Source organism: Microbispora oryzae (genome assembly GCF_017896165.1).
GTDB classification, from domain to species: Bacteria; Actinomycetota; Actinomycetes; order Streptosporangiales; family Streptosporangiaceae; genus Microbispora; species Microbispora oryzae.
On sequence record NZ_JAFCNB010000020.1, the window covers coordinates 1 to 56,071 of the forward strand.

Sequence of the window (56,071 nt, forward strand, 5' to 3'; positions counted from 1 at the left end):
TTCACGTGGAAAGTGCCTTCTGAACTGGTGCGGACAGGACTCTAGACAAGCCCAATCCTCCCAGCTCAAAGGCACTTTTCTCATGTAAACGATCAAGCCCGCTCAAATTCGCCGCGAAAGCCCGAGGTTAGTTGAGTGCTTCGCCCAGCTTGCCGAGGGCGCGGCGCTTGTCGTCGAGGGAGGCGTGGGCGTAGATGGTCATGGTGACCTCGATGTCGGAGTGGCCGACGATGTCCCGGACGATGTGCGGTGGGACGCCGAGGTCGAGCAGGAGGCTCACGCAGGTGTGGCGGAGGTCGTGAGTGCGCCGTGAGGCGCCGTTGATTCGAGTGGAGGTGAAAGACCTTCACCGCTGACCCCGTCGCAGCGGGGCGGTGGAGCTGAGGGCAGCCTAAGAAGTCCTAACAAAATGATCTAGGAATACGGTTGATCGCCTGCAGGTTGATCACGGCGTGAGGAAGGGCGAACAGCCACCGTGGATCATCTCGGATGAGTTGTGGGCGCGGATCGAGCCGTTGTTGCCGGTCGTGCCACGTCGTGCCGATCACCCGGGCCGTAGGCGTCTGGACGACCGGAAGGTCTTGTCGGGCATCTTGTTCGTGCTCTACACCGGTATCGCCTGGGAGTTCCTGCCCCAGGAACTGGGCTTCGGTTCGGGGATGACCTGCTGGCGCAGGCTGCGGGACTGGCATGCCGCCGGGGTGTGGCAGAAGCTGCACGAACTGCTGCTGGCCGAGTTGCACGCCGCGGGCAAGCTGGACTGGTCCAAGGCGGTGATCGACAGCTCCCACGTGCGGGCGCTGAAGGGCGGCCCAAAACGGGTCCGAGCCCGGTCGACCGCGCAAAGACGGGCTCCAAGCACCACGTCATCGCCGACGGGAACGGCGTCCCTCTCGCGCTCAGCCTGACCGGCGGCAACCGCAACGACGTCACCCAGCTCATGCCACTGCTGCGGGCCATTCCCCCGGTCCGGGGGCGGCGAGGCCTGGCCGCGCAGGCGACCCGCGGTCGTGTACGCCGACCGGGGCTACGACCACGACAAGTACCGCCGCATGGTCTGGGCCACGGGAGTGAAACCGGTCATCGCCCGCCGGGGCACCCCGCACGGCTCCGGCCTCGGCGTGCATCGGTGGGTGATCGAGCAGACGATCGCGCTGCTGCACTGGTTCCGGCGCCTGCGCATCCGCTGGGAGATCCGCGACGACATCCACGAGGCCTTCATGACCCTCGCCGCCGCCATTATCTGCTGGCGACGCCTCACTCGCTGATCATTCTGTTAGGACTTCTAAGCCGGGTGATGCCGGCAAGGGTGGGAGCAGCCCTGACAACGCCGGGACGGGCTAGTACTGCCAGATGGTCCGGGTCCGGCAAGCGGGACGGAAAGGAGTACGCGAGGAACCGGCGTGTGACATCCCCTTGATTAGGCGCCAGCTCGAAACCTGGTGGATATGGGCTGGAAGCGGTGCGTACCCGTCGCCGAGGGTGGCGGGGAACTCTTACGGCGGTGGGCATGAGCCGTCGGGGAGGCTGCGAGGAAGGTCTGCGGCGTACTCGCAGCGATGCCGCAGGGGCATAGTCGGGCTCCTCCTCCGTCGAGCGAATCACGGTGAACACGGGAACCGTTCCGGATCTTGCCCTGCTTTCCGTATCCAGCGGAGGTGGTGGGGCTGGGCGCATCGACCGTTGATCGGTCCGGGGCGGGGCGGAGCCGCCGTAGTACTCCGAGTCCGGGAGAGCTGGTCACATGGGGAAGGGCGGCAGCGGTTTCGAGAAGTGATTGGAGGCTGCAATGCCGAAAGATGCGTTCTCGAACGAGGACGCCTGGCCAGAGGTGGTCCCGGTGGGACCGCGGCGGCGGGTATCGGAGATGCAGGCCAAGCTTCACCAGTGGGCGGCGGCCGATCCTGGCCGCCGGTTCGATGACCTGTTCAACCTTGTGCACGATCCGGCGACGCTCCTTGTGGCGTTCGACCGTGTCGCGGGCAACCGGGGTGCCAACACGCCCGGCGTCGACGGCCTGACGGTCGCCGAGGTCGAGGAGTGGATCGGCGTTCCGGGATTCCTGGATGACCTGCGGGCCGCCCTCAAGGACGGCTCGTTTCGGCCGCTACCGGTGCGGGAGCGCGTGATTCCCAAGCCGGGCGGGTCGGGAAAGGTCCGCGCGCTCGGTATACCGACGATTGCGGACCGGGTCGTTCAGGCGGCGCTCAAGCTGGTGCTGGAACCCATCTTCGAGGCTGACTTCCTGCCGGTCTCCTACGGGTTTCGGCCCAGGCGGCGGCCCCATGATGCGATCGCGGAGATTCACCATTTCGGCACCCGAGGGTACCGCTGGGTGCTGGATGCCGACATCGAAGCGGCCTTCGACTCGGTCTCACATTCGGCCCTCATGGATCGGGTGCGGACACGGGTCAAGGACAAGCGTGTTCTGGCGCTGGTCAAGGCGTTCCTCAAGGCCGGGATCCTCACCGAACTCGGCGTGCACCGGAACGCCTACACCGGCACGCCGCAGGGCGGCATTCTGTCCCCGTTGATCTTCAATGTGGCGATGTCAGTGCTCGATGAGCACGTGATGGACCCATGGAAGAGCGGTGGGTCGATGTCGACTCAGGGTAAGCGCGCCTACCGGCGCTCCAAGGGGCGAGCGACGTGGCGGATCATCCGCTACTGCGACGACTTCGTCATCGTGGTGCATGGTTCGCGTGAAGACGCCGAAATGCTCCGTGAGGACGTCGCCGAGGTGCTGGCACCGCTGGGCTTACGGCTGTCACCAGCCAAAACCCAAGTGGTCCACATGGGCGACGGGTTCGACTTCCTCGGCTTCCGCATCCGGTGGAAACGCATGAGAGGCACGAACACGTGGTACGTCTACACCTTCATCGCCAAGCGCCCGCTGCGGTCGGTGAAGGCGAAGATCCGTGCCCTGACACACAGGACATCGCAGCAGGACTTCGCATCCGTGCTGAAAAGGCTCGCTCAGATCATGCGCGGATGGGCCAACTATTTCAAACACGCCGTGGCCAAATGGACCTTCAGCAAGCTGGACACCTTCACCTGGTGGAGACTCGCCCACATGCTGCGGGCCCGTCACGGCTGGAATTGGGGGCAACTGCGCCGTCACCTGAAGACCGGCACAGGCCGGTGGGTGATCGCCGCAGGCGGGGTCGAGTACTTCCGGCTCCAAGGCGTGACGGTCTCCCGCTACGCCTACCGGGGCACCAAGATCCCAAGCCCCTGGCCTCCTGCGAACCCCGCCTGACGGCAGAGACCGTGGAGAGCCCGTTGCCGAGAGATCGGCACGGCGGGTTCGGCGAGCGGCCCGGGGAAACGGATCGAGAGCAATCCCGACACCGCGCCCCGGGCCGACTCAACAACCGCATGTCGCCGAGCCCGGCAGCCTTCCGGATCGCTCCCCAGCTTCGCCGGAGGGCGTCCGGTTCCATAGGTGTGCCGCGCAGGGATGGGAAGACGAGGCCGTGATCCTCCCAGTCCGGCCAGCGGTCGGGACAGCCGGATGTTGCCGCGCTCCTCCTGGACGTCGGTCGTGCGGGGCCGCCGCCCGGTGAAGAACTCGAAGAACTTCGCGAACGTCTCCTCCGACGACACGACCTGCGTGTGCGACTGGTCGGGGAACCTGACGTTCACGGCACCGCCGACCTGCCGGTCCGGCGAGCCCTCGCCCCACACCGCGAGCGTGGGCACCCCGCCGGGCTGGTCGGCCGAGCTGGAGCCGTCGAGGTTGACGTAGTGGGCGACCTTCGCCGCCCGTTGCGGGCTGCTGCGGAGGTACTCCTGCATGAGGCCGGTCCCCAGCGAGTGGGTCAGCAGATCGACCTTGTCGGCCCTGGACGCGGCCAGCAGCCGGTCGGTCCGCGCGTCCAGGCCCGCGTACACCTGCTCGCGCGTGTTGATCTGGAACAGGGAGTCGTAGTCGTGGGACTCGATCAGGCCGATCGGGTAGCCGTTGCCGGTCAGCCGCCTGGCCTGCGTCTCGAACTGGGCGCCCGACCCGCTGAAACCGTGCACGAAGATCACGGGCCGGTACTTGTGCGTCCCCGCCCACGAGGCGGGCGCCCACAGGACACAGGCCGCCACGACCGCCGACAACGCCGCCAGCCAGGCGACGACCCCGCGGATCCTCATCCGGAGCTCCTCCAGCCGAAGAGAACATTCTTCTGGTCCCTGTCGGCGTCGATCATGAGGCCGCCCCCGTCAACGGGCTTACGCTTGGTGAACCTCCTGGAAGACCTCCCGGGCGACGCGGTAACCGTCGAAGGCCCGGGCCGCGCCGGCGTACGCCTCGATGTGCACGAACGCCTCCACGATCTCCTCCGGGGTGACGCCGTTGTTGAGCGCGATGCGCAGCTGCCCGCGCAGCGGTTCGAGCGTGCCCAGGGTCGCGGCGATCGTCACGGAGACGAGGGCGCGGGTGCGGGTGTCGAGGACGTCGGTGCGCGGCCACGCGTCGCCGAAGGTGTGCCGGGTGGCCAGGCGCATGAAGTCGGCGGCGTTGGCCGGCTCGCCCGGACCGGGTTCCAGGAACGGCTCCAGCCTCCTGCCGAGCAGGTGCGCGGCGGTGTCGAGCGCGGCCTCGTAGCCGGGTTCCCGCTGGGTGTCGGTCATGTGGTTCCTTCCGGATCAGTGCTGGGGGTGCGCGTTGAGCGCGCCGTACTGGCCGCCGCGCACCCGCGCGGGGTCGAACAGGCGTGACAGGTGGGCGACGTCGTCCGCGCTCAGCGGAACGGCCGTCGCGGCGGCGTTCTGGCGCGCGTACTCCGGCCGCTTGGTGCCGGGGATGGGCGCGATGTCGTACGGCTGGGCGAGCAGCCAGGCCAGGGCCACTTGGCCCGGGGCGTGTCCGCGCTCACCGGCGAACGCCTTCAGCCCCTCGACGAGGCGGAGGTTGTCCGCGAAGTTCTCCTCGTGGAACTTGGGCAGGGTCGAGCGGAAGTCGTCACCGTCGAACGAGGTCTCGCTGGTGAAGCGGCCGGCGAGCGCGGCCCGCCCCAGCGGGCTGTACGGGACGAAGGTGATGCCCAGTTCGCGGCAGGCGGGCAGCACCTCCTGCTCCACCTCGCGGGCCCAGAGCGAGTACTCGCTCTGGAGGGCCGAGATCGGCGCCACGGCGGATGCCCGGTGCAGGATGTCCGGACCGACCGCGCTGAGCCCGATCGCGCGCACCATGCCCGCGGTCACCAGCTCGGCCATCGCGCCGACGGTGTCCTCGATCGGCACGGTGGTGTCGTGGCGATGGAGGTAGTAGAGGTCGATGTGGTCGACGCCGAGGCGGCGCAGGCTGGCCTCGCAGGCGGCGGCCACGTACTCCGGGCGGCCGTCGTAGACCACCCCGCCCTCCTCCGAGGGCCGCGCCCCGAACTTGGTCGCCAGGACCACCCGGTCGCGCAGGCCGCGCACGGCGCGGCCGAGCAGTTCCTCGTTGTGGCCGAAGCCCTTCTGGGACTGGCCGGTGGCCGCGCCGGCGGCGCCGTAGATGTCGGAGGTGTCGAAGAAGTCGATGCCGGCCTCGACGGCGGCATGGATCGTGGCGACGGACTCCGCCTCGTCGGCGTCGCCGTAGAACTGGGACATCCCCATGCAGCCCAGGCCGATCGGCCGGACGGAGATGTCGGTGTGCCCGAGGGTGACACGGGCTTCGCGCATGATGGTCCTCCTGGTCCTCAGGCGGCGATGGTCTTGTACTCGACGTACTGGGCGAGGCCGGCGACGCCGAACTCGCGGCCGATGCCGCTGCTCTTGTAGCCGCCGAAGGCGCCGTCGTAGGTCGGGGCGGCGCCGTTGACGGTCATCCACCCGGTACGGATCCTGCGGGCGACCTCGATGCCGTGCTCCCGGTCGGCGGCCCACACGCCACCGCCGAGGCCGTACTCGGAGTCGTTGGCGATGCGGACGGCGTCGTCCTCGTCGTCGAACGGGATGACGACCAGGACGGGGCCGAAGATCTCCTCGCGGGCGATCCGCATGTCGCTGTCGACATCGGCGAACAGCGTCGGACGGACGTAGTACCCGCCCTCCAGCCCGTCAGGGGTCTCGAGTCCGCCGGTCACCATCCGGGCGCCTTCGGCGACGCCGAGTTCGATGTAGGAACGCACCCGCTGCTGCTGGTCGGCGCGGACCATCGGCCCGATGAAGGTCTCGGGGTCGGAGGGGTCGCCGACCCGGACGTCCTCCATCATGGCGGCCAGCGCCGCGACGACCTCCTCGTAGCGGCTGCGCGGGGCGAGGATGCGGGTGTGGGCCACGCAGTTCTCGGCGTTGTTGCCCAGCGACAGGGCCCTAAGGCCTGCCACGACCGCCGTCAGGTCGGCGTCCTCAAGGATGATCGAGGCGGACTTGCCGCCCAGCTCCAGGCTGACCCGCTTGAGCTGCTCCCCGGCGACGGAGGCGATGCGCCGGCCGGCCGCGGTGGAGCCGGTGAAGGCGATCTTGTCGATGCCGGGGTGGGCGACCAGGTACTCGCTGGTCTCGCGGCCCGCTGGCAGGATGCTCACCACTCCCTCGGGCAGCCCGGCCGCGTCGAAGACATCGGCGAGCGCCAGGGCGTCCAGCGCCGTCTCGGGGGAGGCCTTCAGGACGACCGTGCAGCCGGCGAGCAGCGCGGGAACCAGCTTGACCAGGGCCGACTGGTGTGGGGCGTTCCACGGGATCACCGCCGCCACCACGCCGACGGGTTCCCGGCGCAGCCGCGTCGTGGCGTCGCCGACGGCGCCCACCTCCTCCTCCCAGCCGAGAGCGGCGGCGGCGCGCACGTACGCCTCCGTCATCTCCGGGAGGGACTGCAGGTGCGTCCAGCGGGTGAACCACAGCGGCGAGCCGTTCTCGGCGGTGACCAGGGCCGCGAACTCCTCGGCGCGGACCGCGTAGAGCTTGGAGAACCGCTCCACGACGGCGCTCCGTTCCTGCGGGCTCATCCGGGGCCAGGGGCCCTCGTCGAACGCCCGGCGGGCGGCGGCGACCGCCCGGTCGACGTCGGCGGGGGCGGCGTGCGGCGCGGTCCCGACCAGCGAGCGGTCGTGCGGGGAACGCACCTCCAGGACGTCCGCGGTGGCCGGGGCGACCCACTGGCCGCCGACGTACAGGTTCGGGTAAGTGATCACGGAAATACTCCTCATATAGGTGTCCATCGGACCTTTATGACTATAGCGGTCCAGTGGACACGTATCAAGTGTCCGTTGGACCGCTAATGTGGGAGCTGCCATGATTCGCGGTGCGCGAGGAGGTTCGATGGACGAGGTGGAGGCGCCGTCCTTCCAGCGGGCCAGGCGGCCCGAGCACCGGGAGCTCCGCAAGCAGGAGATCCTGGACGCCGCGGAGGCGCTGCTGGCCGAGATGCCCGCCGACGAGATCAGCCTCCGGGAGCTGGGGCGCCGGCTCGGGGTGTCCAAGACGCATGTGGTGCGCTATTTCGAGAGCCGGGAGGGCGTCTTCCTAGGGCTGCTCGCCAGGCTCCGGCTGGCCTGGCTCGACGCGCTGGCGGACGAGTGGCCGGCCGCGCCGTGCGAGCCCGACCAGGTGATGCGGGCCTGGGCCGATTCGCTCGCCGCCCGGCCGGTCCTGTGCCAGCTGTGGAGCCTGCTGCCGACCGTCCTGGAGCGGAACGTCTCCGCCGGCACCGTGCGCGCCTACAAGTTCACCGACCTGGAGCACCGCACCCGGCTGGCGGGGCTGGTCAGGGAGCGGGTGCCGGCCCTCGGCGCGGGTGACGCTCTCACGCTGACGGAGTACGCCGTCGTCGCGCTGGTGGGCCTGTGGTCGTTCAGCAACCCGACCCCGACCATCGTCGAGGCCACGTCCGACCCCCGGCTCGCGGGCTCCCGGGTGGACTTCGCCACCATGTACGGCGAGATCCTGCAGACCACCCTCGCCGGTCTGCTCGCCCGAGCGTGAGCCGCCCCCGGTTCAGCGGACCGGCCGGACGTACTCGGCCGCCGCGGCGGCCTCCGCACGCGCGGCCCTGCGGCGGGCGCTTGACGTGTTGCTGCGGCTGTTCGCGCCGTTCCTGCCGATGGTGACCGAGGAGGTGTGAGCGAAACTTAGAGCGGGTGCGCCATCTGTAAGCTTAGATTCGACTGTGTCCAATATGCGCGACATTGTGGCGAGTCCCGTGTTCGTGGGGCGCCAGGAGGAGTTGGCCAGTCTCGCGCGCGAGGCGGCACAAGTCGCCGTCGGCGCCGTGCGCCTTGTGTTGGTGGGCGGCGAGGCCGGGGTAGGCAAGACGCGGCTGGTCGAGGAGGCCGCGCAGGCCGCGGCGGGATTGCATGTGCTGTGGGGCCACTGCGTGGAGCTGGGGCCGGAAGGCCTGCCACTGGCGCCGCTGGTGGAGGCCCTGCGCATGCTGGCACGGTCGGCTTCGCCGCAGCAGTTGGACGACTGGCTGGGGCCGGCTCGCGGTCCGCTGTCCCAGCTGCTGCCGAGCCTGGATCCCTCGGCCGTTCCAGGCGCGGGGCATGGGATGGGGCAGGGTGCCCAGCTCCCGGAGCTGGTGCTGGGGCTCATCGAACGGGTCAGCACGTCGCGACCGCTGTTGCTCGTGATCGAGGATCTGCAATGGGCGGACCAGTCCACCCTGGAACTCCTGGCCTTCCTGGTCAGGGGGCTGCGCGACGCTCCGGTCCTGTTCGTGGCGACATACCGCTCCGATGAGATCGACCGGCGCCATCCGCTGCGACCGCTGCTGACCGGATGGGAGCGGATGCGCGAGGTGCATCGCCTGGAGCTGCGCCGGTTCCGGCCCGATGAGGTGGCCGCTCAGGTCGCGGGCATCCTCGGCCGCCGCGCCGACACTGAGCTGCTGGACCTTGTCGTGGACCGCTCCGAGGGCAACGCGTTCCTGGTCGAGGAAGTCGTGAGAGTGGTGCGTGACGGCGGTGACCCCGAAGGTCTTTCCCCCTCGTTACGCGACCTGCTGCTCGTGCGGGTGGAGGTGCGTTCTGCGGTGGCCCAACGGCTGCTGCGAGCCGCGTCCGTCGCCGGGCGGCAGGTGCCGGAGCGCCTGCTGGCCGCCGTAACGGGCATGGAGCCGCCGGCGTTCTTCACGGCGCTGCGCGAGCTGGTGGAGAACCATCTGCTGCTGGTGGACGAGGCGGGGCAGGGCTACACGTTTCGCCACGCGCTGGCGCGCGACGCGGTCTATCACGACATGCTGCCCGGCGAGCGGGCCGGCTGGCACATCGCTTTCGCGCGGACGTTGTCGGGCGACGCGCGACTCGCGCCCGAGGGGGCCCTCGTTCCGGCCGCGCTGGCCCATCACTGGCTCGCAGCCCTCGATCTCCCCTCGGCGTTGCCGGCGTTGCTTGCCGCCGCGGAGGCCTCCTCGGCGTACGCGCCGGCGGAGGAGCTCAAGCACCTGGAGCGGGCGCTGGAGATCTGGCCTCGGGTACCGGATGCCACGACGCTCACAGGCACCGACGTGATCGAGGTGTTGACCTCCGCCGCCGATGCCGCGTATAACGCCGGATCCGCGAACCGGGCGATGTCCTTGCTGGACCAGGCATTGGCTGAGCTGGGCGAGGGCAGCTCGGCCTCTCGCCGGGCGCTGCTGATGGAGCGCCGCGCACGCGCGCTTCGGGACCTGGGCAAGGAAGCGGAAAGCCTGGCCGTGCTGGAGGCGGCTCAGGAACTGCTGCCCGCCGAGCCGTGGACGTATGCCCACGCCGCCGTCTTGACCTCACTGGCGAACACGTTGATGCGTGGCGGCAACTCCTGGAGGCGGACGCAGGCCACCGCTGAGCACGCGGTCGCCGTCGCTTCCGCCGTCGGAGCTGAAACCGAGCAGGCCGAGGCTCTCATCACGCTCGGCGTCACCCACGCCTACCAGGGAGACGCCGAGAACGGCCTGTCGACGCTGCGGGCGGGCCTGCGGCTCGCCGAGCAGATCGGGGCAGCGGAAACGACGCTGCGCGGCCACGCGAACCACAGCGACCTGCTGGAACTGCTCGGCCGTCATCAGGATGCGATCGAGGCGGCGAAGGCGGGCCTGGAGCTGGCGGCACGGACCGGCACCAGCAGGACGCTCGGCGCGTGGATCACGGGGAACATGGCCGAGCCGATGCTGCGGGCCGGCCGCTGGCAGGAGGCCGAGCACGCCGCAGTGGAGGCGCTGCGGGGTGAGCCGGAGGGTGTCTTCGCAGCGACGCTGCTCGACTTCCGTGCCCAGCTCGCCGCCCTGGCCGGGCGGCGTGAAGACGCGGAACGGCTCGCCGGCCGGGCGGCGCAGCTGGTGAGCGCCTCGATCGACTGGCAGTTCCGGCTCTCCCTGACTTTCACCATTGTGGAGTGCCATCGGCTCGCCGGCGACCTGGACACCGCTGCCACGACCGCCATGGAGGCGCTCAGAGCCACGCCCCCTGTGGGGGCAGCCCGCTATTCATGGCCGCTGGTCTGGCTGGGCACCCGGATCGCGGTGGATCGCGTGATTCTGGCGCGTGATCGTCGTGTGCCCGATTCCGACGCGGCCGCCATGGTTGCCCTGGTCGACGGCCTGGCCGCCATCGCTGACTCGCTGCCCACCCTCATGTCGGCGTACCGGGGCTATGCCGCGGCGGCAGCGGCCGAACGTGCCCGTCTGGCCGAGACGCCGGCCGTTCAGGAATGGAGCGTGGCCGTCGACGCCTGGCGGCCCGTCGGTGAGCCGTACCTCCTCGCGTACTGCCTGCTGCGACTGGCCGAGGCGCTGTGCACCGCCAACGACCGGCAGGCCGCCACCACGGCCCTGCAGGATTCGGTACGGCTGGCCGCCGAGATGGGCGCGCTGCCGCTGTCGCGGGAGGCGGAGGCGCTGGCCCGCCGGGCACGGCTCACCCTCGTCCAGCGCGACGACGGCGAAGCCGCGGGAAATGAGACGGCAGCGGGTGGGCAGGGCCACGATGAAAGAGGCCCCGACGAGAATGCGTCGCACGCCGGAGCACAGGGGGCCGGGCGACCCGCGGCCCAGCCGGAGAACCCCGACCCGCTCGCGCATCTCGGCCTGACCGAGCGCGAAAGGGAGGTGCTCCGATTGCTGGTCGACGGCCGCTCGAACTCCCAGATCGCCACGACCCTCTTCATCAGCCCGAAGACCGTGAGCGTCCACGTCTCCAACATCCTCGCAAAGCTCGGCGTCAGCCGTCGTGTCGAGGCCGCCGCCCTTGCGTACCGGTTGATCACCGCGCAGAGCTGACCGGTGCCGGACCGGCGCTGTCGCCGGTCCGGTTCGATCCGATCACCTGCAGAGCCGGCGCGGCCAGCCGACCCGCCGGTCTGTGAGCGGTGAGCGGCGAGCCGGCGGGTGCCGCGGTCGTTGAGCTGTCGCACTACCGTCGGCCGGTCGAAAACGGGCCGCCACGGGTGGTGACGTGGCGGCCCTGGTCGGTGTGCGAGGTGGGCGGCTAGGAGTTGTTCAAGGCGTTGAAAAGTTGGTTGGTGCCGCCGGTGTAGTGGTAGCCGATGACGGCCGCGCCGGACGTGATGCTGCCGCCGGCGATGTCAGCGACGAGGTTGCTGGCGGGGTTTTTGATCGTGCCGGGGACGAGGGACGGGCCGCCGATGCCGGACGTGAATCCGATGTCCCAGAGCTGGCCGGGCGTGCCCTCGCAGTACCACTGGAAGAGCTGGTGACCCTCGACGCCGTCGGTAGCCATGCACTTGTTGCTGAGCTTGTTGACGATCTCCGTGTGGCCGTTGACGGCCCGGAAATACCAGAGATCGTTGTCACCGCTGACAACGTACTGGATGATCTTCGCGCCGTCGCCCTTCGAGCCGCCGCTGACATTCAGGTAGAGGAAGGGATTGGAGACGGGAAATATCTGGTATTCCAGGCCGCTGTCCGCGTGCGCGGCGCCCGCACCGAGGGCGAGCATTCCGGCGGCGAGCGCACCCGTGGCGACGGTGATGGCGGCCTTCTTGAGGAAAAGTGAAATTCTGAACATTTTCTGGCCCCGTTTCTAGATCTGTTTTCTTCCGGCTTTTCGCGGCAGAAGTAAACGTACTTGCTAAGGTAGGGCGCTCGGTTAGGGTGACAGCCTTATCTTGAGGCGGTGAGGCACCTCAGATTGGTCGCCGCGGTGCCTTAGCTCAGAGGTTCTTCAGAAGAAATCTGCAGAGATCGGCGATGTCGTGGCGTACGCCGCCGATCACCAGGCTGACCACGTGGTTACCGACGTACTGCAAGCCATCGAGGTTCTTGAGCGCCACGGCTGAGGTGACGACAACGGTGACGACAACGTCGGCCACCATGAGCTTGATCCGTTTGTGATCGCGTCTGTGTATCACTGTTTGCTGTGGCACATCCGTGGGCGAGGCTCTCGCGTTGGAGACGCATCCGTAGATGGACAGGCATCGCCGCGGTCTTCGTGGGTCTGGCCGCCTGTCAGGGGGCGTTCGGGCGAAATATCCAGGCGGTCACGTACGGCGAGCCCACATCGTGTCCCAGCGACCGATTCGAGTCCGGGCCCGTGGCCGGGACGGTGATCGATTGCGTGGGGTGGAAACTGCACGTGCCATTCGGCATGGATATCGAACTCAGTACGGCCGCCAGCCATGCTCGCTCTAAGTCGATGTTCGACACCGACCCTATCCCCATCGAGATCACCCCGGACGGACACCGCGTCGCCTACTTGGACGTGAGGGAGCTCCGCTACCTCGCCAAAGATCTCCGTTCCGGCTTCACCCGCCCGATCACACCACGCCTCACCCCTGAGGAGATCGTCGCAATCACCTCGGTGGCCAGTTCCGCCGACAGCCGCCACTTCGCCGTGTCCACCAGGGAGAACCGTCGGACATTCGTCACGGACTTCGAGACGGGCCGGACGAGGACACTCAACCAGGTGTGCTGGGCCTACGGGCTGACCGGCGACAGCCTGATGGGCAGCGCGGGCTGCGATGGTCGCGATGTCTCGATCGACGCCATCCGCTTCGACGGCACGGCGACCCGCTTCCGGTCGGAGGAGGAGCGCCCCCATGACATGTCCGCAGACCTGCGGTGGTACATCGACTTCGGGGAGCCGACTTCGGTGTACGAGACCGCAACCGGGCGGCGGGTGCGAGTCCTGCCCTCTGAACTCAGCGAATTCCAGTGGGCGGGCGCCGACACCCTGGTCGCACGAGAGGCGGATATCGAGGATGAGGGCGACTACATAGCCATCGACGCCAGAACGGGCGAGCTCATCTCGACTGGCATCCCATACTCCGACTCAATCGTCTTCGGGAAGGTCCGTTGATGTCGGACTGGTACGAGCAGGTCCGCCGTACGGCGTCGCTGTTGGGCGGACGCACGCCGTATGCCCGGCACATGGCGGAGAAGGCGCTGCGCGACAGAGAAGGCACGAAGGACGCCTTCTTCTCGCTCTATCGGTCCTATCTCAGCCCCTTCCGCGCCTGGCCCGATCCGGGCTGGGGAACGGGACTCTCCAATCTGGAGCGTGCCGTCCTGGTCGCCTTGCACCATGACGGCTGGACCGAGCAGGAGACCGCCTATCTGTGTGGGCGAAGTAGAAGAGCCGTGCGGCGGGCGGGCGAGAAAGGGCTTCGTGCTCTGGGCACCGATGGCACGGCTCTCGCCGGCACGCTACGGGCAATGACGGAGGATCTTCCTGCGGTCGCCGAGCGGGAGCCCGGGCGAAATGGCGCCGGGTGCGGTGCCCTGATTATCTGCCTTGTCGCCTTTGTCCTCATGGTGGCCTATTGCTCGGCCCTGGTTGCTCCGCTCGGACAGCACGGAGACCGCGCCCCCTCCGTCGCCCTCACCTTTTCGGAGCTCAATCCATTGCGCGGTCCTATGCAGGCCACGATCCGGTACGCCTACCGCGTCGATACGCCGGTAACCGGGCTCACCGAGGGAAGCTACTGGGTCGTCATCACTGAGTCGGACCAACGGCTGCTTGTCGAGGACGCCACTCCGAGCGACCTCGAGATCAGCCCGAACGGCCGGAAGCTGGCCTACCACAGCCGGAGCAAGCGCGAGGTCGTCGTGTATGACCTTCCGTCGGGAAAGATCAGCAGGATCTCGAAGGCAGATGCGTCGGACAACGGACTGTATTTCTCTCCGGACGGTCGCCGCCTCGCGTTCACTTCCGAAGACAAACTGTATGTCTGGGACGGCAAGCGGCGGCGTGTCCCGGGGCTCGGGCCGGAGTCGACACTGTACGGCTGGCTAACGGGCGGGCGGGCCCTGCTGATTGATGACTCGGAGGGTGTCCGGGCGGTCGATCTCAGTGGCACCGTCCTGTTCAGCACAGAGGACTCGGACCACGTGGGCCCGTTGCCCGACGGGAAGACGTGGATCGACGTCGGCTCTGATGAGAATCGCTTCACGCGGTACGGCCGGCGCACAGGTCGCCGGAGCATGCGGCTGCCCACAACCGTGAGGCCCCATAGGGTCGAGTGTTGGACCAGTGCGGACACCTTCGTGATCAGTACTTACGGCTACGGGCCCAGCCACTACTACCGGATCGACATCGAGACCGGGGAAGCCGAGCCGCTGCCTGCTCTGGTCCCGGAAGACCTGAAAGAGGTGCGGTTCCCCGGGTGTGTGTGATGCCTGATCGTCATCTGTCGGCGTGCGGTGGTGCGGCGGGTAGTTGCACCGTGACGCGGAGCCCGCCGGCGGGACGGGCGGTGAGGGTGAGGGTTCCGTCGTGTGCTTGGGCGACGCTTTTGACGATTGCCAGGCCGAGGCCGACACCTGCGTGGTCGGCGCGTATGCGTTCGGTGCCGCGCTGAAACGGCTCGACAAGCGTGGAAACCAATGTTGGGGCGAGTCTTTCGCCGGTGTTCTCGACAGTGAGCGCCACAGTCTCGGGGTGAACGGTGGTCGTGACCCACACGGTGCCCTGTTCAGGCAGGTTGTGGACGATCGCGTTGTGCACGAGGTTCGTCGTCATCTGCAGCAGGAGCGCGTGTGAACCGATGGTGGGGGTGATGCCGCCGGAGGTCTCGATGGTGAGGCCGCGTTTTTCTGCGAGGGGGAGGAGCGTTTCAATGGCTTCTTCCGCTATCAGGGACAGGTCGATGTGTACTCGAGTGCACGATCGTTGGTCGGCGCGGCTGAGCAGGAGCAATGCTTCGGTGAGGTCGATCGCTCGGGTGTTGACGGCGTGGAGGCGGTCGACAAGTTCGCCGGTGTCGCGGTTCAGATCTTTGCGGGCCACGTCGAGAAGCGTTTGCGTGATCGCCAGTGGGGTGCGCAGTTCGTGGGAGGCGTTGGCTGCGAATCTCCGCTGTTGGGCGACGTGTGCTTCGAGCCGTACGAGCATGGTGTCGAAGGCGTCGGCGAGTTCGCGGAACTCATCTCTGCGGCCCGGGAGCCGGATTCGGTGGGAGAGTGATCCGTTCGCGGCCCTGCGTGTGGCGTCTGTGACGCGAGTCAGAGGGGTGAGCATGCGGCTGGCGAGAATCCACCCTCCCGCGACACCGAACACCAGCAGGAACGCGAACACTGCGGCTGCCACTGGAGCGAAAGCGTGCAGCGGGTCGGGCCGGTTGGGATCGAAACGACTGTAGGTGAAGAGCACGCCGTTGGACAAATAATGCCGAAGGAACACCCACACCGCCGCGAGTACCAAGGCACCTGCAAGCGTGACGAACCCGGCATAGCTGAGGGCAAGTTTGAGACGAACGCTCAACCCAGAGGCCCTATTCACGGTCCCCTCCCGCACGTCCAGTGCCGGGTGCTGTGTCGATACGGTAGCCGACGCCGGCCACGGTAGAGATGATCCCGGGTTCGCCGAGCCGTTTGCGCAGTGCCGAGACCGTGATGCGCACGGCGTTGGTGAAGGGGTCGGCGTTCTCATCCCACGCTCGCTCCAAGAGTTCTTCGGCGCTGACGACGCCGCCTTCGGCAGCGACCAGGACTTCTAGCACGGCGAACTGTTTCCGGGTAAGCGCGACGTAGCGGCCGTCGCGGTAGACCTCGCGGCGGAACGGATCCAGACGCAGCCCTGCGATCTCTCGCATGGGTGGTCTGTTGTGGGCGCGCCTGCGGTCGAGTGCTCTGAGACGGAGCACGAGTTCTCGGAGTTCGAAGGGCTTGGTGAGATAGTCGTCGGCGCCGAGTTCGAACCCGGAGACCTTGTCGTCGAGCCGGTCGGCAGCGGTGAGCATGAGGATGGGCATGCCGCTGCCGGTGGCGACGATGCGTTTGGCGATCTCGTCGCCGGAAGGGCCGGGGATATCGCGGTCGAGGACGGCGATGTCGTAGGCGTTGATGCTCAGCAGTTCCAGGGCGGTGTCACCGTCACCGGCGATGTCGGCGGCGATCGCCGCCAGGCGCAGGCCGTCGCGGATGGCTTCCGCCAAATAGGGCTCGTCCTCGACGATCAACACACGCATGCTCTCGAAACTACGAGCCGGAGCATATCGCCGGCATATCGAAAACCACATACGTGCTGACAACACCACGCTGCCTTGACTGGCGGCATGACCACCACCCAGCAGGCCACTCAGGAAGATCTGGCCGCCAGCGCGCGGGACCTGACCAAGACCTACGGCCACGGCGATACCCAGGTACATGCCCTGCGGGGCAGCGACCTCGACCTGCCCCGAGGCAGGTTCACCGCGATCATGGGGCCGAGCGGGTCGGGCAAGTCCACGCTGATGCACTGCCTGGCTGGACTCGACCAACCCAGCGGCGGCACCGTCACTGTGGCCGGCACCGACCTCGGAGCACTCGATGACGACGCGCTCACGACCTTCCGCCGCGAGCACATCGGTTTCGTGTTCCAGTCGTTCAACCTGCTGCCGATGCTCACCGCGGGCGAGAACATCGTGCTCCCGCTTGAGCTGGGCGGTCGCCGGATCGGCGACGCGGCACGGGAGCGCGCGCGCATGCTCGCCGATATCCTCGGCGTGGCCGACAGGCTCGGCCATCGGCCCGCGGAGCTGTCCGGCGGCCAGCAGCAGCGGGTCGCGATCGCCCGGGCCCTGGTCACCCAGCCGGACCTGCTGTTCGCCGACGAGCCCACCGGAAACCTGGACAGCACCACGTCGGCGGAGGTGCTGGATCACCTGCGCCGGTCGGCGCGCGAGCTCGGCCAGACCGTCGTGATGGTCACGCACGAGCGGGACGCGGCGGCGTACGCCGACTATGTGGTCACCATGCAGGACGGGCGGATCGTCTGATGCGTACCGTCTTCCTCGCGTCGCTGCGCATCCACATCCGTAGGTATGTCGCAGCGGCGATCGCCGTCGCCGTCGCGGTCGCCTTCGTCGTCGTGGTCGGCGTGCTCACGTCCGGGGCGTATAGCGGTCTCATGGACGGCCTGGGGGCGCCGTACCGCGATGCCGACCACGTGGTCTCGGCGGCGGGGTGGCCATCGTCAGAGCTGGACCCGAAGGCCGCGATCGCATTCACCGAGCGACACGGTGAGAACGCGGCCGCGACCGGCCGGGCAACGCTGCCGGTGCGCGCGGGCGGCGGGCGGCTCTCCGAAGCGACCGTGGGGCCGATCGCCACCTTGGAGGAGTGGCGCTGGCAGGAGCTCAGCTCGGGGCGCTTCCCAGCACGCACGGGGGAGGCGGTGGTGGACGTGTATTTCGCCCTGGCCGCGAATATCGCGGTCGGTGACCGGCTTCGGATCGGCGAGGGCGCCGCCGCGCGCGACGTAGGAGTGGTCGGTCTCGTGGAGTCGCCCTCGCCCCCGGCCCAGGCCTCGATGTACGTCACCTGGCCGCAGTTGCTGCAGTGGCGCGACCACCTCCATCTGACCGCGGTGGCGGTGCGCGGGGAGGTAGGTCAGCTCCCGGCAGGCGCCAAGGCGCAGTCGCCGGAGGGGTTCGCCGCCGAGCGGCTGACCTATGTCCAGAACAGGGTGGACAGCTTGTCGGTGATGCTGCTGTTGTTCGCCGGAATCGCGCTCTTCGTCTCGGTACTGGTCATCGCGAACACCTTCTCCATCCTGTTCGCGCAACGACTCCGCGACTTCGCACTGCTGCGCTGCATCGGCGCGACCCGGCGGCAGGTGGTGCGTTCGGTACGCCGAGAGGCGGCCGTCGTCGGGGTGCTCGCGTCGCTAACTGGGACACTGGCCGGTATCGGCGTCGGCTACGGGCTGATCGCGCTGATCAGCGCCCTCTCGCCCACCGTCCCAATGGGCGCCGCCGAGCTGCCCATGCTCTGGCTCCTCGGGGGGGTTCGCCGTCGGCCTGGTGGTCACCATGGTCGCGTCCTGGTTGCCGACCCGGCGTGTGATCCGGGTGAGCCCGCTGGCGGCGCTGCGCCCGGATGCCGCGGTCGACCTGCACACCGCCACCGGCGTGGTGCGGCTGGCGCTCGCTGCGATCCTCCTGGTCGCCGGGCTGGCCCTGCTCGGGGTGGCGATGCTCCAGGACAGTACGGCGTTGATGGTGGCAGCCGGAGGATCGGTGTTCACCGGCGTACTCCTCTTCGGGCCGGTGCTCGTTCCCCGCCTGGTCCGGATCACCGGCGCGCTGCTCGGCCCCGCCGGGCGGCTGGCGACCAAGAACGCTGTGCGCAATCCGCGGCGGACCGCCACCACCACTGCCTCACTGCTGGTCGGCGTCACCCTGACGACCGCCGTGCTCACCGGGATGGCCACGTGGCGTTCGGCGTTGGACGAGCAGATCGGCAGGGAGCACCCCATCGATGTCGCGCTCACCTCGCCCGAGGGGCAGGTCACCACTGATCTCCTCGACCGGGTACGTCGCACTCCCGGTGTGGAGCGGGCCATTCCCGTGGACGGCGCCGTGGCCCGGGTGGCCGGGCTCGACGAAGCGATCCCGGTTGTCACCGCGCCGGCCGAGGAGCAAGTGGCCCGCGACGGCGGGGCGTTCGCACGGGTCGAGCCGGGGAGGATCAGAATCGATTCCGAGGCCTTCGGCAAGGGCCTGAGTCTGCGGCCAGGTGACCGGGTCACGGTGCGCGTCGGCGACCGGCGAGCCCGGTTGCAGGTCGCCTTCGGCACCGGCTGGGGCCCGGCGGGCGTGGTCGCGCCCGAGACGCTGGCGACGCTCACCGACGCCGCCGAGCCGCACGCCATCTGGATCCGCGCCTCCTCCGACGCCGACGCGGCTCGACTCGGCGCTGACCTGGACGAGCTGGCGGATCCCGTCGGCGCGACGATCGAGAACGGGTTGCGGACCTGGGAGTCGCTGGACCAGCAGCTGGGAATCTACACCTGGTCAGCGCTCGGCCTGCTCGGCATCGCCGTCGTGATCGCCCTGATCGGGATCGCGAACACCCTGGGGCTCTCCGTACTCGAACGCGCCCGTGAACACGCGATGCTGCGCGCGCTCGGGCTCACCCGCAGGCATCTGCGGCGGATGCTGGCGGCCGAGGCAGTGCTGATGTCGGTGGTGGCCACCCTGCTCGGCACCGTGATCGGCGTCGGGTTCGCCTGGGTCGGCTACAAGACGTTCGTGACGAGGGCTCTCAGCGACGCCAGCATGCAAATCCCCTGGCTCTCACTCGGCGTCGTCGTCCTCATCGCCGGCATGGCCGGACTCCTCGCCGCTGTTCTCCCGGCACGCCGAGCCGCCCGGGTGACTCCGGCCGCAGGGCTCTCCCTCGACTGAACCCCTGTCAATCGCTTGGCCCGGCGGCTGAAGACCACCGGCCAAGCGCGGCACTGTGTACGCGACGGGTCGATGCTCGGGTGCATAGACGAGTCCCTTCTTGACGATCGGACGACTCGGCGGGCTTGCTCGGTCGTGGCCGGACTCGTCGAGACTCGGGTCCTTGCCGTCAGCTGGCGGGGAAGTAGTGGCCGTTGTCCAGATCGGCGAGCAGCCGGGGCTGAGCGGGTTCCCAGCCGAGGGTCCGGCGGGTGACGAGGTTGGACGCCGGGTAGCTCTGCGTGACGATGTTCGCGAGGAACCCGAAGTATCCCGGCAGCACCAGTTCGTCCACGGGAACGCTCACTGCGGGCAGGCCCAGACGGCTGCCGATAGCCTCGGCGATCTCCCGGAACGGGATGCCCTCGTCGTCGACCGCGTGCCAGTATTTGCCGGCCGGGCCCTTCTCCAGCGCCAGGCGGAACAACGAGGCCACATCGCGGATGTGCACGGCGTTCCACAGGTTCGCGCCGTCTCCGGGGTAACCGATGAAGCCCTTCTCCTTCGCGAGCGCGATCAGCGTCGGGAGGAAGCCGGCACGATCGGTCGTGCTGTGCGCGATGTTGGCGATCCGCACGACTGAAGACCGCACGCCCTGCTCGGCGAGGCCGATTACGGTGGTTTCCACGACGTTACGAGCCCGCAGGGTGCCCTTGTGCTCATCGCCGCTGGGAAGGGCCGGGTCCTCCTCGGTGGCCGTCCGCCCCAGGAATCCCTGCCCGGGCGAGCCGATGCTCCCAGCCGAGACCAGCGGCTTTCCGGTTCCCGCCAGCGCCTCGCCGTAGGCGAGCATGATCGGGATCTCGGCGGCGGCCACGGCGTGGATCCCGCCGGAGAAGAGCAGGTCTTGCCGGTGCGCGACGTGGATGACGCCGTCGGAGTCCGCAGCCGCTTCCTTGAGCCCGTCGAGATCCCCGAGGTCGCCGCGACGCACCTTCGCGCCGAGCGCGGACAGCGCCGCCGCGGCAGTGTCCGACCGGGCCAGGCCGGTGACCTCGTGCCCGGCGGCTATGAGCTCGGGGACGATGTACGAACCGGAATGGCCGGTCCCGCCAGTGACGAAAACGCGCATTCTGCTGTTCCTTATGAGTGAGGTGGCGCGAGAACTGGTGGTGCGGGTGTGCTCAGGGGAGAGTGCTGACGCCGAGGGCGAAGTTGAAGTCCCCCACGCCGTGGCGGGCCAGGTTGATCATCAGCAGGCCCGTCCCTTCCAGCCAGTGCGCCATCTCCAGGCCTCCGGCATCCAGGGGGCGCAACCCGAGGCTCTTGATGAACGCCGATACGCGTGCCTTGGCCCGCGCGTCGTCGCCGGCGAAGAGCACGTCCAATGGGCGTCCCAGGGCCATGACGTGGCCGAAGACGGTGTTGAACGCCTTCACGACGTGCGCGCTCGCCGGGGCGACCTTGGCGATCTCCTGCGCGGCGGAAGTGCCGTCAGGGGTGGTCAGCCCGGTGGCGTCGGTTGTCATGGGGTTGGTGATGTCGATGATGATCTTGCCGGCAAGTGCGTCCCCGTACTGGGCGACGACCGGCACCGCGCTGGCGTTCGGCACGGCGAGGATGACGATGTCGCCGGCTGGGGCGGTGCCGAATGTCCCGGCCGTGGCGCCGCCGCCGAGCGCGGCGGCCAGGTCCTTGGCCTTGGCCGCGTCGCGACCGACGACCTCGACGGCGTGGCCGCCCTCGACCGCGCGGGCGCCAACGGCGCGGCCCATACCCCCCAGGCCGATAATGCTGATGCTGCTCATGGAGTGCCTGCTTTCTGGAGTGGAACATCTGGAAAGAACGCCACGCCCACCACGTTGTTGTCAACGGTTGTGTCGTCGGCGCCTTCGAATGACGCGACGGGCCTGAACCAATTCAGGGCGGGCTAATTCAAAATCTCGGAACCTACTTTAAAGCCCCGATGTCGAATTATTGTTCCGGATTCGCTCCGGCCCGCCGGGTGCCTATTGAGGATTTCATTGGTCTGAGCGGGTGTCCAAGACCTATTTCAGCGATGGCGATACCCTGGAGGCATCGCCGTACCGGGGGACTCCATGGATCTGGACCTGCGCAAGTTGCGCTACTTCGTCGCCGTCGCCGACCGGCTGCACTTCGGCCGCGCCGCCGATGACCTGCACATCGCACAGCCGGTGCTCAGCAGGCAGATCCGCGCGCTGGAACAGGATCTTGGCGCCCCGCTGCTGATCAGGGACAGCCACGGCGTGGCGCTGACCGACGCCGGCAGGCAATTGCTGACCGACGCCGGCCCGCTGCTGGCCTCCGCAGACGCGGTCCGCCGCCGGGTGACCGTGGCCGCGCGCGGCAGCCGGCGACTGATGGTGGGCTTCCGCGCGGGCATCACGGCCACCGCGGCGGTACGGGAGTTCGCCATCCGGCACCCGGACGTGATCGTGGACGTGCAGCGGATCGAGTCCGACGACCAGGCCGCGATGCTGCTCGACGGCCGCATCGACGTCGGCTATGTGCGGCTGCCCATCGACGAGACCGGCCTGCGTGTCACCCCGCTGTACACCGAGCCGCGGGTGGCGGTGCTGCCCGCCGGCCACCGATTCGCCGGCAGGGAACAGATCACCGAGGCCGACCTGGCCGGCGAGCCGCTGCTCTGGCATCCCGACACAAGCACACAGCCCACCAAGCGCCCGCACCCCAACGCCGGATACCTGGTGCGCGGGGTGGACGAGACGCTCGAACATGTCGCGGCCGGCCGGGGCATCTCGTTCCTGGCCCGTTCGACAGCCGTGTTCTACTCACACCCGGAAGTCAGCTATGTGCCCGTCACAGATCTGGCGCCCGACCAGGTGTGCCTCGCGGTGGCGGCATCGCGCACCTCACCGGTGGTCGACGACTTCCTCGCCGCAGCTCACGCGACGGCCGAGATCACCGCGGAATGCGGGAACGATGAAATGTGGCGGCTGGCCAGCGGTGCCGCTACTCAACACGGTTGATCAGTTCGACCGGCAACATCAGAGCCAACAGGGGCGCCTCAGCGAAGGCGAAGGCATTGAAGTGCGACAGCGGAGGCTACGTTCGCGTACAGCGATAATCGACATCGCCGCGCGGCAGCCACTGCAGTAATGAAAGAACCTTTTTCATCCTACGGTTCCTCCGTAGTTCTCCAGCACGCGGATGACTTTGGCGAGTCGTTCGACCCCGTGTGGGCTGACGCGGACTCTGTGCAGGATGCGCCGGTAGTTGAGCTGGGCGTTGGCGCGTTCGCCGCCGGCCGCGCCGAACTCGACGTCGTCTTCCGGTCGACGAGGCGTGATCGGGCCGTCATCGGCCTCCCACCGGAACGGGAGCAGACCCGGTGGTTCCGCGGTCATCGCTGGGCTGCCGAGGAGATGACGTGGGGATGGCGTTGTCGATGAGGACGGCGGCGATGGCGGCGGCGGTGGGGAAGGCGTCGGCGTTGAGGACCCGGGTGCGGGCCGCGGCGCCGTCGATGAGCAGCGCGAGCTGCTCGCCGAGCTGTTCAGGGTCGGCGGCGCCGGCTTCGCGCGCGGTGTCGGCGAGCCGCGCGGCGACGGCTTTCTTGTAGTCGCGTGCGTATTGGGATGCGGGGTGCTCGGGGTCGTGGAGTTCGACGGCGGCGCCGATGTAGGGGCACAGGGGGGTGGGGGGGGGGATGTCGAAGGCGGCGAGGAGCCGTTCGCGGGGCGTGAGGTCGGTGCGGTCGAACACGCCGGACAGAACGGAGGGGTCGAACCGGCGCAGGTACTCGGCGACGAGTTCGTCCTTGCCGGTGAAGTGCTGGTAGGCCGTGCGCTTGGACACCTGGGCCGCCGCGCACAACTGGTCCATGCCGGTGCGGTTGATGCCCTGCTCGCGGAACAGCTGCTGGGACGCGCTGAGGATGCGCTCGCGGGCGCCCCGCCCCCGGCGGCGGCCCTTGGGGCCCTTCTCCAACTCCGTCATGGGTCCATGGTACGCCGGGTGGGTAACGGCCGGTGTACATAGCTTGCGTCCCGGCAGCCCACGCCGTACCGTAAGCACACGGATCGGTGTACATAACATCGGCATCCCTGGTGCGCACGGCACCACCGACCGAAGGAAGCGACTATGGGAAAGCTTGACGGCAAGGTCGCGGTCATCACCGGCGGCACCACCGGCATGGCGCTGGCCGGCGCGAAGCTGTTCGTCGACGAGGGAGCGCACGTCTTCATCACCGGCCGCCGCCAGGAGGCCCTGGACGAGGCCGTGAAGCAGATCGGCCGCAACGTCACCGGCGTCCAGGGCGACGCCGCCGACCTGGACGACCTGGACCGCCTGTACGACACCGTCAAGCGGGAGAAGGGAAGCCTCGACGTGCTGTGGGCCAGCGCCGGAGGGGGCGAGCCCGCCCCGCTCGGCGAGATCACCGAGGCCCAGTTCGACACCTGGTTCGGGCTCAACGCCCGCGGCACCCTGTTCACTGTCCAGAAGGCCCTTCCGCTCTTCAACGACGGCGGCTCCATCCTCATGACCGGCTCCAACGCCTCCCTCGGAGCCTTCCCCGGCTGGAGTGTCTACGCCGGCAGCAAGGCCGTCCAGCAGGCCTGGGCCCGCGTCTGGCTCAACGAGCTCAAGGACCGCCGCATCCGCGTCAACGTCCTGACCCCCGGCCAGGTCGCCACTGCCAAGCAGGAAGAGCTCTTTGACGAGGCGACCAAGCGCCAGTTCGAGTCCCTCATCCCTCGCGGCCAGATGGGCCGCCCCGACGAAATCGCCACCGCCGCTCTCTTCCTCGCCTCCGACGATTCCAGCTACGTCAACGGCATGGAACTCGTCGTCGACGGCGGCACCACCGCCATCTGAAAACGCGCAACCAGGGCAGGACATCTCATGAGCAACATCAGCATCATCGGCACCGGGAATATGGCCCGCACCATCGGCGCGCGGGCGGTAGCAGGGGGCAACACCGTCGAGGTCATGGGCCGCGATCAGGCCAAGGCCGCTGACCTGGCCAAGGCTCTCGGCGGCGGCGCCACGACGGGAGAATGGGGCACCGCCCCGGCCGGGGACATCGTCATCGTGGCCCTGTTGTACGACGGTGTCGTGCCGGTCGTCGCCCAGTACGGAAGCGCTCTCGCGGGCAAGGTCATCGTCGACATCAGCAATCCCTTCAATTCCACGTTCGACGGGCTGGCCCACCGCGAGGAGACCTCGATCGCGCAGGAAGTCGCCAAGGCGGCCCCGGCCAGCGCCAGCGTGGTGAAGGCGTTCAACACCATCTTCCGTCATGTCCTGCAGAAGGGTCGGCCCGACGTCTTCATCGCTGGCGATAACGCGCAGGCCAAGGCAAGCCCACCTGGCCCCACCGCCGCCTCCTACTGAGCGGGGCCTACTTCCGGGGGAGGAGGGCTACGTCGGAGACGGGGCCGAGGTGGGTGAGTTTGTCGGGGTTGACGACTGAGTGGATCGCCTGGACGACGCCGTCGGCGACGTCGAGCTCGACCACGGCGGCCACGCGTCCCTCCGCGTCGTACATCACCGCGCCCGGGCGGCCGTTGATCCAGGCCGTTCGTACGACGACGCCGAGGGCAAGGACCCGGCGCAGCCCCGCGACCAGCATCCTGCCGACGCGCGACGCCCCGGCCGCCGGTCTGGCCAGCGACTGGGCCTTGCCGCCGCCGTCGCCGTGCAGCACCACGTCCGGCGCGAGCATGCCGAGCAGCGCGTCCAGGTCGCCGCCTCCGGCCACCTCAAAGAACCTGCGGGCGAGTTCCTCGCCCTGGGCCCGCCGCGCCGGGGCCGGGACGTTGTCGCGCGCCTGCCGTCCGGCGGCGATGCGCTGCCTGGCACGGGCGAGGATCTGGCGGCAGTTCACCTCGGACTTGCCAATGATCAGCGCGACGTCCTGGTAGCCGTACCCGAACACCTCGCGCAGCATGAGCACCGCCCGCTCCACCGGCGAGAGGGTCTCCAGCAGTACGAGGAACGCCATCGACAGCGAGTCGGCCAGCTCGGCGTGCTCGGCCGGGCCCGGATCGCCGGCGTGCGCGACGACCGGCTCGGGCAACCATTCGCCCACGTACGTCTCCCGTCGCACCCGCGCCGAGCGCAGGTGGTCGATCCCCAGCCGCGTCACCGCGGTCGTCAGGTACGCCTTCGGATCGTTGATCACGGTGCCCGCATTGCGCGCGCGGGTCAGGCCGAGGAAGGTGTCCTGCACGATGTCCTCGGCGTCGCCCACGGATCCGGTCATCCCGTAGGCGATGGAGAACAGCAGCGGCCGGTAACCGGTCACGTCCGGTTCCTCCGGCGCGGGCAGGGCGTCGGTCCCACCGGCTCGCATACCGGGGCTCACCTTCTCGTTCTCGAGTGCTTCCGTGCGACGCCCAGCAGGGTAGCCGCATGGCCGGCCCTCCTCGAAACGAGGGGGGCCGGCGCGGCGGAGCATGGGGGTCACCATCCGATCGGGCCGAGGCGGTCGACGAAGACGCCGGTCGGGCCGTCGGGGCCGACGGTGGCCAGCTTGACGATCGAGTCGGTGCCCTCGGTGACCGTGAGCTGCCCGGTGTGGTGGTTCATGTCGGTGGCGGCGAACTTGTGGTTGGCGGTCTCGCCGGGGGTGGCGACGTTGAACTTGATGTGGGGGAGCGCCTGGGCGTACCGGACGGTGATCATGTTCAGGGCCGCCTTCGAGGAGCTGTAGGCCAGCTCGTGCATCTTCGAGACGGGCTGGCCGGGGTCCGTGACGACGGCGAAGGAGCCCCCGCCGCTGGAGACCATCACCACCCGCGGGTGCTCGGCGGCCTGGAGCAGGGGCAGGAAGGCGTGGGTGACCCGGACCGCGCCGTAGACGTTGACGTCGTAGACCGTGTGGATGTCGTCGGCCGTGGCGTCCGCGGGCGGGACGACGCCGCCCGGCGCGCCGGCGTTGTTGATCAGCACGTCCAGGTGGCCGGTGTGCTCGCGGACGAGCCGCACGGCCTCGGCCACCGACGCGTCGGAGGTCACGTCCAGGGGGACCGGGGTCACGTCGGCGCCGGCGGCGGCCAGTTCGGCGGCGGCGGCGCGTCCGCGGCCCTCGTCGCGTGAGCCGAGGAAGATCGTCCAGCCGAGGGCGCCGAGGCGGCGGGCGGTCTCCAGGCCGAGACCCTTGTTGGCTCCGGTGATCAGCGCTGAGGTGCGTTCCGTGTTCGTCATGCGCTCTAAGACGGAACGACCCTTGAGGCTGTGACGTCTTGTGACGGACCTCACACGGCGGCTCGCGTGCCGTCACCGCTCACGTACATGCGCTGGGAGACCGGCCCGGAACTCCGCATGCTCTTGTTGCGCAAGAAGCTTTCTTTGCGTGAGGCCAGTCCGATTCCTTTTGCAGTACGGCGCTCGGCCGCCGTGGTGTCCCGCTCGGCCCAACCGCGCAGGCGCTCATCGACGTCGGCCTGCGCTTTCCGCGCAATGATGCGTGGCATGCGATCGTATGCGCCTATTTGTTACGTCTTCACCTTCTCGTCCGATGCGTGATCTAGTGTCTCGGCCACTATTGCCGTGCGAGATCCATAGAGGTGGATACGTGTTATTCACGAAGCGGGCGTTGGTGGCACTTGTGGGGGTCGCCGCGGTGATCGCCTCGGTTGCGCCCCAGGTGGCCCAGGCGGCGCCTCAGACGGCCCGGGTCGCCCAGGTGGCCCAGGCGGCAGGAGACGAGCTGGAGCGGATCACTCCGCCGGTGGACCCCGGCAAACCGCCACAGGACCAGATGGTCCTCGCCGTGATCGGCGACTACGGTGGCTGCGGTGTGGACCGGGCCTGCGCCTCGGAAAACCAGGTGGCCGACATGGTCCACTCGTGGAACCCGGCCGCCATCCTGACCGTCGGGGACAACACCTATCAGCAGGGTCGCCCCGAGGAGGTTGTCAAAGCCCAGGCGCCCTACAAGGCCGACATCGACGCGGGCAAGTTCTTCCCCATCATGGGTAACCACGACTACGGCAACGGCTGCAACCCGGAGAGCGTCAAGCCCAGCGTGGACTACTTCAAGGTCCCGGTGGCCTTCGTGGCCGGGTTCGGTAACGGGCTGGTCGACTTCCTCAACCCGGACGTCAACTGCAACTCGGGGTCAGGCACCACGAAGCCGCCCATCTACAACCAGTACAAGAACACGGTCGACGGCAGCACCGCCGCGTGGGTCGTCTCTGGCGGCCACCAGCCCATCTACTCCTCCGGCAAGGCGGGCAACAACCCGGACAAAGCGTGGTTGATGACGCCGGGCGTCGATCTGATCCTGGCCGGCCACGACCACCACGCGGAGCACGTCGTCACCTCCGACGGCTATAACATCGCGATCACCGGTAACAGCGGTGAGGGCCTCACGCCCCTGTTCAGCACCGCGCCGGGCAGCGTCTACCGGGAGGCCACGGAATTCGGCGCCATGCGGCTGACGGTCACCAAGGACTCCCTGAAGGCCGAGTTCGTCACGCTGCCCAACAAGGTCGACTACTACTTCATCCTCAAGAAGGACGCCCAGGGCAAGGCGTACGTGGCCGAGCGCTCCGACTGGGTCGACCCGAATCCCGATCCCGGGCAGAGCCCGACCCCCAACAAGTACAGCGTCTCGTTCGACCTCGCAGCCGACACGACTGACGGGCTGACGTACAAGAACTACGATGACGGCCCGTTCGAAGAGACCACGGTCGACGGCCGCAAGGCGCTTCAACTGCAGAAGAACACGTTCGGCGGGGCCAACCAGCTCTACATGTTCGTCGACGACGACGCGATCTCCGGCGGTCCGTACGCGGTTAAGGCCACCTTCACCTATCGCTCTCCCGTCCCGGGCACGTTCGCTCTCCAGTACGACTCCGCGACGAGCGGTTCCGCGTACCAGAAGTCGACGCCGGTGACGATCGGCGCGGACCAGGTGAACCAGTGGCGGACGGCGTCGATCGACATCCCCGACATCCGGTTCACCAATCGGGAGAACGGCAACGCCGACATGCGTCTGTCGGCTCCGGCCAACCTTCCGCTCGCCATCTCCGGGGTGAAGATCGATGTCGCTCCGCCCAAGCCGACCGTGACCCACGTGTCGATGGACTTCTCCGGCGAACCCAACGGGCTGAACTGGATGCCCTACGAGAGCGGTCCGGCCCACGAAATCACCGTCGACGGCCGCCAGGCGCTGCAGGTGGACAAGAACACTTTCAACACCGGCAACAACCTCTACCTGGTGGTCGACGACAAATTCATCCACGGCGGGCCGTACGACGGCGCGGCGACCATCGAGTACCGGTCTCCGGTGGCCGGGTCGTTCGTCCTTCAGTACGACTCCGCGGCCACCGGGTCGGCCTACCAGAGCACTACTCGGGTGAGCATCACCGCCGGCCAGGTGAACACCTGGCAGACCGTGACGCTCGACATGCCGCAGGTGATGTTCCGTAACCGCCAGAACGGCGACGCCGACATGCGGATCGTCGCGGCCAACAACCTGCCCATCATCATCGGCTCGATGGATGTCGACATCGCCGGAGGCGAGGACGAGGGCCTCGAGGACGCGCAGAACGCCGTCGCCGCCGCGGAGGCCCACCCGTCGGTTGAGACGATCAAGGCCGCCGAGGCGGCGATCGCCAAGCTGCCCGCCGGTCCCGACGCCGCGGCGCTGACCCAGCGGCTCAACGCGGTAAAGGCGATCCTCGCGGCTGCGGACCTCACGGCCGCCCGGGAAGCGGTCGCCGCCGCGGAGGCCCACCCGTCGATTGAGACGATCAAGGCCGCCGAGGCCGCGATCGCCAAGCTGCCCGCCGGTCCCGACGCCGACTGGCTGACCCAGCGGCTCGATGTGGTGAAGGCGACCTTCAACGACACGGACAACGACGGCATCGACAACGACGTGGACGTGACGTTCCCGCCGGGCACTTCCCAGGCGAGCAACCCGACCAACGAGACGTTCTCCGACGCTCTCGTGGACGGCACCACCTCGGGCAAGATCGTGAGCCGCAACGGTCACACGCTCGCGATCTCGGATGCCCACAACTCCTCAGGGGTACTGGTGAACGTCGGCTCCGGCTCCGGCCCCGCGAAGTTCCAGTTGGTCGGTAGCGGCGCAACGATCGCGCTGGGACAGGGCTTCTACGAGCTCACCGGTTCCGGGAAGACCAGCACGATCACAACGGTCGATGGCGAGCAGGCGATCGTCACGGTCAGCGTGAACGGCACGCCGATCACGCTGACCGTCGGCAAGGGCGGATCCGTCAGCTACACCGAGGCGTCGGCCAACGACAAGGTCACCGGGCTGACCGGCATCCAGCGGACCGGCACCGTCAACGTCCGTGCGGACGGCATTCCCGAGACCGCGTGCGCCGGCATCGCGATCCAGAACGTCATCGTCGCCACGACCGGCAACAACCAGATCTTCGGCACCGCCGCCGACGACCTGATCATCGGCCGGGGCGGCAACGACACGGTCACCGGCGACGGCGGCAGCGACTGCGTCATCACGGGCAGCGGCAACGACCAGATCACCACGACCGGCGGCGACGACTGGATCGACGCGGGCGGCGGCAACAACGTGGTCCGCGCCAGCGCTGGCGACAACACGGTGATCACCGCCTCGGGGAACGACCAGATCACCACCGGTGACGGCGACGACACGATCAACGCCGGCGGCGGCAACAACACGGTCAACGCCGGCGGGGGCGTGGACACCGTCACGACCGCCGGTGGCAACGACACCATCGACTGCGGCGCCGGCTCGGACGCGGCGCACGCGGGTGGCGGCAACAACACCAATGTCGGCAAGCGGTGTGAGACTTTCGGACTCTGACCGTGGTCGACTGATCGGGTAGGGCCGGCCGGCTTTGGCCGGCCCTACTCTTTCGGGCCGGAATCAGCAAGCCCTTAGAACATTTGGGCGTAAAGTTTGGATGCGTCCGGCACGCCGGGGACCACGAAGAAGTAGCCGCCGCCGAACGGCGAGATGTAGTCGACCAGCGGCTCATCCACCAGGCGCATCTGGACCGCCTCGAACTGGCGGTGCAGATCCTGTTGGTAGCTGGTGAAGAGCAGCCCGACGTCGAGGTTACCGAGGTCGTCCACACCTCGGTCGTAGTTGAAGCTGCGGCGCAGGATGCGGCTGTCATCAGTCACGGCGTTGCGCGGGTTCGCCAGCCGGATGTGGCTGGTGATGGGAATCGCCTTGCCTGCCGGGTCGAGTTCGTATCGGGGAACGTCTTGCTCGTGGGCGCCGTCCAGCGGGGCGCCGGTGTCCTTGGTCCGGCCGAACATCTGTTCCTGCTCGCTCAGCCCCACCCGGTCCCAGAACTCCACCAGCATCCGGATCAACCGGAAGGCGACGTAGCTGCCGCCCGTGGCCCAGGCCGTCTCCGGTTTCTCATCCCGTACCCACACGAGCCGGTCCATCTCGGCGGCGTCCTTGGTGTCGGGATTGGAGATGCCGTCCTTGAAGCCCATGAGGTTGCGCGGTGCGCCGCTCGGCCGCGGCGGGTTGACGAACCCGTTCATCCGCCAGCGGATCTGCATCGCGTCCCGGGTGTGCCGGGCGATGTCGCGGAAGGCGTGCAGGATGGTGTCGTCGTCGTCGGCCTCCAGTTGCAGGCTGAGGTCGCCGTGGCACCAGGCCGGATCCAGGTCGTCGTTGGGGAACACCGGCATCTGGACCAGGCCGGCCGGTTTGCGGGAGGCCAGGCCGTACCGGTCGTCGAAGAGGGACGCGCCGAGGCCGAGCGTGACGGTCAGGGCCGCGGCGGGCACGTCCGGCCCGAGGATCCCGGAGTCGGCGGGCGGCGCGGTGATGCCCAACTCCGGCGGGACGCCGCCGGTCGTCAGGGTGCGCGCCCGGTCGGTGAGCGTGCGGAACAGCTCCTTCAGTTCGTCCTTGCCGTCGGCGATGACGTCGAAGGCGGCGACGACCGTCCTGCGCCGGGGAGGGTTGAGGATCCCTGCCTGGTGCGGGCCGTGGAAGGCGGGCAACGGCGGTGCGCCCGCGTCGGCACCGGCCGGTGCCGCGGTACGGGCGACGGTGCCGGCGATGCCGGTGGCCAGCGCTCCGGCCAGGAACTTCCTACGGTTGTAGCCGCTCATCGTGTGCGCCTCGGGAAGAGGATTTCGGCGACCGGGGCGAGCTCTTCCAGCAGCCCACCGGCCGTGCCGTTGATGGTTTGACGGACTCGGGGGTCCAGCCGGTCGACCGGTGTCCAGGTGGTGCCGTGCTTCTGCGCTGCGAGCAGCGCGTCCAACTCGTCCAGGTGTGCGGCAACCTGCTTCAGCCGGGGATAGCGGCTCTCGAGCAGCGGACGCAGCACGGCGAGGGTCTCGCGCGTGCCCTGGAGGTTGGCTGCCGCGGTGGCCAGCGTGGTGCCGCTGCCCTGGTCGGATCGTCCGGACAGCTCGAACTGGAGGGTGCGCTCCAGGATCTCGTGCGCGCGCAGCGGGAGGTCTGCCGGGTCGAGCCGCTGGGCGGGGAAGTCGTCGCACAGCGCCTTGACGTCCCGGTACAGCTGGTCGACGATCGGGCGCAGCGTCTTGGTGGACTCGTTGTGCCACAGGCCGTATTCGACCCGGTGCATGCCGGTGAAGTTCGTGTCGTGGACGCCGCCGGGCAGGCCCGCGGGAGATCCGTTGATCGCGCCGTCGAAGTCGCCGAAGGTGCCGTAGGCGGAGCCGAGGCTCTCGTAGGCCAGGTGGGCGGGCAGCCATGCCTTCCTGGCGGCGGCCAGATCCCCCTTGTCCACCGCCTGGGTCAGCACTTCTGTTTTGGCCAGCAGAGTCTTCAGCCCGCCGGTCACATACTCGGTGTACGCCCGCGCCGGGGCTAACAGGTCGTTGGAGGAGATCGGGACCGTCGCCGGTCCACCGGGGGCGTTCCCTACCACCGTGACGGATGGCCCGACGATCACGTTCTGCTCGTCTACGTCGCACCGGATGGCGTACGTCCCCTGGGCCAGGCTGACCCTCAGGGGCCGGGTCACCCCCGGGGCCAGTCCCTCCAGTTCGGCGTGTACGGCGCCCCTGGGCACGTCGACGAGGTCGACCCCCGAGGTGACGTTCCCGGTGTTGGTGACCATGATGGTCTGCGGACCGGCCTGCGGATTTGTCCAGCCCTCGCCGCAGTGGCTCGCGGAGATCTGGACCGTCGGAGGCGTGGGCGGCGAGGCATGTTCATCGGAACCTGCTGTCGAGCATCCGGCCGTGAGGAAGAGCGACGCCACAAGCACCACGCCCGGCCGCCTTATATCCACGATCAGCTCCAGGTAGATCACCACAAAAAGGGCAAGCACAGGCTAGTCGCAAGGTATGGCACATCAGGGTGCATACGTGGCGCGTAGCGGCAAGTTCAGGCAGCCATCATCTGGTGTTCTTCTGTTCTCCCCGCGGGGCAGGGTGGCGATGAGCGCGGCCGGCAGCTCGCGGCCGGACACGCCGAAGATGTCACCGATCACCTCGCTTGTCGACGTGGCTGGCGCCGTCGACCCAGAAGACCTCCTTGGGGCCGACCGCCTTCTGGATCACCTCGACGCTCATCCAGGAGGTGACCGCACGGGTGCCGACGATCATCAGCAGCGGGCGCCGGCCGATCAGCGGCACGGGGGCGAACCGGACCTGGCCCAGCTCGTCGGCGAGTTGTCCCTGCTGGACAACAATTTCCGCACCTGGTGGGCCGAGCACCGAGTCAACTCGGCCGGCTACGGGACCAAGCACTACCGGCACCGAGTCGTCGGCGACCTGACCCTCGACTGCGACACCTGGGACAGCCAGGTCACGGCCTCAGCGACAAGCGTCGTGCGGCAAGCTGATGACGTGAGTCTCCACGTGCCTTCGGACGATGTCGGAGCCCCACGGGCGCAGGCCGGCCCCACCCCGCAGCACCTGCTCGCGACCTTGCTCGGTGAGTACCTCGACTCCTCGGACGCCGACCTTCCCTCGGTGGCGGTGGTCGCGATACTCAGGGAGTTCGGCATCACCGAGTCGAGCGCGCGGGCCGCGTTGTCCCGGCTGACCAAGCGTGGCCTGATCGCCGTACGGGGATCTCGACGGCCGCCCGTGTACCACCTCACGCCTCAGGCGATCGCCAGGCACCGTTCCCGGATGGATCATTTCCTGAGCTTCGGCGCACGCCCGCCGCGGTGGACCGGCGACTGGGTGACCGTCTCCTTCTCCGTCCCCCAGTCTGGTCAGGCTCCACGGCACGCGGTCCGCAAGGCTCTGGGGTCGCTGGGTTTCGCGCGGCTGTACGACAGCGTGTGGATCCGGCCCGGATCCGATTCCGGTCCGGTCACCCAGGCTCTGCACGACGTCCTGGACGACGTCGTCGGTAGCCGATGGTCGGTGATGCGCGCCCGGTTCGACGAGGAGGCCGGCCCGCACGGTCCGGCCGCCGCCTACGATCTGGCCGGCCTCGCCTCGGCTTACGAGGATTTCATCGCGCGGTACTCGGACCTGCGGGTGGCCGTCCGTAACCGTGAGATCGACGCGACTCGGGCGCTGGTGGCCCGGACCTCGGTCATGGATTCCTGGCGGAAGTTTCCGGACATCGACCCGAACCTCCCCGAGCACCTCCTGCCGGCACCGTGGCCCTGCCAGGCTGCCAGGGACCTCATGCTGGAGATCCATTCCGCTCTCGGCTCGCTCGCAGAGGCGCGGCTCATCCAGGTGGCGACACCGTACTGGCCGGACGCCGCGTCCTGGATCACCCACTTCCAGGCATCGGAGAACGGCGTGTCGGTCCCTGCGCGGCGCGGTCGCCGGTGACGTCCCGCCGGGGACCGGTGGCGAGAAAGTTTCACTGACTCGGACGACTGCCCGGCCGCCCGGGGCGCGTCTCGTGCCCCAGCGCAGGGGCGTTTCCAGGCTGCGCGCGCCGCTCAACTCGGCATGTGCGGTTGATTGACACTTTTTATCACCGCAGTGATAGTAACTGCACATTGCTCACATCGGCTCGTTCCGCCTGACAGGAGCGCGACTCGCGGGCTCCGTCGGCGTGCGCAGCGCATGCCACATCTGACACAGAGCGCCGTCGTGACACCTTCGGAGGGCGAAATGAGAAAACGCTCGATCATCAAGGCGGCACTGGCAGCCGCGGTCGTCCCGCTCTGCGCTGGAATGGTGGCGCTCACCTCGCCGTCGGCCGCCGCCGCGGTCGGCGGCTCAGGCCCCTACCCGGCCGATTACGAGACCTCCACCGGCTTGCCCAATCACACCATCTACCGGCCCGGAACCCTCCCCGCCGAGAAACTCCCCATTTTCGTATGGGGCAACGGAGGGTGCTCGGCCAACGGCACGTCGCAGGTCAACTTCCTCCGCGAGATCGCCTCGCACGGGTTCCTGGCCATCGCCAGTGGCAGCCCGAACGGCTCCGGCTCGACGACGTCCCAGATGCTCACTCAGTCCATCGACTGGGCGGTCGCGGAGAACAGCCGCCAGGGCGGCAAATACTACGGCAGGCTCGACACCAGCAAGATCGCTGTAGGGGGCTACTCCTGCGGGGGACTGGAGGCCTACGCCGTCTCCGACGACCCACGTATCACCACGACCACCATCTTCAGCAGCGGGTTGCTGAACGACTCCGACGACTACCAGCTCCGCCGGTTGACGAAGCCGATCGCCTACTTCATCGGCGGGCCCAGCGACATCGCGTACCCGAACGCCATCGACGACTGGGGCAAGTTACCGGCGGGCCTGCCCGCGTTCATGGGCAATCTGAACGTCGGACACGGCGGCACCTACAGCCAGACCAACGGCGGCGAGTTCGGCCGCGTGGCGGTGCTCTACCTCAATTGGCGGCTGAAGGGCGACACGACGGCCGGCGCCAACTTCGTGGGCACCGCCTGCGGCCTGTGCAACACCCAGTGGCAGGTCCAGCAGAAGAACCTCACGCTCGACGGCGGCCCGTCGCCGTCCCCGTCACCCAGCGGCAGCCCGTCCCCTTCCCCGTCGCCCAGCGGCAGCCCGTCCCCCTCTCCGTCACCCAGCGGCGGCGGGATCGGGGGCTGCTCGGCGACCTACTCGGTGCAGGACCAGTGGGCCGGCGGGTTCGTCGCCGCCATCAACGTCACCGCGGGCGGCACCGCGATCAACGGCTGGAGGGTCGCTCTCACCCTGCCCGCCGGAGCCACGATCACGTCCATGTGGAACGGCGTCAACTCCGGCACCAGCGGTACCGTGACCGTCACCAACCAGAGCTACAACGGGCGGCTGTCGGCCGGACAGAGCGCCAGCCTCGGCTTCCAGGGCAGCGGAACCGGCGCCGGAGCCACTGTCACCTGCACCGCCACCTGAAACCAACCGATGTGGGCAGGGCCCGCCGCGCTCGGAGGCGACCGGAGACGAAGGGGCGGTAACAGAGAGCGCAGCACGTTGCGAGCGGTCTCGCGGGCGGCACATACTGGAAGCGATGAAGCCAGCCAGCGGCGAACACCGTCGTCACCTGCCCACAAGTCCCTTCAAACCCCCGCCCCCCGCCGCGCCTGTCGAGCGGTTCAGCATGAACGACCAGGTGAGCCACGATCGGTACGGCCTTGGTGTCGTCATCGGTGTGGAGGACGGGGTCGCCGTGTTCGTCGATTTCGGATCGCGGCAGGAACGCATCACGACCCCGTTCAACAAGCTCTACAAGCTCTGAGACCGCTGCGCCGCAGGGCAAGCGTGCGGCGCGGCGCTCGGTCCGGTGCCCACCCGCCGCGATGGCGGCCTGATCAAGTGTTCACCAGGACATGAGTCGGGGCCCGCGCCTGAAAGGCGCGGGCCCCGACTCATGATGCGGGCCTAGGTCAGGCGGGAACGATGTTCTCGGCCTGCGGTCCCTTCTGACCCTGGGTGATGTCGAACGACACCCTCTGGCCCTCCTGCAGCTCGCGGTAGCCCTGGGCGGCGATGTTCGAGTAGTGGGCGAAGACGTCGGCGCCGCCGCCGTCCTGCTCGATGAAGCCGAAGCCCTTTTCCGCGTTGAACCACTTCACGGTTCCGACAGCCATGTCAGTCTCCTTTGTAGGGGCCGAGCCGAAATCCGCACTGCGCGGATTCCGCGTCGCCGGGTGAGGCCCCTCCGGAAATGGCCGGAAAAACAAAAATGCGCCTGAAGGTCACATCCCGTCAGGCGCACACAAGTTTCATGGGTACCACAACTGCAACTCAGTAGACGATAGCACCCGCGCCGGGTGAAGGACACCTAGCCTCGATCCTTCACGCCCATCCGGTGGCTGACTGAGTGGTTCGGCTGGAGTGTGAAATCGCGGCCGTGGATCAGGTCGGTGCCGGGAGCGCCTGGAGCCGGGTGACGGCGGTGACCCTGGCCGGCCCAGGGCCAGGACGCGGCAATGCGCAGGCGTAGGCGTCGTCCGCCGCGGACCAGGCGGGCGGTGACGGCGAACAGGCGAAGCCGTAGGCGTTTCGGTTCGTACGGCGGGCCTTCGGGTTGCGGCTGGTGGCCTGGGATGGGACCGGGCTGGACGCGGCCGACACCCCGGCCAACGCCGCTGCGTTCGGCGTCACTCAGGGCGGTAGCCCGCAGGTGCGACTGCTCGCGCTGATCGAGTGCGGCACGCACGCCGTCATCGATGCGGCGTTCGACGGTGTCGCCAAGGCCAGCGAACAGAAGCCGGCCCGGCGCCTCGCATACAAGATCAAAGTAAGTAGAAGGGCTCTACCACCAGCACAAACGCCTGAACTCACTGGCATTGCAGCTCAAAGGCACTTTTCTCATGTAAACGATCAAGCTCGCTCAAATACGCCGCGAAAGCCCGAGGCTAGGGGCGCGCGGGCGATCGCGCAGCGGGTCGGCTGGGAGTGCTCGATGTCTGGGTGAGCTGGTCCCTGGAGCCCTTGGCCTCGGCCGCAGGCCGAGGCCAAGGCACTTGATCACCGTTCGCGCGCCCGGTCGATGGGTTCGGTGCTCCCGTGGGCCAAGGCGGCGGCGGTGCTGTCACCGCGCGGGCACTACTGAGTTTCTGATGCGCGGGCCTGCCGGAGTTCGGCGTTGATGCGCATGGCTTCGGCCAGTTGGTCTTCCAAGATGATGATGCGGCAGGCGGCTTCCAGCGGCGTGCCCTGGTCGACCAGTTCCCGGGCCCGGGCGGCCAGGCGCAGCTGGTAGCGGGAGTAACGTCGGTGTCCGCCGCCGGAGCGTTGTGGCTCGATCAGCTTGGCGGTACCCAGGGCCCGCAGGAACGCCGCGGTCACGCCGAGCATCTCCGCGGCCGCGCCCATGCTGTAGGCGGGGTAGTCCTCATCATCGAACCTGTCACCGGCTTTGTCGTTCTTGGGCGTGGCAGGGCCGGCGGTTGAGTGAGTTGGATCCATACGGGCCTTTCATCACGACAGGGGGCCCCGGCACGCGTCGCACCGGGGCCCCAAAGAGGTTCAACACCATCTACCGGCCATCGGCCGGACTACCGTTTTCCGCATCAGCCGTACTGTGCGGCGACGCGGGGATCGCGGATGTGTGACCGTAGACCACCTTCCTATCTGTGGAACTGCGGTACCCGAGCGGCGAGAACCACGCCGGCAGCGGGCGATCCTGATGGCGTCAACCTCCCCTCTCCTACATTCCGAACTCTCGCTTCACCTGCGGCAGCGCGTCCACGCTCAGGGCCTCATACCACTCCGCCGGCCCATCACATCGGACCTTCTGCCTAACTTCATCCAACGTGCCGGGCAGTTCATCGTGCTGCTGGTTCTTCCTGCGCTACCCGGCGGATTCGTTCCTTGCGATGCGAGAAAGATTATCCCCGCCTACCATGGATGTCTACTCCCGCCGCTACAGATTTTCGATCCCGGCCGTAGGAGAAGCTCAGGCGGCGACGTCGGTGGACCGGCGCGGGTCAGTCCGCCCGGTCCCGGCGGAGGCCGGGCAGGTCCGCCCGGGAGCCGACGCCGAGCTTGGGCAGCAGTTGCGCCAGGTGGGCGCCGACAGTCCGGCGCGACAGGTAGACCTGCTCGCCGATCTCCTCGTCGGACAGGCCCTCGGCGGCGAGCCGGGCGATGTGCAGCTCCACTGGGGTGAGCTTGTCGCGCGCCGTCAGGACCCGGTCGGCGCTGGCCTCCCCGCAGGCGCGTAGCCCGCGCCGGGCCCGGTCGCTCCACGGCACGACGCCCAGCGCGTCGAACGTGTCGCGGGCGGTGCGCAGCAGCGGCCGGGCCGTGCCGGGGTCGCCCTGGTCCAGCAGCCACTCGCCGTAGGCCACCTGCACGTAGGCCCGGGCGAACGGCCAGCGGGCGTGGTCGGCGGCGAGCGCGTCGGCGAACCGGGCCTCTGCGTCCGCCGGGTCGGCGAGCAGTGCCCGGGCGAGCGGCAGGCCCACGTGCAGCGCGGGCGCGGGCGTCTTCCGCGCCACCTCCTCAAGCTCGCGCAGCACCGCCCGCGCCGCGCCGGCGTTACCGCTCCCGGCGGCGGCGTCGGCGAAGGCGGCCACCACGTAGCAGCGCAACGCGAGCTGGTACGCCGGATCGGCGGGGTCGTGCAGACGGCGCAGGTGCTCGTACGCCTCCGCGTGCCGGCCTTCACTCAGCGCCGCCAGGCCGCGGGCCATCTGCACGGTGGCGAGCACCGGCCGCACCCCGGCGGCGACGCTCATCGCCTCGGCCCGCGCCGAGAGCTCCCGAGCGCGGTCGGGTTCGCCGCGCAGCGCCGCGAGCATGGCCTGGGTGGACACGGCGGTGCCGTACATCTGCGGCTGGTCCGTCTCGAGGGCGAGCCGGGCCGCCTCCTCGGCCGCCGGGATCGCCACGTTCAGGTTGGTCCGGTGCACCGCGCTCCACGCCTGCTGGGCGAGGGAGCGGGTGAGCAGGTAGAGCCGCCCCTGGGCGCGCAGCCCGGGCAGCGCCGCCGCGGAGAAGCTCTCCACCTGCTCGAACGCCCCGACGAGTACGGCCGCGGAGCCCAGCAGCCGGGCCGCCTGCGGGTCGATGACGGGCCGCGAGGCCAGCTCCCGCAGCCCGTCGACGACCACGGCGCCGCGGTCGAGCGGCGCGGCGTACGCGAGGATCGCCAGCAGCAGCGGGTTCGTGGCCGGCACCGGCAGGCTCTCCGCGGCCGCGACGATCCGGTGACGCGCCTCGGCGCCCGGCTCGATCCAGAAGCACTGCAGCGCGGCGCTCCACAGGATGCGTAGCGCCTCCTCGGGCCGGCCCTCGGCGGCGACCGACTCGGCGAGGGCGGCGAGCACCTGCGGGCCGGTCGCCCGGCCGTCCGAACCGTCGTCGAGGGTGCCCCGGATCCACCGCAGCCGCGCCTGCTGCCGGGACGTGAGCGGCAGCAGCTCGGTCTGGCGCAGCAGCCGCACGACGACGTCGCGGCCACCCAGCTCGACGGCCTGGTCCGCCGCCCGGAGCAGCCGGTCGGCCCGCCGGCCGGCGTCCTCGGTGAGCTTGGCCGCCTGCTCCAGCGCGGTCACCGCCTCGGTCGGGGCGCCGCGCTGCGCGACGCGGGCGGCCATGGTGTCCAGCTCGGCCGCGATCTCCTCGTCGGGCCGGGCGGCGGCGGACGCGCGGTGCCAGATCCGGCGGTCGGCGGCGCGTTCGCCATTCTGCCGGGTGAGCGCCTCGGCGAGCGCGGCATGGCCCGCGCGGCGCTGCGGCAGCGTCGCGGCCTGATAGATCGCCGAGCGCATGAGCGGGTGCCTGAAGCGGATGCGGGCGGCGTCCGGCTCGATCAGCCCGGCGCGAATCCCCGGCGCCAGGTCGTGGTGCGCGACGGGCCCGGCGGTGAGCACGGCTGCGGCCGCGATCACCTCCTCCAGCGCGGTGCCGTCGTCGAGGGCCGCGACGAGCAGCAGGGCTCGCGTGGCGGCGGGCAGATCGCCCAGCCGGGCGCCGAAGGCGCGCTCCAGCCGCTCGGTCAGCGGCAGCCACGGCGAGGAGAGCAGGCCGGTCCCCTGGTCGCGCCATTCGCCGGTCAGTTCCACCAGCGCGAGCGGATTGCCGGCGCCCTCGTCGAGCAGCCGCCGCCGGGTCCGCGGATCCATGCCGGGGGCGCGCGCGTCGAGCAGGCGCGCGGCAGCCGCGTCCGGCAGCGGCCGCAGCACCAGCTCGGGCAGCCCGGCCTCGGCCAGCGCGCAGGGCACGCCGTCGCGCAGCGTGGCGAGCAGCGCCACCGGCTCGGCTTCCAGCCGCCGGGCGACGAAGGACAGCACCCCGGCGGTGGGCGGGTCGAGCCACTGGCCGTCATCGATGAGCACCAGCAGCGGATTCCGGCTCGCCGCCTCCACCAGCAGGTTGAGCGTGGCGAGCGCGACCAGGTACAGATCCGGGACGGGAGCGTCGATGAGCCCCAGCGCGGCCGCCAGTGCACGCCGCTGCGGATCGGGCAGCGACCCGTCGTCAAGCCGGGCGGGATGCAGCAGGCGGTGCAGCCCCGCGTACGGGAGATGGAACTCGGCCTGCGTGCCGGCCGTGGACAGCACCCGCAGCCCGGCGTCCCGGCCCGCGTCCGCGGCCGCGGTCAGCAGTGCGGACTTGCCGATGCCGGCCTCGCCGCGTACGACCAGCGAACTGCCTCCGGCGCGAAGTCCGAGGAGGAGGCCGGAGAGCTGGGCGACCTCCGACTCTCGCCCGAAAAGGGCTGATTTAGCGGATGCGCTGGACATGGTGACATAGTCTCCTGGTGCCGCCTCCCGGTCGAACCACATCCGGCCCCGGCACGTGTGCGCACGCATCGTCGAAGGGGAATCGTGTCCGACGACGTCACCGCTCAGGGACCCCGGCCGGCGCCCGCGTCGCTGCACGGCCGGGACGCGGAGCGACACGCGATCGACGAGATGATCCGGCGGCTCGGCGATCGGTTCAGCGACACGCTCCTCCTCGCCGGCGAGCCGGGCGTCGGCAAGACCCGGCTGCTGCAGACGGCGGCCGCGGCGGCCTCGGCCGCGGGGCTGCGGGTGCTCACCATCTCCGGCGTCGAGTCCGAGCTTCCGCTCGGCTTCGCCGCGCTGCACCACCTTCTCGCGCCGTTCCTCGACCGGCTCGAACGGATTCCCGGCCCCCAGGGCGACGCCCTCCAGCGCGCGTTCGGGCTGATGCACGGCCCCCCGCCGGACCAGTTCCTGATCGGTCTCGCCACCCTCAGCCTGCTCGCCGAGATCGCGTCCGATCGGCCACTGCTCTGCCTCGTCGACGACGCGCACTGGCTGGACCGCGACTCCGCCCAGGCGCTCGCGTTCGTCGGCCGGCGGCTGCACGCGGAGGGGGTCGGGGTGCTCGTCGCGTCACGTGAATCCGGCGCCGCTCTCTTCGAGGGCCTGCCGGTGCACCCCGTCCGCGGGCTGCGTGGGGCGGCCGCCCGGCGGCTGCTCGCGGAGTGCGTCGCCGGGCCGCTCGACGACGCGGTGGCCGAGCGGCTGGTGGAGCGGACCGACGGCAACCCGCTCGCGCTCATCACCCTCGCCACCGCCCTCTCTCCTGAGCAGCTCGCGGGCCATACCGAGCTGCCGGTACGGCTCCCGCTGGGCGCCCACCTGGAGACGTACTTCCTGGGGCAGGTCCGGGCGCTGCCCCCGGCCACCAGGGAGTTGCTGCTCGTCGCCTCGATCGCGCCCACGCACGACCAGGCGCTGCTCTGGCGGGCCGGGGCGCTGCTGGGCATGTCGCCGGTCGACGCCGACCCGGCACTCGCCGAGGGCATCCTGCTGCTCGGCGACCTCGCGGGCGGCAGCGTCACCTTCCGGCACCCGCTCATCCGGGCCGCGGTCTACAACGCGTCCACGCCGGCCGATCGCCGCCGCGCGCACCGCGCGCTGGCGGACTCCAGCGACCCCGTGCGCGACCCCGACACCCGGGCCTGGCACCTCGCCGCCGCCACCGCGGGCACCGACGAGGGCGTCGCCCGGGACCTGGAAGCCTCCGCCGAGAGGGCCGGAGCGCGCGGCGGCTACACCGCCCAGGCCGCCTTCCTGGCCCGCGCCGCCGAGCTCAGCCCGGACGCGTCGGCGCGCGGCGGCCGGTTGCTCGCCGCGGCCGGGGCGTTCCTGGTCGCCGGCGACATCGCGGCGGTTCGCCGGCTGCTCGACCAGGCGCGGCCGATGCTGCACACCCCGGTCGCCCGGGCGATGGGGGAGCGGCTGCGCGCCGCCGTCGCCAACTACGACGACCAGGTGGCGCACGCGCCCGCGATCCTGATGGACGCCGTCGCCGCGCTCGGCGGCCGGGACGAGCGGCTGACCCGGGTGATGCTCCGGGAGGCGATGGAGACCGCCATGGTCGCGCTTGAGCACACGGTCGGCACCACGCCGCTCGAGGTGGCCCGTGCCGTGCTCGCCGTACCGGCCGATCCGGCGGGGACGGCGGCCGACCTGCTGGCCCGGGCGTTCGCCACGCGGGTCACGGCCGGGTACGCGGCCGCGGCGGCGCCGATGCGGGCCGCGGTCGGCGAGCTGTGCACGGCGGAGCGGCTCAGCGAGGAGGGCATGCCGCTCGCGCTGCTCGGCGCGCTCGCCGCCGACGAGCTCTGGGACGAGCAGGGCCGCTCCGCGCTGCTGCGCCGGCTGGCGGCGTCCGCCCGCGAGAGCGGGGCGCTGCACGCGCTCCGGGTGACACTCACCCTGCTCGCCGGCAGCGAGCTGCGCGCGGGCCGGATCGCCGTCGCCGACGGCCACTACGCCGAGAACTTCGACCTGTACGCGATGAGCGGGGTGACGCCGCTGGGCGGCCCGCAGTGGCAGATCGAGCAGCTGGTCTGGCAGGGCCGGGAGCAGGAGGCCCGCGCGGCCGCCGACCAGATCGCCGTCATCGCGGCCCAGAACATCCCGGCCCTGGTCAACCAGGCGGCCCTGGCCATGACGGTGCTGGAGGTGAGCCTCGGTAACTACCGTGAGGCACTCGACCGGGCCCGCCCGCTGTTCGACCGCGACCCGCCGGGCCACGGCAACCGGGTGCTCCCGGATCTGATCGAGGCGGCGATACGGGCCGGCGACCCCGACACGGCACGACAGGCGCTGGCGCGGCTGGAGGAGCGGGCGCGGATCAGCGGCATGCCCTGGGGGCTCGGTCTGCTCGCGCGCGGTCGTGCGCTGCTCGGCGAGGAGCTCGGCGACGCCGCGGAGCCGCTCTATCGGCAGGCGCTCGAACTGCTCGGGCAGACCCGGATGCGCACCGACCTGGCCCGCACCCACCTGCTGTACGGCGAATGGCTCAGACGACAGCGGCGCCGCGGCGAGGCCGGGGCGCAGGTGCGTACCGCGTACGAGATGTTCTCCGCGATGAGCGCCGGGATCTTCACCGAGCGCGTCCGGGTGGAGCTCGCCGCGGCCGGCGAGCGGGTCGCGCCCCCGGCCGCGCCGGTCGGCCCCGTGCTCACCCCCCAGGAAACCAAGATCGCCACCCTCGCCGCCGAGGGCGCGACGAACGCGGAGATCGCCCGGCGGTTGTACGTCAGCACCTCGACCGTCGAGTATCACCTCACCAAGGTCTTCCGGAAGCTGCGGATCACCTCCCGGCGGCAGTTGCGCGAACTGTTCAAGGACGGCCCCGCCGGCTGACCCCCGGCTTCCGGACACACTGGGGTGTTTCCCTGATTCGGCGGCCCGCCCCCGCGCGGTTCCATTGGGACGACCAGGACGACCGGTCCAGGCGACGCAGGGGAGGAAACGGTGCTCGCTCAGGATCCGCACACCTACGGCGTCCTGATCCTGGCGATCGTCGCCTCAGCCGAGACGTCCCGGCTCCACGTCGCGGGTCCCCCGCCTTCGGCTTGATCACCTGCTGAGAGGTCACCATGAGCACTCCTGTCATCTTCATCCACGGACTGTGGCTGCACGCCACCTCCTGGACTCCCTGGATCGACCTGTTCGAGGAGGCCGGCTACGCGCCGAGCGCGCCCGGCTGGCCCGGAGACGGCGCGACCGTCGAGGAGTCCCGGGCGAATCCCGATTCCATCGCCGGTCACGGCATCGACGACGTCGTCGAGCACTACGCGAAGATCATCAATGGTCTGCCGGAACGGCCGATCCTGATCGGCCACTCGTTCGGCGGCATGATCGCCCAGAAGCTGCTCGGGATGGACCTCGCGGTCGCCGCCGTCGCGATCGACGCCGCGCAGATCAAGGGCGTGCTGCCGGTGCCGCTGACCGCGCTGCGTTCGGCGCTCCCGGTGTTCCGCAACCCCGCCAACCGCAACCGGGCCGTGTCACTCACCGAGGATCAGTTCCGGTACGCCTTCGGCAACGCCGTCTCCGAGGAGGAATCCGGCGAGCTGTACCGGCGCTGGAGCATCCCGGCTCCCGGGAAGCCGCTGTTCGAGGCCGCGACGGCCAACTTCGACCCGCACTCGCCCGCCAAGGTGGCGACCGGGAACGAGGGCCGCGGCCCGCTGCTGCTGATCACCGGCGGCCGGGACCACACCGTGCCCGAGGCCGTCACCCTGGCCACCCTGAAGCAGTACCGGCACTCCGCCGCGGTCACCGACTTCCACGAATTCCCCGACCGGGCGCACTCGCTCACCATCGACAGCGGCTGGCGCGAGGTCGCCGACGTCACGCTGGCCTGGCTCGCCCGCCAGTCGCTCTGAACGAGATTCACCGATCGGACCAGAACGTCCGCTGAGCACGCATGCGGCCCCGCCCCAGAGGCGGGGCCGCGTACCGCAGAAAGGCCCGTCATGGATCTGCACCTGTCAGGCAAGACCGCCGTGGTCACCGGCGCGAGCAAGGGCATCGGGCTGGCGATCACCCGAGCGCTCGCCGCGGAGGGCGTCAGCGTGACCGCCGGAGCCCGGCACATCAGCGCCGAGCTGTCCGAGCTGGCGGCGGAGGGCCGTGTCCGCCCGGTCGCGGTGGACCTCGCCACCCTGGACGGCCCGGCCGAACTGGTCGAGGCCGCCCGGGAGGCCTTCGGCGGCCTGGACATCCTGGTCAACAACGTCGGCGCGGTACACCCGCGTACCGGCGGCTTCGCGTCCGTCACCGACGTGGACTGGCTCGCCACCCTGACCGTCAACTTCCTGTCCGCGGTGCGCGCCACCCGCGAGGCGCTGCCGCTCATGCTCGGCCGCGGCGCCGGCACGATCGTGTCCGTCAGCTCGGTCAACGCGTCGCTGCCAGACCCACTGGTGATCGACTACAGCGCCGCGAAGGCGGCCCTGGCCAGTTTCAGCAAGTCCCTGTCGAAGGAGCTGGGCCCGCACGGGATCCGGGTCAACACCGTCAGCCCCGGGCCGGTCGCCACCGACCTGTGGCTCGGCGCGGACGGCGTCGCCGCCACGCTCGCCCGCCACAACGGCGGCGAGTCGCACGCGGTGGCGGAGCAGGCGGCCGCCGACTCGGTCACCGGCCGGTTCACCCGCCCGGACGAGGTCGCCGACCTCGTCGTCCTGCTCGCCAGTGAGCGCGCCGGCAACGTCACCGGCGCGGACTTCGTCATCGACGGCGGCCTGATCGGCACTCTGTGACCCGGGCACGCGAACGCCTGATCGACGGGTCGTGACGATCGCTCATGTCACCGAGGCCGGTGGCCCTTCTTTTTACGGCCGGTCGGCACGGCCCGGCGGCCGGAGCCGTTCTGTGTGGCTTTCTGTGCGGGTTTCTGTGCCTGCCGCTGTGCTGGTTTCGCAGCGGGCGAGGCGGGGGTACGGCCCCGCGAGCTGTTCACCGTCCGGCCGCGGACGATGCCGATGAAATCTTCCACCAGGTCGGTGGTCGCGTCCGTGGGCCAGGCAAGCGCGACCTGAGACTGCGGCGCGTCCGCCACCGGCCGGTAAGTGAGATCCCTGCGGTGGTGGAGGCGGGCCAGCGACTGCGGAACCAGGAGAAGCCCGGTGCCGGCCGCCACCAGCTCGACCGCGCCCGCCGTTGTGGCCGGGCGGGTGAACGAGGGCAGTCCGGGCCGGATCTCCCACTCGATGGTGTCGTCCAGAGGATGGAACACCTCGTCGTCGGCCAGGTCGGTGACGGCAACCTCGTCGGCGGCGGCCACCGCGTGGTCCTTGGGCACCACGACCACCGTGGTCTCGACATAGAGAGGAATCACGCTGAGCCCGTCCCGGTCGACCGGCAGCCGGACGAATCCGGCGTCGGCGCCGCCGTCCCGCAGCAGGGCCACCACCTCGGCGGCGGGAACCGCGACCAGGGCGATCGGCACGCCGGGCATCCTCTCGGTCCAGACGTTGACCCATTTCGCGGGGGTCACCCCGGGCACGTACGCCAGCCGGAACACCCTGCCGGTCTCCCCATCAGTCACTTCCTCAGGGTACTGACGTCATGGGAACCGACTACTCTTGGTGCCATGAGCTCGCCGAAACCGAAGACCATCCAGACGATGAAGCCCGCGACCGCGGCCAAGAAGCTGGGTGTCCTCCTCTCGGCCACTCCCGCCGAGTTCCAGGCGGGTGTCGTCTCCAGGGACGAGCTGAACGAGTTGCAGTCCAACCCGCCCGCGTGGCTCGCCGACCTGCGCCGTAACGGCCCGCACCCCAAGCAGGTCGTCGCCGCGAAGCTCCGGGTCTCCACTTCCGGCCTGATCAGAGGCGGGATCACCGGACCGCTCACCACCGCCGAGATCGACGCGCTGAAGGCCGAGAACCCGCCGTGGCTGGAGCGCGAGCGGACCGTCCAGGCCGAGGCCCGCAAAGAGGCACTCCGCCTCAAGCAGCGCTAGGCGACTCGGCGTCGAGGGAGACGTAGCGCTGCTCCGCCCGCGCGTCCACCGCCGAATGCGGATCAAAGCCTAGGCCCGGTTGAACCGGGCGCCCCAGCTGTGGAGCTGTTCGCGCAGTTCGGGCGGTTCGAGGACGCGAAAATCGGCGTCGAGCGAGCCCAGTCCCATGATCGGCCAGTCCAGGGAGTCGGCGGTCATGCGCACCCGGCAGTGCCCGGCGTCGACCTCCTCGACTGTGCTCCACCTGCCGATCCGTTCGCGCACGGTCGCGGCCGGGGCGTCGACCAGGACCTCCACCCGATACGGGCGGGGCAGGTTGTCCAGGCCGTCCCGGACGAACTCGGCGGCGTCGGCGACGGGCAGGTCCCGGGGCCTGAACCGGGAACCGGTGCCGTGTGGCGCGGCGAGCCGGTCGACCCGGAAGCTGCGCCAGTCGTGCCGGGTGAGGTCGTAGGCGACCAGGTACCAGCGGCGGCCGAGACAGACCAGCCGATGCGGTTCGACGTGCCGGTCGGTGTGCCGGCCGCCGGCGGCGGTATAGGAGAAACGGAGCTGTTCGCTGTCCCGGCAGGCCAGCGCGACCGCGGTGAGCAGGCCCGGGTCGATGTCCGCCCTCGCCGAGCCGTCCCAGCCGGCGGACACGGTCATCGCACGCAGCGCCTCCACGCGGCGCCGCAGCCGGGCCGGCATCACCTGCACCACCTTGGCCAGCGCTCGCACCGAGGACTCGGCGACGCCCTCCACCGCGCTCTGCGCGGCGGCCTGTAATCCCACGACCAGGGCGACCGCCTCCTCGTCGTCGATCACCAGCGGCGGCACTGCCGCGCCCGCGGCGAGCTCGTAGCCCCCGTCCACGCCGCGCCGCGCCTCGACCGGATAGCCCAGCTCGCGCAGGCGGTCGATGTCCCGGCGCAGGGTGCGGGCCGAAACCCCCAGCCGCTCGGCCAGTTCGGTGCCCGGCCAGTAGCGGTGGGTCTGCAACAGGGACAGCAGCCGCAGCGTCCGGGTGCTGGTGTTCGCCATGCGTTGATTCTTCCGTCGATTCAGGTCAGAAAGTGACCGTTATGCGGCCTAGCGTGGGTCCTGACCGACGAACAGGACAACGGAAGGCCGCGCCCATGCCCGAGACCACGACCCTCACCGAGCCGACCACCCGCGACCTCCCCGACGCGCCCGCCGTCCCCGGAGAGCGCGCCGACCTGCTGGCGATGCTGGCCCACCAGCGGCACTTCCTGCGCTTCACCACCCGCGACCTCACCGACGAGCAGGCCGGGCGTCGGACGACCGCGAGCGAGCTGTGCCTGGGCGGGTTGATCAAGCATGTCGCGGCGGTCGAACGGACCTGGGCGGACTTCCTCCTGGACGGCCCGTCGGCTCTGGGTGACTTCACCGCCATGAGCGAGGCCGACCTGGCCCGGTGGGCCGACGGGTTCCGGCTGCTGCCCGGCGAGACGCTGGCCGGAGTGCTGGCCGGCTACGCCGAGGTCGCCCGCCGGACCGACGAGCTGGTCGCCGCCCTGCCCGACCTGGACGCCACCCAGCCGCTGCCCAAGGCCCCGTGGTTCGAGCCCGGCGCGCGGTGGTCGGCCCGCAGGGTCCTGATGCACATCATCGCCGAGACCGCCCAGCACGCCGGCCACGCCGACATCATCCGCGAATCCCTCGACGGCGCTAAAAGCATGGGCTGACACCCCCATCGGACGCGGCCGCCAACCTCGCGAACCGGTCTCTCATGCGGCAGGCGGCGCATGAGGAGGCGTTCGCCGGTCACTCGCCGTCATGTGCTCGGGCCGTTGTCATCGGCCGTGTACACCCAGCCCCGCAGGCCGGATGCGAGCGGGACAAGGACACGCCGGTAGTCGTCGACCTCGTACTCGTCGGCTGCGGCGAGTTCGTCCTCGCTCAGGCGCAGCGCGGTGCCCTCGACGACATCATCGGCGTTTCCCGTGGCCTGCAGGATCGGATGATGGGTGGCCCCGCTGACCGCGATGACATGCGGGTCGGTGATCTCCACCATGGACAGCCGATAGCCGGGCAGCGCGTCCGGAGTGCCGGCCACCTCGCGGCCGAACACCGACAGCTGCACCTCGCGCTGCCGCAGGGTGCCGTAGGAGAACAGAACGACAGGGTAGTCGGCCATACGGCCATCATCTCGAGGCGACCGGACACGTATCTGCGTGGGACCGCCCGGCACAGGCGAGGCCGGTTCCGGGCACTGGTCCCACATCCGCCCGTAAGGACCTGCTCCACTAGTTGAAACAGTCCTGCTTCTTGAGCGCGATGCCGTACTCGGTGACCTTGCTGTGCGAAACGGTGAAGGTGTAGTAGGCCTTCTTGTTGGTGGGGACCGTGATCACGTAGAAGCCGTGGATGTCCTTCTTGATGTGCGGGTACGCCGCCTTCAACTGGTGGGCGGTGGAGCCGATCTTGATGCCCTCCGGGGTCTTCATGCCTTTCGCGGCGAAGATGGCGGCCAGGCCCACGTTCGGCGAGATGTAGATGCCCACCGAGTTCTTGGGGGTCGGGAACTTCTTCAGGTCCCAGCCGGAGCAACCGCCGCCGCCCGGCATCTTCTTGACGACGTCCCCCGTCGCCTTGGCCTGCTTGACGGTCATGCCGAGCTTGACGGCGCCGTAACCGTAGGGACCCAGTGTCGGCTTCGTCTGGGCCGCCGCCGCCGCGGTGGCGCCGGAGACCAGCAGCGAGCCGGCGAGGAGCGAGGTCCCGATCATCTTCTTCATCATGACTGCTTTGACTCCGAATCGCCGGGAAAGGTTCTCCTGAGGAGATCAGCTGTCAGACGGCCTCAAGTTCTATGATCCAGAGCGGTGAGCGGGTGGGCCGAGCGGAGACCCTGCGCCATCCCCCGGCCGTGAACAGGGCGTCGTACTCGTGCAGGTGGCGTTCCCGGCCTCCGTCGGTGACCGACAGCATGTTCATGTCGGCCACAGCGCCGAAGTCCGGCGTACCGACCTCGCCGAGCACGACTTCGAAGACGACGGCACGCGCTCCGGGCCGGCCGGCGGCACGGCAGTTGCGAAGAAGGCGCACGCATGCCTCGTCGTCCCAGTCGTGCAGGATCCACTTGAGCAGGTACAGGTCCGCCGCGGGCACCTCGTGGAAGAAGTCACCCTCCACCACACTGAAGCGGTCCGAGAGGCCGAGCTCCTCGGCGGTACGGACCGCCGCGGCGGTCACATGCGGCATGTCCAGGACGATGCCGTGGAGTTCGGGATTGGCCCGCATCAGCCCCAGCACGAGCCGGCCGTTGGCGCCGCCCACGTCGACGGCCGACGAGACACCCGAGAGATCGAGAATGCTCGCCGCCTCGGCGGCCACGATCTCGGACATGCTTGACCCGCTGGAGGCGAAGGCGTCGCCCTCCTCCGGATGCCGGGAGAAATAGGTGAACTGGTCGGTGCCCAGTGCCTTGTACACCTGCGTCCTGCCCTCGCGCACGGCGTCGGGAAGGTGGGCCCAGCTCACCCAGGTCGAGTAGCCCGCGAGGTGGAGCGTGGTGTCGCGCATCGAACCCGGGACCCCCTCACGCAGCAGCTCTCCCATCGAGGTGGTGGCGAACCTGCCGTCCCCTTCGTAGGCGAGCAGCCCGATCGAGGCGCACGCCCGCATCAGGCGGTAGGTCGTGGCCGGATGGGTGGCCGCCCGTCCGGCGACCTCATCGGCGGTGCGCGCCCCGGCGGCGATGTGGTCGACGATCGACAGGGCCGCCGCCGTCCGGACGAGCTGCGCCACCGCGTGGCCCGTGATCATCTGGAACAGCCTGCCGAAGTCGCGCTCCCGCTCTTGGGCCGCGTCCTCGTCTCCCGGCGCTGTCTCGGGCGTTTCCATCATGGTGCTCCGTATGTCATCTCATGGTCTGAGGGCGTGATCACAGATGCTGTTTGGTCGTCCGCGACCCGCGGTCAGCTCGGCCAGGGCGAGCCGAGGATGCGCTCGACGGTCGTCACCCGCCGGAAGCCGGGGATGAAGTGCTCGAGCACGTCGGAGTTCACGGTGCCGTTCGTCGTCTCGGGGCGGTTCTTGAGCCCGTCGAGGTAGGCGCGCAGGAACTCGTTCTTGAAGTCCCCTCGCGGGTGGACGGCGAGGATCTCGTCGAGCTGATCGCGTTCCAGTCCGTCCAGGCCGAAGCCGAGTATGTCGGTCAGGACCCCGAGGTGGGTGGTCGCGATTTCCGGGGCCATCCGGCCGGGGATGCCCGGGGTGGTGTGCAGCGCGATCGCCGTCCAGACGGTCTCGGCGGCGGCCGCCGGGAACCCCCGCTGCAGGAGGAACTTCTGCGCGTGGTCGGCGCTGTCGACCTCGAAGCGCTGTTCCACCGCGGAGAAGGGGGTCAGCAGGCCGGTGTCGTGGAACATGGCCGCCAGGTAGAGCAGCTCCGGGTCCGGTTCCACGCCGAGTTGGTGAGCGTGGATCAGGCCGAAGAAGAAGACCCGCCGGGAGTGGTGATAGATGAGCGGGCTGGTCGTCTCCTGGATCAGCCGGGTCGCATCGGCGACCGCCGCCGTCTCAGGAATCTCCAGGCCCGCGATGACCTCTGGCATGACCTCTGACTTTCCAGGAGGCGTGTCGGCTGCGTGGCCGTATGTCCGACTTCCATGCTGCTCGCCGACCCACACGTGCCGCCGCCTTCGTACGGCCAGGAATCACCTATATCCAGACAGGTGAGATCGCAGCCGGGTGCTCCAACCCCGTGATCTTCGGTAACGGTGTGCTACCAATGAACGGTGTCCATGCCTCGCGTGTCGCCGATCGGTCGGCGTTCGTCGTCGCCGGAACCCGGCTGGTCACCGCGCGGATCCGGCTCGGGAGCGACCGGAGTGGCGACCCCCGCTCCCCATCGCGTCGCGATCATCGTCTACGACGGAGTGACGTTGCTGGACGTCGCCGGTCCCGCGGAGGTCTTCAAGGAGGCGAACCGGTTCGGCGCCGACTATCGGATCGTGCTGCTGTCGCCGACCGGCGCGGACGTCACGTCGAGTCTCGGGGTCCGGATGGCCGTGGACGGCGGCGTCTCCGCGGAGCCGGCTGCCGGCACGTTGATGGTGTCCGGATCTGACTTCTATCCGCGCGCCCGTGTCCCCGGCGACCTGGCGGACGCCGTACGGATTCCGGCGGCTGTCGCCGGCCGGGTCGCGTCGATCTGCACCGGGGCTTTCGTCCTCGCCGCCGCAGGACTCCTCGACGGCAAGCGCGCGACCACACACTGGAAGGTCGCGCACGAGCTCGCCGCCCGGTGTCCGACGTGCCGCGTCGAGCCTGACGCGATCTACGTTCGCGACGGCACCACGTACACGTCGGCGGGGGTGACGGCCGGCATCGACCTGGCGCTCGCCCTCGTCGAAGAGGATCACGGGCCGGGCCTGGCGCGCGACGTCGCCCGCGCCCTGGTGGTGTACATGCAGCGCGCGGGTGGCCAGTCCCAGTTCTCGGCGCCGCTGCAAGGACCGCCGCCCCGCTCGCCGGCGCTCCGCAAGATCACCGACCTGGTGACGGCGAATCCCCGCGAGGATCATTCGCTCGGCGAACTCGCGAAACACCTCAACGTGAGCACCCGGCACCTCACTCGGCTGTTCCATGACGAGCTGTGCACGACTCCGGCCCGCTATGTGGAGAACATCCGGTTCGACATGGCGAGGGCGCTGCTCGACCAGGGGCACACCGCGACGGAGGCCGCCACCCTCGCCGGGTTCCCCAGCTACGAGAGCCTGCGACGGGTTTTCGCCAGGAAGCTGTCGATCAGCCCCGCCGCCTACCAGCGCCGGTTCGGCACGGCCCGCCGCGTCAACGCGGATCAGTGAGACAAGGCCGAGCACGCCCGCGACGAGCGGATGCCCCACCGAGGCGTCTCGGATCGGCGGCCCGCGAGATGATCAGCGATGCGATGAGGCGTACGTGGCCCGACGCCTGATCCTGGACACCGGGGTCCTCATCGCCGCCGGGCGGTGATCACGATGGACGCGTCGGCCGCGTTCGACGATCTCCCGGGTGTGCGCGCAGGTCGTTCCCCGCTGACTCAGGTTCACTGGCCGCCGAACCATCCGGGCACGTCGAGCCGCCAGAGATCCGGCGGCGTCATCGTACGCAGGTCGGCCTCCAGCGCCCGGAGCCGCTCGTGACCCAAGGTCTTCGCCCACCGGTTCCGCATGGCGTCGAAGATCTGCGCAGAACGTGCCAGCGCGTCCGTGCCGTGCCTGGTGAGCCGGACGATCTTCCGTCTGGTGTCCTTGGGGTCGGGACTGCGTTCCACGTAGCCGACCCGCTCGAGTGCCTCGATCATCTTGCCTGCCGCCTGCTTGGAGACGCCGAGCGTGCGCCCCAGGTCGACCGCGGTCGCGCTGCCGCGGCTGATCGCCTGGAGCACGAATCCGTACATCGGCCGCATGTCGGGGTGTCCCTGCCGGGCGAGCTCGGCGTGCAGCTCGTCGATGAGCACGCGGAACGCCATGAACAGCCGCAGGGGGAGCTCGAAGCCCGGGGCGTCACTTGACACGATAGACAACCTGGTTGACGATATGGACAACGACATTGTCCATTTTAGGAGATCACTTCGATGTCTGTCATCCGTGCCGCCGAAGCCCGCCGATCCGAGACTCCCGGCGGCGTCATGACGACCTTCGCCTCGCCCACGCAGGGCGACGCCGGACGCTCTCTGTGGCGCGTCGACGCCTTCCCGGGCGCGGCCGGCCCGCTGCACGACTTCGACACCGAGCAGGTGTGGACCTTCCTGGAGGGGGCCGCGAGCATCGAGCTCGGCGACGACAAGATCACCGTTGGGCCCGGCGACACGGTGGTCATTCCGGCCGCCACCCCACGCCGTGTCATGGCCGGCCCCGAGGCCGGCTACAGCGCCGTCGTCACCTCGGCGGCGGGAGCACAGGCGATCCTGCCCGACGGCACCGTCTACGGGGTGCCGCCCTGGATCGCGTAAGCGGCACGATCTCGCACATGACGGTCCGGTCGCGGCTGACCCGCTGTCCGGAAGGAACGGCCGATGGAGGCCGCGTCACGGCCCATGGCGCGATCGGCGGCGCTGCCGGAAGAATGTGGGCGTGCGACGTCTTGCGCTCTTCGATCTTGACAACACGCTGATAGATCTGGACCACGCCTTCGGGGTGTGGGCCACGGAGTTCATCGGCGCGCACGGCCTGGGGCCAGAGGCGTTCGAGTGGCTGATCGGCCTCAACCGGGAGGGCAATCCCCATCGTGAGGAGTTCTTCACCCAGGTCCGCGAGCACCTCGCCCTGACCCAGACGGTCGATGAACTGGTGGGCGGATATCGGCGGCGCGTGCCCCACCTCGTGCGTTGCCGGACCGAGGTGCTCGACGGCCTGGCCCGGCTCCGGGCGTCGGGGTGGCGCGTCGCGATCGTGACCAACGGGACGCCGGAAAACCAGCTCGCGAAGATACAGCGGACCGGGCTGGCCGAGGCCGTGGACGCCTACGCGATCTCGGGAGCCGAGGGCATCCGCAAACCGGAGGCCGGGCTGTTCGAGATCGCGGCCAAGCGCTGCGGCACGTCTTTCGACGGCGGCTGGATGATCGGCGACAACCTCACCGCCGACATCGCCGGCGGGCGTGGGGTGGGGCTCCGGACGATCTGGATCGACCGGAGGGCCGAGCGGCGAGCCGACAACCAGGCCGACCATGTGGTCACGGACGTGCTCCAGGCCATCGAGATCCTGCGCGACGGCGGTAGTGATAGCGGTGCGACAGCGTGAAGCCCAGGCCGTAGTAGAGCGCGAGGGCCGGCGCGTTGTCCTCTTCGACCTGGAGGTAGAGGCGGGGCGCGCCCCGCTCCTGCGACCACAGCGCGGCGGCCGCCATGATCGCCTTCGCCACGCCTTCGCGCCGGTGATCGGGGTGGGTGGCCAGGCAGAAAACGCCGGTCCAGCCGTCCTCCACGATGGCCGCGCCGAGACCCGTGGCGCCCTTGGCGAAGAGGCCCGCTCGGGGCGCGACGCTCTGGATGACGTCCACATCGTCCGTCTGGCCGCCGACCGCCCTGAACAGCTCCGGCCACCGGGTGTGGTCGTCCACGCGCTCGATCCCGCCGGGATCGGCGGCCGCGGCCAGGACGGTTTTCGCCTCGGCCGCCATGACGAGCGTTCTGGCCACGGCGGAGTAGCCGCGGGCCGCGAGAAGCGTGTCGAGCCCCCGATGACGATCCTCGGGGCTCACCTGCACGGTCACCGGAAGTCCCCGCTCGGAGTAGAAGGACTCCAGCGCCGGGATCGACGCGGTGGCGCCGGGCAGCGGGAGCGCCGAGTTGAGGCGCTTGCGGCTCACGCCCGGGGTGTGACGGAGGAGCCATCCGTCGCGTTCCTCGACGTGCCGGGCGGGCCAGGCGACGGCCGCGCGCCGTTCGATCCGTTCCGGACGGGACGCGCCGCACAGCCGGACGAGTTCGGGGACGAGGCGCCTGAGCATCCGCTCGTCACGCGGGTCGCGGGGCGCGTATTCGGTGATGCCGAGCCCGACGATCTCGTTTCGGGCGGCGAGCTCGGCGATCGCCTCAGTCAGCGCCTCAGGGGAGAGGCCGCCGGGCTCCGGATAGCCCACCGACGTGATGCCGTCCAGGACGTCGAGATCCACATGGATGTAGACGGCCGCGTTCCCGTCGACAGTGGACAGGCCGCCGACGCCCGCTCGCCGGATGTAGTCGGCCTCCGGGGGATCAAGGACACGGGTCCCGGCCAGCGCGACCTGCTCAGGGCGCAGCGCGGGTGAGGGCACCAGATCGGCCGGGCCCTCACCGAGGAGCGTACGGAGGATCATGCCGTGGAACGCGCCCGACGGCGACGTGCCGGGCGTGTTCAGGTCGCCGTGGGCGTCGAACCAGGCGAGGCGCAGGCGGTCACCGTACCGGCGCAGTGCGGCGGCGACCGGTTCGAGCTCGACGCCGCAGTCTCCGCCCACCGTGACGACGAAGCCGTCCCGGGGCAGCGCCCGCCTGACCGCGCGGGCGGTG

Annotated in this window: 52 protein-coding genes and 4 pseudogenes (1 of these 56 cut by a window edge); 27 read left to right on the plus strand and 29 right to left on the minus strand. The window is 69.6% G+C overall.

All coding sequences use genetic code 11. The annotated features are described in order from the left end of the window. Nucleotides 1–127: 127 nt before the first annotated feature. Entirely contained in the window at nt 128–325 is a 198-nt protein-coding gene (locus tag JOL79_RS27100; RefSeq protein ID WP_307848767.1) for a tyrosine-type recombinase/integrase, read from the minus strand. 154 nt (nt 326–479) lie between these two features. On the opposite strand from JOL79_RS27100, the pseudogene JOL79_RS27105 reads away from it, so the two are divergent. Next, nucleotides 480–1,268: pseudogene (locus JOL79_RS27105) on the plus strand (IS5 family transposase). 521 nt (nt 1,269–1,789) lie between these two features. After that, complete coding sequence (ltrA, locus tag JOL79_RS27110) at nt 1,790–3,259, plus strand: group II intron reverse transcriptase/maturase (RefSeq protein WP_210158731.1); 1,470 nt, start codon at nt 1,790–1,792, stop codon at nt 3,257–3,259. On the opposite strand, the gene JOL79_RS27115 is transcribed toward ltrA, so the two are convergent. The 4 genes from JOL79_RS27115 to JOL79_RS27130 all read right to left on the minus strand — a co-directional run bounded on the left by JOL79_RS27115 (nt 3,208) and on the right by JOL79_RS27130 (nt 7,115). Continuing rightward, nucleotides 3,208–4,143, minus strand: coding sequence for an esterase/lipase family protein (locus tag JOL79_RS27115; protein ID WP_210158732.1), 936 nt, complete (start codon nt 4,141–4,143; stop codon nt 3,208–3,210). The two genes, ltrA and JOL79_RS27115, sit on opposite strands and share 52 nt — an antisense overlap. A gap of 78 nt (nt 4,144–4,221) precedes the next feature. Continuing rightward, entirely contained in the window at nt 4,222–4,623 is a 402-nt protein-coding gene (locus tag JOL79_RS27120; RefSeq protein ID WP_076438604.1) for a carboxymuconolactone decarboxylase family protein, read from the minus strand. Nucleotides 4,624–4,638: 15 nt separating this feature from the next. Beyond that, nucleotides 4,639–5,661: an aldo/keto reductase gene (locus JOL79_RS27125; RefSeq protein ID WP_210158733.1), complete on the minus strand. Its 1,023-nt coding sequence runs from the start codon at nt 5,659–5,661 to the stop codon at nt 4,639–4,641. A gap of 17 nt (nt 5,662–5,678) precedes the next feature. Then, a complete protein-coding gene (locus JOL79_RS27130) occupies nt 5,679–7,115 on the minus strand; it encodes an aldehyde dehydrogenase (RefSeq protein WP_307848755.1) in 1,437 nt (478 codons plus the stop codon). A gap of 127 nt (nt 7,116–7,242) precedes the next feature. Between JOL79_RS27130 and JOL79_RS27135 the strand changes: the two genes are divergently transcribed. The 3 genes and pseudogenes from JOL79_RS27135 (at nt 7,243) to JOL79_RS35625 (ending at nt 11,176) form a co-directional block, all read left to right on the plus strand. Further along, a complete protein-coding gene (locus JOL79_RS27135; RefSeq protein WP_210158735.1) occupies nt 7,243–7,905 on the plus strand; it encodes a TetR/AcrR family transcriptional regulator in 663 nt (220 codons plus the stop codon). A 40-nt stretch (nt 7,906–7,945) separates the two neighbouring features. Continuing rightward, nucleotides 7,946–8,044: pseudogene (locus JOL79_RS27140) on the plus strand (class I tRNA ligase family protein); the annotation flags it as partial. A 54-nt stretch (nt 8,045–8,098) separates the two neighbouring features. Continuing rightward, a complete protein-coding gene (locus tag JOL79_RS35625; protein ID WP_210158736.1) occupies nt 8,099–11,176 on the plus strand; it encodes a helix-turn-helix transcriptional regulator in 3,078 nt (1,025 codons plus the stop codon). A 208-nt stretch (nt 11,177–11,384) separates the two neighbouring features. Here the strand turns inward: JOL79_RS35625 and JOL79_RS27150 are convergent, their stop codons facing one another. Further along, entirely contained in the window at nt 11,385–11,924 is a 540-nt protein-coding gene (locus JOL79_RS27150; RefSeq protein ID WP_210158737.1) for an RICIN domain-containing protein, read from the minus strand. Nucleotides 11,925–12,069: 145 nt separating this feature from the next. Beyond that, nucleotides 12,070–12,231: a hypothetical protein gene (locus JOL79_RS27155; RefSeq protein ID WP_210158738.1), complete on the minus strand. Its 162-nt coding sequence runs from the start codon at nt 12,229–12,231 to the stop codon at nt 12,070–12,072. A 218-nt stretch (nt 12,232–12,449) separates the two neighbouring features. Between JOL79_RS27155 and JOL79_RS27160 the strand changes: the two genes are divergently transcribed. Then, complete coding sequence (locus JOL79_RS27160) at nt 12,450–13,214, plus strand: hypothetical protein (protein ID WP_210158739.1); 765 nt, start codon at nt 12,450–12,452, stop codon at nt 13,212–13,214. Further along, on the plus strand, nt 13,214–14,530 hold the full coding sequence (locus JOL79_RS27165) for a PD40 domain-containing protein (RefSeq protein WP_210158740.1): 1,317 nt from the start codon (nt 13,214–13,216) through the stop codon (nt 14,528–14,530). The genes JOL79_RS27160 and JOL79_RS27165 overlap by 1 nt, the downstream gene beginning before the upstream one ends. A 10-nt stretch (nt 14,531–14,540) precedes the next feature. Here JOL79_RS27165 and JOL79_RS27170 read toward each other — a convergent pair whose 3' ends face one another. After that, nucleotides 14,541–15,617: a sensor histidine kinase gene (locus JOL79_RS27170; protein WP_307848756.1), complete on the minus strand. Its 1,077-nt coding sequence runs from the start codon at nt 15,615–15,617 to the stop codon at nt 14,541–14,543. Nucleotides 15,618–15,627: 10 nt separating this feature from the next. After that, on the minus strand, nt 15,628–16,323 hold the full coding sequence (locus JOL79_RS27175; protein WP_210158742.1) for a response regulator transcription factor: 696 nt from the start codon (nt 16,321–16,323) through the stop codon (nt 15,628–15,630). 87 nt (nt 16,324–16,410) lie between these two features. Between JOL79_RS27175 and JOL79_RS27180 the strand changes: the two genes are divergently transcribed. From JOL79_RS27180 to JOL79_RS27190, 4 genes and pseudogenes are all read left to right on the plus strand, one after another. Further along, entirely contained in the window at nt 16,411–17,112 is a 702-nt protein-coding gene (locus tag JOL79_RS27180; protein WP_210158743.1) for an ABC transporter ATP-binding protein, read from the plus strand. Continuing rightward, nucleotides 17,112–17,654: pseudogene (locus JOL79_RS34555) on the plus strand (ABC transporter permease); the annotation flags it as partial. The gene JOL79_RS27180 and the pseudogene JOL79_RS34555, both read left to right, overlap by 1 nt. A gap of 234 nt (nt 17,655–17,888) precedes the next feature. After that, nucleotides 17,889–18,023, plus strand: a pseudogene (locus tag JOL79_RS35630) (FtsX-like permease family protein); the annotation flags it as partial. Between the two features lie 124 nt (nt 18,024–18,147). Continuing rightward, nucleotides 18,148–19,524, plus strand: a complete 1,377-nt coding sequence (locus tag JOL79_RS27190; RefSeq protein WP_230985589.1) for an FtsX-like permease family protein — start codon at nt 18,148–18,150, stop codon at nt 19,522–19,524. 169 nt (nt 19,525–19,693) lie between these two features. Here JOL79_RS27190 and JOL79_RS27195 read toward each other — a convergent pair whose 3' ends face one another. After that, nucleotides 19,694–20,635, minus strand: a complete 942-nt coding sequence (locus JOL79_RS27195; protein ID WP_210158746.1) for an SDR family oxidoreductase — start codon at nt 20,633–20,635, stop codon at nt 19,694–19,696. 52 nt (nt 20,636–20,687) lie between these two features. Next, nucleotides 20,688–21,311, minus strand: a complete 624-nt coding sequence (locus tag JOL79_RS27200) for an NADPH-dependent F420 reductase (RefSeq protein ID WP_210158747.1) — start codon at nt 21,309–21,311, stop codon at nt 20,688–20,690. Between the two features lie 291 nt (nt 21,312–21,602). Here JOL79_RS27200 and JOL79_RS27205 point away from each other — a divergent pair, with 291 nt between their 5' ends. Continuing rightward, entirely contained in the window at nt 21,603–22,514 is a 912-nt protein-coding gene (locus JOL79_RS27205) for a LysR family transcriptional regulator (RefSeq protein WP_210158748.1), read from the plus strand. A 328-nt stretch (nt 22,515–22,842) separates the two neighbouring features. On the opposite strand, the gene JOL79_RS27210 is transcribed toward JOL79_RS27205, so the two are convergent. Further along, on the minus strand, nt 22,843–23,484 hold the full coding sequence (locus JOL79_RS27210) for a TetR/AcrR family transcriptional regulator (RefSeq protein WP_210158749.1): 642 nt from the start codon (nt 23,482–23,484) through the stop codon (nt 22,843–22,845). Nucleotides 23,485–23,628: 144 nt separating this feature from the next. Here JOL79_RS27210 and JOL79_RS27215 point away from each other — a divergent pair, with 144 nt between their 5' ends. Together JOL79_RS27215 and JOL79_RS27220 are read left to right on the plus strand one after the other, a co-directional pair. Next, nucleotides 23,629–24,363, plus strand: coding sequence for an SDR family NAD(P)-dependent oxidoreductase (locus JOL79_RS27215; protein WP_210158750.1), 735 nt, complete (start codon nt 23,629–23,631; stop codon nt 24,361–24,363). Between the two features lie 27 nt (nt 24,364–24,390). Next, nucleotides 24,391–24,882, plus strand: a complete 492-nt coding sequence (locus tag JOL79_RS27220) for an NADPH-dependent F420 reductase (protein WP_210158751.1) — start codon at nt 24,391–24,393, stop codon at nt 24,880–24,882. 7 nt (nt 24,883–24,889) lie between these two features. Here the strand turns inward: JOL79_RS27220 and JOL79_RS27225 are convergent, their stop codons facing one another. The 3 genes from JOL79_RS27225 to JOL79_RS27235 form a co-directional block, all read right to left on the minus strand. Continuing rightward, nucleotides 24,890–25,843 carry an RNA polymerase sigma-70 factor gene (locus JOL79_RS27225; protein ID WP_210158752.1) on the minus strand — a complete coding sequence of 318 codons (954 nt, stop codon included), beginning with the start codon at nt 25,841–25,843 and terminating at the stop codon, nt 24,890–24,892. Between the two features lie 110 nt (nt 25,844–25,953). Continuing rightward, nucleotides 25,954–26,697 (minus strand): SDR family NAD(P)-dependent oxidoreductase, encoded by a 744-nt coding sequence (locus JOL79_RS27230; protein WP_210158753.1) that lies wholly within the window; start codon nt 26,695–26,697, stop codon nt 25,954–25,956. A 50-nt stretch (nt 26,698–26,747) separates the two neighbouring features. Beyond that, the gene (locus JOL79_RS27235) at nt 26,748–26,966 is read right to left on the minus strand and encodes a hypothetical protein (protein WP_210158754.1); all 219 of its coding nucleotides are present in this window, start codon (nt 26,964–26,966) and stop codon (nt 26,748–26,750) included. A gap of 101 nt (nt 26,967–27,067) precedes the next feature. Here JOL79_RS27235 and JOL79_RS27240 point away from each other — a divergent pair, with 101 nt between their 5' ends. Continuing rightward, the gene (locus JOL79_RS27240; protein WP_210158755.1) at nt 27,068–30,310 is read left to right on the plus strand and encodes a metallophosphoesterase; all 3,243 of its coding nucleotides are present in this window, start codon (nt 27,068–27,070) and stop codon (nt 30,308–30,310) included. 74 nt (nt 30,311–30,384) lie between these two features. Here JOL79_RS27240 and efeB read toward each other — a convergent pair whose 3' ends face one another. The 3 genes from efeB to JOL79_RS34560 all read right to left on the minus strand — a co-directional run bounded on the left by efeB (nt 30,385) and on the right by JOL79_RS34560 (nt 33,090). Next, nucleotides 30,385–31,587 carry an iron uptake transporter deferrochelatase/peroxidase subunit gene (efeB, locus tag JOL79_RS27245; RefSeq protein ID WP_210158756.1) on the minus strand — a complete coding sequence of 401 codons (1,203 nt, stop codon included), beginning with the start codon at nt 31,585–31,587 and terminating at the stop codon, nt 30,385–30,387. Beyond that, on the minus strand, nt 31,584–32,783 hold the full coding sequence (locus JOL79_RS27250) for an EfeM/EfeO family lipoprotein (RefSeq protein ID WP_210158757.1): 1,200 nt from the start codon (nt 32,781–32,783) through the stop codon (nt 31,584–31,586). Before JOL79_RS27250 ends, efeB begins: the two co-directional genes overlap by 4 nt. Nucleotides 32,784–32,934: 151 nt before the next feature. Continuing rightward, complete coding sequence (locus JOL79_RS34560; protein WP_230985581.1) at nt 32,935–33,090, minus strand: hypothetical protein; 156 nt, start codon at nt 33,088–33,090, stop codon at nt 32,935–32,937. A 36-nt stretch (nt 33,091–33,126) separates the two neighbouring features. Between JOL79_RS34560 and JOL79_RS27255 the strand changes: the two genes are divergently transcribed. From JOL79_RS27255 to JOL79_RS27265, 3 genes are all read left to right on the plus strand, one after another. After that, a complete protein-coding gene (locus tag JOL79_RS27255; RefSeq protein ID WP_230985582.1) occupies nt 33,127–34,254 on the plus strand; it encodes a PaaX family transcriptional regulator C-terminal domain-containing protein in 1,128 nt (375 codons plus the stop codon). A gap of 288 nt (nt 34,255–34,542) precedes the next feature. Further along, a complete protein-coding gene (locus JOL79_RS35635; RefSeq protein ID WP_210158759.1) occupies nt 34,543–35,781 on the plus strand; it encodes a cellulose binding domain-containing protein in 1,239 nt (412 codons plus the stop codon). Between the two features lie 115 nt (nt 35,782–35,896). Next, nucleotides 35,897–36,124, plus strand: a complete 228-nt coding sequence (locus JOL79_RS27265; protein ID WP_210158760.1) for a hypothetical protein — start codon at nt 35,897–35,899, stop codon at nt 36,122–36,124. A gap of 148 nt (nt 36,125–36,272) precedes the next feature. On the opposite strand, the gene JOL79_RS27270 is transcribed toward JOL79_RS27265, so the two are convergent. Then, nucleotides 36,273–36,476: a cold-shock protein gene (locus JOL79_RS27270; protein ID WP_210158761.1), complete on the minus strand. Its 204-nt coding sequence runs from the start codon at nt 36,474–36,476 to the stop codon at nt 36,273–36,275. A gap of 440 nt (nt 36,477–36,916) precedes the next feature. Between JOL79_RS27270 and JOL79_RS35895 the strand changes: the two genes are divergently transcribed. Continuing rightward, entirely contained in the window at nt 36,917–37,306 is a 390-nt protein-coding gene (locus tag JOL79_RS35895; protein ID WP_210158762.1) for a hypothetical protein, read from the plus strand. A gap of 131 nt (nt 37,307–37,437) precedes the next feature. Here the strand turns inward: JOL79_RS35895 and JOL79_RS27280 are convergent, their stop codons facing one another. Continuing rightward, nucleotides 37,438–37,800, minus strand: a complete 363-nt coding sequence (locus JOL79_RS27280; RefSeq protein WP_210158763.1) for a MerR family transcriptional regulator — start codon at nt 37,798–37,800, stop codon at nt 37,438–37,440. Between the two features lie 521 nt (nt 37,801–38,321). Then, nucleotides 38,322–41,153, minus strand: a complete 2,832-nt coding sequence (locus JOL79_RS27285) for an ATP-binding protein (RefSeq protein ID WP_210158764.1) — start codon at nt 41,151–41,153, stop codon at nt 38,322–38,324. A 15-nt stretch (nt 41,154–41,168) separates the two neighbouring features. Here JOL79_RS27285 and JOL79_RS35175 point away from each other — a divergent pair, with 15 nt between their 5' ends. From JOL79_RS35175 to JOL79_RS27300, 3 genes are all read left to right on the plus strand, one after another. Continuing rightward, on the plus strand, nt 41,169–43,970 hold the full coding sequence (locus JOL79_RS35175) for a helix-turn-helix transcriptional regulator (protein WP_210158765.1): 2,802 nt from the start codon (nt 41,169–41,171) through the stop codon (nt 43,968–43,970). Nucleotides 43,971–44,206: 236 nt separating this feature from the next. Next, entirely contained in the window at nt 44,207–44,998 is a 792-nt protein-coding gene (locus tag JOL79_RS27295; protein WP_210158766.1) for an alpha/beta hydrolase, read from the plus strand. 90 nt (nt 44,999–45,088) lie between these two features. Further along, nucleotides 45,089–45,877, plus strand: coding sequence for an oxidoreductase (locus JOL79_RS27300; RefSeq protein WP_210158767.1), 789 nt, complete (start codon nt 45,089–45,091; stop codon nt 45,875–45,877). A 47-nt stretch (nt 45,878–45,924) separates the two neighbouring features. Here JOL79_RS27300 and JOL79_RS27305 read toward each other — a convergent pair whose 3' ends face one another. After that, entirely contained in the window at nt 45,925–46,665 is a 741-nt protein-coding gene (locus tag JOL79_RS27305) for a LysR substrate-binding domain-containing protein (RefSeq protein WP_307848757.1), read from the minus strand. A 45-nt stretch (nt 46,666–46,710) separates the two neighbouring features. On the opposite strand from JOL79_RS27305, the gene JOL79_RS27310 reads away from it, so the two are divergent. Then, nucleotides 46,711–47,082 (plus strand): DUF5997 family protein, encoded by a 372-nt coding sequence (locus JOL79_RS27310; RefSeq protein WP_210158768.1) that lies wholly within the window; start codon nt 46,711–46,713, stop codon nt 47,080–47,082. Between the two features lie 69 nt (nt 47,083–47,151). Here the strand turns inward: JOL79_RS27310 and JOL79_RS27315 are convergent, their stop codons facing one another. Next, entirely contained in the window at nt 47,152–48,105 is a 954-nt protein-coding gene (locus tag JOL79_RS27315) for a helix-turn-helix transcriptional regulator (RefSeq protein ID WP_210158769.1), read from the minus strand. A gap of 95 nt (nt 48,106–48,200) precedes the next feature. On the opposite strand from JOL79_RS27315, the gene JOL79_RS27320 reads away from it, so the two are divergent. Continuing rightward, a complete protein-coding gene (locus tag JOL79_RS27320; RefSeq protein WP_210158770.1) occupies nt 48,201–48,770 on the plus strand; it encodes a DinB family protein in 570 nt (189 codons plus the stop codon). An 89-nt stretch (nt 48,771–48,859) separates the two neighbouring features. Here the strand turns inward: JOL79_RS27320 and JOL79_RS27325 are convergent, their stop codons facing one another. The 4 genes from JOL79_RS27325 to JOL79_RS27340 form a co-directional block, all read right to left on the minus strand. Next, a complete protein-coding gene (locus JOL79_RS27325) occupies nt 48,860–49,222 on the minus strand; it encodes a gamma-glutamylcyclotransferase family protein (protein WP_210158771.1) in 363 nt (120 codons plus the stop codon). A 109-nt stretch (nt 49,223–49,331) separates the two neighbouring features. Continuing rightward, the gene (locus tag JOL79_RS27330; RefSeq protein ID WP_230985583.1) at nt 49,332–49,823 is read right to left on the minus strand and encodes a hypothetical protein; all 492 of its coding nucleotides are present in this window, start codon (nt 49,821–49,823) and stop codon (nt 49,332–49,334) included. A gap of 55 nt (nt 49,824–49,878) precedes the next feature. Beyond that, the gene (locus tag JOL79_RS27335) at nt 49,879–50,931 is read right to left on the minus strand and encodes a methyltransferase (protein ID WP_210158772.1); all 1,053 of its coding nucleotides are present in this window, start codon (nt 50,929–50,931) and stop codon (nt 49,879–49,881) included. 74 nt (nt 50,932–51,005) lie between these two features. After that, complete coding sequence (locus tag JOL79_RS27340; RefSeq protein WP_210158773.1) at nt 51,006–51,644, minus strand: HD domain-containing protein; 639 nt, start codon at nt 51,642–51,644, stop codon at nt 51,006–51,008. 276 nt (nt 51,645–51,920) lie between these two features. Here JOL79_RS27340 and JOL79_RS27345 point away from each other — a divergent pair, with 276 nt between their 5' ends. Further along, on the plus strand, nt 51,921–52,901 hold the full coding sequence (locus tag JOL79_RS27345; RefSeq protein WP_307848758.1) for a GlxA family transcriptional regulator: 981 nt from the start codon (nt 51,921–51,923) through the stop codon (nt 52,899–52,901). 221 nt (nt 52,902–53,122) lie between these two features. Here JOL79_RS27345 and JOL79_RS27350 read toward each other — a convergent pair whose 3' ends face one another. Then, entirely contained in the window at nt 53,123–53,593 is a 471-nt protein-coding gene (locus JOL79_RS27350; protein WP_210158774.1) for a MarR family winged helix-turn-helix transcriptional regulator, read from the minus strand. A 60-nt stretch (nt 53,594–53,653) separates the two neighbouring features. Here JOL79_RS27350 and JOL79_RS27355 point away from each other — a divergent pair, with 60 nt between their 5' ends. Together JOL79_RS27355 and JOL79_RS27360 are read left to right on the plus strand one after the other, a co-directional pair. Beyond that, nucleotides 53,654–54,031, plus strand: a complete 378-nt coding sequence (locus JOL79_RS27355; RefSeq protein ID WP_210158775.1) for a cupin domain-containing protein — start codon at nt 53,654–53,656, stop codon at nt 54,029–54,031. A 121-nt stretch (nt 54,032–54,152) separates the two neighbouring features. Next, a complete protein-coding gene (locus tag JOL79_RS27360; RefSeq protein ID WP_210158776.1) occupies nt 54,153–54,821 on the plus strand; it encodes an HAD family hydrolase in 669 nt (222 codons plus the stop codon). Here JOL79_RS27360 and JOL79_RS27365 read toward each other — a convergent pair. Next, a protein-coding gene (locus JOL79_RS27365) for a GNAT family N-acetyltransferase (RefSeq protein ID WP_210158777.1) crosses the window boundary here: on the minus strand, nt 54,754–56,071 show its 3' portion. Its footprint extends 143 nt past the window's final position; 1,318 of the gene's 1,461 nt are visible here — the last part of the coding sequence; its start codon lies beyond the right edge, outside the window; the stop codon is at nt 54,754–54,756. The two genes, JOL79_RS27360 and JOL79_RS27365, sit on opposite strands and share 68 nt — an antisense overlap.

Bases quoted from the DNA above. Each gene is read 5' to 3' on its own strand.
- ltrA (WP_210158731.1), top strand. From the start codon at position 1,790: ATGCCGAAAGATGCGTTCTCGAACGAGGACGCCTGGCCAGAGGTGGTC.
- JOL79_RS27115 (WP_210158732.1), bottom strand. From the start codon at position 4,143: ATGAGGATCCGCGGGGTCGTCGCCTGGCTGGCGGCGTTGTCGGCGGTC.
- JOL79_RS27120 (WP_076438604.1), bottom strand. From the start codon at position 4,623: ATGACCGACACCCAGCGGGAACCCGGCTACGAGGCCGCGCTCGACACC.
- JOL79_RS27125 (WP_210158733.1), bottom strand. From the start codon at position 5,661: ATGCGCGAAGCCCGTGTCACCCTCGGGCACACCGACATCTCCGTCCGG.
- JOL79_RS27135 (WP_210158735.1), top strand. From the start codon at position 7,243: ATGGACGAGGTGGAGGCGCCGTCCTTCCAGCGGGCCAGGCGGCCCGAG.
- JOL79_RS35625 (WP_210158736.1), top strand. From the start codon at position 8,099: ATGCGCGACATTGTGGCGAGTCCCGTGTTCGTGGGGCGCCAGGAGGAG.
- JOL79_RS27150 (WP_210158737.1), bottom strand. From the start codon at position 11,924: ATGTTCAGAATTTCACTTTTCCTCAAGAAGGCCGCCATCACCGTCGCC.
- JOL79_RS27155 (WP_210158738.1), bottom strand. From the start codon at position 12,231: ATGGTGGCCGACGTTGTCGTCACCGTTGTCGTCACCTCAGCCGTGGCG.
- JOL79_RS27165 (WP_210158740.1), top strand. From the start codon at position 13,214: ATGTCGGACTGGTACGAGCAGGTCCGCCGTACGGCGTCGCTGTTGGGC.
- JOL79_RS27175 (WP_210158742.1), bottom strand. From the start codon at position 16,323: ATGCGTGTGTTGATCGTCGAGGACGAGCCCTATTTGGCGGAAGCCATC.
- JOL79_RS27180 (WP_210158743.1), top strand. From the start codon at position 16,411: ATGACCACCACCCAGCAGGCCACTCAGGAAGATCTGGCCGCCAGCGCG.
- JOL79_RS27190 (WP_230985589.1), top strand. From the start codon at position 18,148: ATGGTCGCGTCCTGGTTGCCGACCCGGCGTGTGATCCGGGTGAGCCCG.
- JOL79_RS27195 (WP_210158746.1), bottom strand. From the start codon at position 20,635: ATGCGCGTTTTCGTCACTGGCGGGACCGGCCATTCCGGTTCGTACATC.
- JOL79_RS27200 (WP_210158747.1), bottom strand. From the start codon at position 21,311: ATGAGCAGCATCAGCATTATCGGCCTGGGGGGTATGGGCCGCGCCGTT.
- JOL79_RS27205 (WP_210158748.1), top strand. From the start codon at position 21,603: ATGGATCTGGACCTGCGCAAGTTGCGCTACTTCGTCGCCGTCGCCGAC.
- JOL79_RS27210 (WP_210158749.1), bottom strand. From the start codon at position 23,484: ATGACGGAGTTGGAGAAGGGCCCCAAGGGCCGCCGCCGGGGGCGGGGC.
- JOL79_RS27215 (WP_210158750.1), top strand. From the start codon at position 23,629: ATGGGAAAGCTTGACGGCAAGGTCGCGGTCATCACCGGCGGCACCACC.
- JOL79_RS27220 (WP_210158751.1), top strand. From the start codon at position 24,391: ATGAGCAACATCAGCATCATCGGCACCGGGAATATGGCCCGCACCATC.
- JOL79_RS27225 (WP_210158752.1), bottom strand. From the start codon at position 25,843: ATGCGAGCCGGTGGGACCGACGCCCTGCCCGCGCCGGAGGAACCGGAC.
- JOL79_RS27230 (WP_210158753.1), bottom strand. From the start codon at position 26,697: ATGACGAACACGGAACGCACCTCAGCGCTGATCACCGGAGCCAACAAG.
- JOL79_RS27235 (WP_210158754.1), bottom strand. From the start codon at position 26,966: ATGCCACGCATCATTGCGCGGAAAGCGCAGGCCGACGTCGATGAGCGC.
- efeB (WP_210158756.1), bottom strand. From the start codon at position 31,587: ATGAGCGGCTACAACCGTAGGAAGTTCCTGGCCGGAGCGCTGGCCACC.
- JOL79_RS35635 (WP_210158759.1), top strand. From the start codon at position 34,543: ATGAGAAAACGCTCGATCATCAAGGCGGCACTGGCAGCCGCGGTCGTC.
- JOL79_RS27265 (WP_210158760.1), top strand. From the start codon at position 35,897: ATGAAGCCAGCCAGCGGCGAACACCGTCGTCACCTGCCCACAAGTCCC.
- JOL79_RS27270 (WP_210158761.1), bottom strand. From the start codon at position 36,476: ATGGCTGTCGGAACCGTGAAGTGGTTCAACGCGGAAAAGGGCTTCGGC.
- JOL79_RS27280 (WP_210158763.1), bottom strand. From the start codon at position 37,800: ATGGATCCAACTCACTCAACCGCCGGCCCTGCCACGCCCAAGAACGAC.
- JOL79_RS27285 (WP_210158764.1), bottom strand. From the start codon at position 41,153: ATGCGTGCGCACACGTGCCGGGGCCGGATGTGGTTCGACCGGGAGGCG.
- JOL79_RS27295 (WP_210158766.1), top strand. From the start codon at position 44,207: ATGAGCACTCCTGTCATCTTCATCCACGGACTGTGGCTGCACGCCACC.
- JOL79_RS27300 (WP_210158767.1), top strand. From the start codon at position 45,089: ATGGATCTGCACCTGTCAGGCAAGACCGCCGTGGTCACCGGCGCGAGC.
- JOL79_RS27310 (WP_210158768.1), top strand. From the start codon at position 46,711: ATGAGCTCGCCGAAACCGAAGACCATCCAGACGATGAAGCCCGCGACC.
- JOL79_RS27315 (WP_210158769.1), bottom strand. From the start codon at position 48,105: ATGGCGAACACCAGCACCCGGACGCTGCGGCTGCTGTCCCTGTTGCAG.
- JOL79_RS27320 (WP_210158770.1), top strand. From the start codon at position 48,201: ATGCCCGAGACCACGACCCTCACCGAGCCGACCACCCGCGACCTCCCC.
- JOL79_RS27325 (WP_210158771.1), bottom strand. From the start codon at position 49,222: ATGGCCGACTACCCTGTCGTTCTGTTCTCCTACGGCACCCTGCGGCAG.
- JOL79_RS27330 (WP_230985583.1), bottom strand. From the start codon at position 49,823: ATGAAGAAGATGATCGGGACCTCGCTCCTCGCCGGCTCGCTGCTGGTC.
- JOL79_RS27335 (WP_210158772.1), bottom strand. From the start codon at position 50,931: ATGGAAACGCCCGAGACAGCGCCGGGAGACGAGGACGCGGCCCAAGAG.
- JOL79_RS27340 (WP_210158773.1), bottom strand. From the start codon at position 51,644: ATGCCAGAGGTCATCGCGGGCCTGGAGATTCCTGAGACGGCGGCGGTC.
- JOL79_RS27355 (WP_210158775.1), top strand. From the start codon at position 53,654: ATGTCTGTCATCCGTGCCGCCGAAGCCCGCCGATCCGAGACTCCCGGC.